41 protein-coding genes, 1 tRNA gene and 1 pseudogene (1 of these 43 running past the window's edge) are annotated in these 57,671 nt (G+C 61.3%); 30 read left to right on the forward strand and 13 right to left on the reverse strand.

Annotation, left to right across the window (positions count from 1 at the left end; genetic code table 11):
* Positions 1-147: 147 nt before the first annotated feature.
* Entirely contained in the window at positions 148-1,239 is a 1,092-nt protein-coding gene (locus tag MESS4_RS03820) for a Gfo/Idh/MocA family oxidoreductase (protein WP_006326830.1), read from the forward strand.
* A gap of 329 nt (positions 1,240-1,568) precedes the next feature.
* Here MESS4_RS03820 and MESS4_RS03825 read toward each other — a convergent pair whose 3' ends face one another.
* The 5 genes from MESS4_RS03825 to MESS4_RS03845 form a co-directional block, all read right to left on the reverse strand.
* Complete coding sequence (locus tag MESS4_RS03825) at positions 1,569-3,605, reverse strand: aldo/keto reductase (protein WP_006326832.1); 2,037 nt, start codon at positions 3,603-3,605, stop codon at positions 1,569-1,571.
* 57 nt (positions 3,606-3,662) lie between these two features.
* Positions 3,663-4,748, reverse strand: a complete 1,086-nt coding sequence (gene ugpC / locus MESS4_RS03830; protein WP_006326833.1) for a sn-glycerol-3-phosphate ABC transporter ATP-binding protein UgpC — start codon at positions 4,746-4,748, stop codon at positions 3,663-3,665.
* 9 nt (positions 4,749-4,757) lie between these two features.
* Positions 4,758-5,594: a carbohydrate ABC transporter permease gene (locus tag MESS4_RS03835; RefSeq protein WP_006326834.1), complete on the reverse strand. Its 837-nt coding sequence runs from the start codon at positions 5,592-5,594 to the stop codon at positions 4,758-4,760.
* Positions 5,591-6,451 (reverse strand): sugar ABC transporter permease, encoded by an 861-nt coding sequence (locus MESS4_RS03840; RefSeq protein ID WP_006326835.1) that lies wholly within the window; start codon positions 6,449-6,451, stop codon positions 5,591-5,593. The genes MESS4_RS03835 and MESS4_RS03840 overlap by 4 nt, the downstream gene beginning before the upstream one ends.
* 300 nt (positions 6,452-6,751) lie before the next feature.
* A complete protein-coding gene (locus tag MESS4_RS03845; protein WP_006326836.1) occupies positions 6,752-8,023 on the reverse strand; it encodes an ABC transporter substrate-binding protein in 1,272 nt (423 codons plus the stop codon).
* Between the two features lie 85 nt (positions 8,024-8,108).
* Between MESS4_RS03845 and MESS4_RS03850 the strand changes: the two genes are divergently transcribed.
* Positions 8,109-8,996 carry a helix-turn-helix domain-containing protein gene (locus MESS4_RS03850; RefSeq protein ID WP_198292722.1) on the forward strand — a complete coding sequence of 296 codons (888 nt, stop codon included), beginning with the start codon at positions 8,109-8,111 and terminating at the stop codon, positions 8,994-8,996.
* A gap of 21 nt (positions 8,997-9,017) precedes the next feature.
* On the opposite strand, the gene MESS4_RS03855 is transcribed toward MESS4_RS03850, so the two are convergent.
* On the reverse strand, positions 9,018-9,902 hold the full coding sequence (locus MESS4_RS03855; RefSeq protein WP_006326840.1) for a hypothetical protein: 885 nt from the start codon (positions 9,900-9,902) through the stop codon (positions 9,018-9,020).
* Between the two features lie 627 nt (positions 9,903-10,529).
* Between MESS4_RS03855 and MESS4_RS03860 the strand changes: the two genes are divergently transcribed.
* From MESS4_RS03860 to MESS4_RS03870, 3 genes are read left to right on the forward strand one after another with little or no spacing between them, the layout of a single operon-like run.
* The gene (locus MESS4_RS03860) at positions 10,530-11,744 is read left to right on the forward strand and encodes a glycosyltransferase family protein (RefSeq protein WP_006326843.1); all 1,215 of its coding nucleotides are present in this window, start codon (positions 10,530-10,532) and stop codon (positions 11,742-11,744) included.
* Between the two features lies 1 nt (position 11,745).
* Positions 11,746-12,990 (forward strand): glycosyltransferase, encoded by a 1,245-nt coding sequence (locus MESS4_RS03865; RefSeq protein WP_006326844.1) that lies wholly within the window; start codon positions 11,746-11,748, stop codon positions 12,988-12,990.
* A complete protein-coding gene (locus MESS4_RS03870; RefSeq protein WP_006326845.1) occupies positions 12,987-14,162 on the forward strand; it encodes a glycosyltransferase family protein in 1,176 nt (391 codons plus the stop codon). The genes MESS4_RS03865 and MESS4_RS03870 overlap by 4 nt, the downstream gene beginning before the upstream one ends.
* Before the next feature lie 122 nt (positions 14,163-14,284).
* On the opposite strand, the gene MESS4_RS03875 is transcribed toward MESS4_RS03870, so the two are convergent.
* Positions 14,285-14,959 (reverse strand): class I SAM-dependent methyltransferase, encoded by a 675-nt coding sequence (locus MESS4_RS03875; RefSeq protein ID WP_051070840.1) that lies wholly within the window; start codon positions 14,957-14,959, stop codon positions 14,285-14,287.
* Between the two features lie 356 nt (positions 14,960-15,315).
* Between MESS4_RS03875 and MESS4_RS03885 the strand changes: the two genes are divergently transcribed.
* From MESS4_RS03885 to MESS4_RS03895, 3 genes are all read left to right on the forward strand, one after another.
* Positions 15,316-18,030, forward strand: a complete 2,715-nt coding sequence (locus MESS4_RS03885) for an ABC transporter ATP-binding protein (protein ID WP_006326847.1) — start codon at positions 15,316-15,318, stop codon at positions 18,028-18,030.
* A 196-nt stretch (positions 18,031-18,226) separates the two neighbouring features.
* Positions 18,227-18,676: a cyclic nucleotide-binding domain-containing protein gene (locus MESS4_RS03890; protein ID WP_006326848.1), complete on the forward strand. Its 450-nt coding sequence runs from the start codon at positions 18,227-18,229 to the stop codon at positions 18,674-18,676.
* A gap of 134 nt (positions 18,677-18,810) precedes the next feature.
* Complete coding sequence (locus MESS4_RS03895; protein ID WP_006326849.1) at positions 18,811-19,665, forward strand: MBL fold metallo-hydrolase; 855 nt, start codon at positions 18,811-18,813, stop codon at positions 19,663-19,665.
* 114 nt (positions 19,666-19,779) lie between these two features.
* On the opposite strand, the gene MESS4_RS03900 is transcribed toward MESS4_RS03895, so the two are convergent.
* A complete protein-coding gene (locus MESS4_RS03900) occupies positions 19,780-20,556 on the reverse strand; it encodes a polysaccharide deacetylase family protein (protein WP_006326850.1) in 777 nt (258 codons plus the stop codon).
* Positions 20,553-21,641 (reverse strand): glycosyltransferase family 4 protein, encoded by a 1,089-nt coding sequence (locus MESS4_RS03905; RefSeq protein ID WP_006326851.1) that lies wholly within the window; start codon positions 21,639-21,641, stop codon positions 20,553-20,555. Before MESS4_RS03905 ends, MESS4_RS03900 begins: the two co-directional genes overlap by 4 nt.
* Before the next feature lie 92 nt (positions 21,642-21,733).
* On the opposite strand from MESS4_RS03905, the gene MESS4_RS03910 reads away from it, so the two are divergent.
* From MESS4_RS03910 to MESS4_RS03945, 8 genes are all read left to right on the forward strand, one after another.
* Positions 21,734-22,897 carry a DUF3095 domain-containing protein gene (locus MESS4_RS03910; protein ID WP_036240668.1) on the forward strand — a complete coding sequence of 388 codons (1,164 nt, stop codon included), beginning with the start codon at positions 21,734-21,736 and terminating at the stop codon, positions 22,895-22,897.
* Between the two features lie 112 nt (positions 22,898-23,009).
* Positions 23,010-24,353: a nucleotide sugar dehydrogenase gene (locus MESS4_RS03915; RefSeq protein ID WP_006326853.1), complete on the forward strand. Its 1,344-nt coding sequence runs from the start codon at positions 23,010-23,012 to the stop codon at positions 24,351-24,353.
* A 99-nt stretch (positions 24,354-24,452) separates the two neighbouring features.
* Positions 24,453-25,793, forward strand: coding sequence for an adenylate/guanylate cyclase domain-containing protein (locus MESS4_RS03920; protein ID WP_006326855.1), 1,341 nt, complete (start codon positions 24,453-24,455; stop codon positions 25,791-25,793).
* A 158-nt stretch (positions 25,794-25,951) separates the two neighbouring features.
* Positions 25,952-27,847: an ABC transporter ATP-binding protein gene (locus tag MESS4_RS03925; RefSeq protein WP_006326856.1), complete on the forward strand. Its 1,896-nt coding sequence runs from the start codon at positions 25,952-25,954 to the stop codon at positions 27,845-27,847.
* Complete coding sequence (locus MESS4_RS03930; RefSeq protein ID WP_006326860.1) at positions 27,844-29,742, forward strand: ABC transporter substrate-binding protein; 1,899 nt, start codon at positions 27,844-27,846, stop codon at positions 29,740-29,742. The genes MESS4_RS03925 and MESS4_RS03930 overlap by 4 nt, the downstream gene beginning before the upstream one ends.
* Before the next feature lie 2 nt (positions 29,743-29,744).
* Complete coding sequence (locus tag MESS4_RS03935) at positions 29,745-30,743, forward strand: ABC transporter permease (RefSeq protein ID WP_006326861.1); 999 nt, start codon at positions 29,745-29,747, stop codon at positions 30,741-30,743.
* Positions 30,740-31,921 carry an ABC transporter permease gene (locus MESS4_RS03940; RefSeq protein WP_006326863.1) on the forward strand — a complete coding sequence of 394 codons (1,182 nt, stop codon included), beginning with the start codon at positions 30,740-30,742 and terminating at the stop codon, positions 31,919-31,921. The genes MESS4_RS03935 and MESS4_RS03940 overlap by 4 nt, the downstream gene beginning before the upstream one ends.
* 141 nt (positions 31,922-32,062) lie before the next feature.
* Positions 32,063-32,542 (forward strand): class I SAM-dependent methyltransferase, encoded by a 480-nt coding sequence (locus tag MESS4_RS03945; RefSeq protein ID WP_006326864.1) that lies wholly within the window; start codon positions 32,063-32,065, stop codon positions 32,540-32,542.
* Positions 32,543-32,599: 57 nt separating this feature from the next.
* Here the strand turns inward: MESS4_RS03945 and MESS4_RS03950 are convergent, their stop codons facing one another.
* On the reverse strand, positions 32,600-34,015 hold the full coding sequence (locus MESS4_RS03950; RefSeq protein ID WP_006326865.1) for an adenylate/guanylate cyclase domain-containing protein: 1,416 nt from the start codon (positions 34,013-34,015) through the stop codon (positions 32,600-32,602).
* A gap of 205 nt (positions 34,016-34,220) precedes the next feature.
* Here MESS4_RS03950 and MESS4_RS03955 point away from each other — a divergent pair, with 205 nt between their 5' ends.
* The 5 genes from MESS4_RS03955 (at position 34,221) to MESS4_RS03975 (ending at position 41,481) form a co-directional block, all read left to right on the forward strand.
* Entirely contained in the window at positions 34,221-35,042 is an 822-nt protein-coding gene (locus MESS4_RS03955; RefSeq protein ID WP_006326866.1) for a hypothetical protein, read from the forward strand.
* A 74-nt stretch (positions 35,043-35,116) separates the two neighbouring features.
* Positions 35,117-35,641 carry a GNAT family N-acetyltransferase gene (locus MESS4_RS03960; protein WP_036240670.1) on the forward strand — a complete coding sequence of 175 codons (525 nt, stop codon included), beginning with the start codon at positions 35,117-35,119 and terminating at the stop codon, positions 35,639-35,641.
* 195 nt (positions 35,642-35,836) lie between these two features.
* Positions 35,837-37,222 carry a hypothetical protein gene (locus tag MESS4_RS03965; RefSeq protein WP_006326868.1) on the forward strand — a complete coding sequence of 462 codons (1,386 nt, stop codon included), beginning with the start codon at positions 35,837-35,839 and terminating at the stop codon, positions 37,220-37,222.
* A 259-nt stretch (positions 37,223-37,481) separates the two neighbouring features.
* Positions 37,482-40,781, forward strand: a complete 3,300-nt coding sequence (locus tag MESS4_RS03970; RefSeq protein WP_036240655.1) for an adenylate/guanylate cyclase domain-containing protein — start codon at positions 37,482-37,484, stop codon at positions 40,779-40,781.
* A 19-nt stretch (positions 40,782-40,800) separates the two neighbouring features.
* Positions 40,801-41,481: a redoxin domain-containing protein gene (locus tag MESS4_RS03975; RefSeq protein ID WP_006326871.1), complete on the forward strand. Its 681-nt coding sequence runs from the start codon at positions 40,801-40,803 to the stop codon at positions 41,479-41,481.
* A 14-nt stretch (positions 41,482-41,495) separates the two neighbouring features.
* On the opposite strand, the gene MESS4_RS03980 is transcribed toward MESS4_RS03975, so the two are convergent.
* Positions 41,496-44,357 carry a glycosyltransferase gene (locus MESS4_RS03980; RefSeq protein ID WP_006326872.1) on the reverse strand — a complete coding sequence of 954 codons (2,862 nt, stop codon included), beginning with the start codon at positions 44,355-44,357 and terminating at the stop codon, positions 41,496-41,498.
* Positions 44,358-44,517: 160 nt separating this feature from the next.
* On the opposite strand from MESS4_RS03980, the pseudogene MESS4_RS34290 reads away from it, so the two are divergent.
* The 5 genes and pseudogenes from MESS4_RS34290 to MESS4_RS04000 form a co-directional block, all read left to right on the forward strand.
* Positions 44,518-44,669: pseudogene (locus MESS4_RS34290) on the forward strand (IS110 family transposase); the annotation flags it as partial.
* 595 nt (positions 44,670-45,264) lie between these two features.
* Entirely contained in the window at positions 45,265-45,924 is a 660-nt protein-coding gene (locus MESS4_RS03985; protein WP_006326878.1) for a hypothetical protein, read from the forward strand.
* Between the two features lie 7 nt (positions 45,925-45,931).
* On the forward strand, positions 45,932-48,997 hold the full coding sequence (locus MESS4_RS03990; protein ID WP_006326879.1) for an OmpA family protein: 3,066 nt from the start codon (positions 45,932-45,934) through the stop codon (positions 48,995-48,997).
* Positions 48,998-49,010: 13 nt separating this feature from the next.
* Positions 49,011-49,505 carry a Rab family GTPase gene (locus MESS4_RS03995; protein ID WP_006326880.1) on the forward strand — a complete coding sequence of 165 codons (495 nt, stop codon included), beginning with the start codon at positions 49,011-49,013 and terminating at the stop codon, positions 49,503-49,505.
* A gap of 3 nt (positions 49,506-49,508) precedes the next feature.
* Positions 49,509-50,579, forward strand: coding sequence for an adenylate/guanylate cyclase domain-containing protein (locus tag MESS4_RS04000; RefSeq protein WP_006326881.1), 1,071 nt, complete (start codon positions 49,509-49,511; stop codon positions 50,577-50,579).
* A 371-nt stretch (positions 50,580-50,950) separates the two neighbouring features.
* On the opposite strand, the gene MESS4_RS04005 is transcribed toward MESS4_RS04000, so the two are convergent.
* A tRNA-Gly gene (locus MESS4_RS04005) sits at positions 50,951-51,025 on the reverse strand.
* A 278-nt stretch (positions 51,026-51,303) separates the two neighbouring features.
* Between MESS4_RS04005 and MESS4_RS04010 the strand changes: the two genes are divergently transcribed.
* The 4 genes from MESS4_RS04010 to MESS4_RS04025 all read left to right on the forward strand — a co-directional run bounded on the left by MESS4_RS04010 (position 51,304) and on the right by MESS4_RS04025 (position 54,280).
* Entirely contained in the window at positions 51,304-51,801 is a 498-nt protein-coding gene (locus MESS4_RS04010) for a prolyl-tRNA synthetase associated domain-containing protein (RefSeq protein ID WP_006326883.1), read from the forward strand.
* 104 nt (positions 51,802-51,905) lie between these two features.
* Positions 51,906-52,898 carry a thioredoxin gene (gene trxA / locus MESS4_RS04015; RefSeq protein WP_006326884.1) on the forward strand — a complete coding sequence of 331 codons (993 nt, stop codon included), beginning with the start codon at positions 51,906-51,908 and terminating at the stop codon, positions 52,896-52,898.
* A gap of 387 nt (positions 52,899-53,285) precedes the next feature.
* Positions 53,286-53,957 (forward strand): LON peptidase substrate-binding domain-containing protein, encoded by a 672-nt coding sequence (locus MESS4_RS04020; RefSeq protein WP_006326887.1) that lies wholly within the window; start codon positions 53,286-53,288, stop codon positions 53,955-53,957.
* Between the two features lie 83 nt (positions 53,958-54,040).
* A complete protein-coding gene (locus tag MESS4_RS04025) occupies positions 54,041-54,280 on the forward strand; it encodes a Trm112 family protein (protein ID WP_006326889.1) in 240 nt (79 codons plus the stop codon).
* Between the two features lie 272 nt (positions 54,281-54,552).
* Here the strand turns inward: MESS4_RS04025 and MESS4_RS04030 are convergent, their stop codons facing one another.
* Positions 54,553-57,671: the 3' portion of an error-prone DNA polymerase gene (locus tag MESS4_RS04030; protein ID WP_006326891.1), read on the reverse strand. It continues 166 nt past the right edge of the window; only the last 3,119 of its 3,285 coding nucleotides appear in the window; its start codon lies off the right edge, out of view; it ends in the stop codon at positions 54,553-54,555.

The raw sequence follows: 57,671 nt of genomic DNA on the forward strand, positions 1-57,671 counted from the left end.
TGTTCCAGCTTGGCACCAACAGCGATCCGGCCAGCACCCCTCAACCGTCTCGGCGCTGCGCGCCGATCCACCTTCTCCCACAAGGGGAGAAGGCAAGACAGGGCGTCGTCGCCCGCTATTCAATAATCAAGAACTTGGGAGGTGGCATTGGCGGACAAGGTAAAAGTGCTGGTGGTTGGGCTCGGCAATATGGGCGCGTCGCATGCCAGCGCGTATCATAGGCTGGACGGTTTCGAGATCGTCGGCATCATGAGCCGCTCGATCAAGAGCAACAAGAAGATCCCGGCCGAACTTTCAGGCTATCCGCTCTACGAGGATTTCGACCTGGCGCTGAAGGAGACGAAGCCCGATGCCGTCTCCATCAACAGCTGGCCCAATACGCACGCCGAATACGCGCTGAAGGCAATCGCCGCCAATTGTCATGTGTTCATGGAAAAGCCGCTCGCCACCAATATCGAGGATGCCGAAAAAGTGGTCGCCGCGGCGCGGGCGAAGAACCGCAAGCTGGTGCTCGGCTACATCCTGCGTGTGCACCCTTCCTGGATCAAGTTCATCGAGGTCGGCAAGACGCTCGGCAAGCCGCTGGTGATGCGGCTCAACCTCAATCAGCAGAGCAGCGGCAGCGCCTGGCACTGGCACAAGAACCTGATCGATTCGCTGATTCCGATCGTCGATTGCGGCGTGCACTATGTCGATGTCATGTGCCAGCTCACCGGCGCCAAGCCGGTGCGGGTGCACGGCATCGGCGCCAAATTGTGGGCGGAAGCCGACAAGCAGAATTACGGCCACCTGCATGTCACCTTCGACGACGGTTCGGTCGGCTGGTACGAAGCGGGCTGGGGCCCGATGATGAGCGAGACGGCCTATTTCGTGAAGGATGTGGTCGGCCCCAAGGGTGCGGTCTCGATCGTCGCCGGCCAGACGGCAAGCAGCGCTGCCGACACCGCCGAAGTCTCGAACTCCGCCGATATCGACCGTCACACCAAGACCGATGCGCTGAAGATCCACTATGCCCAGGTCGATGGCGACAAGAATTTCAGCAAGCCCGACGAGATCGTCAGCATGGAGGACGAGCCCGGCCATCAGGAGCTCTGCGACCGCGAGCAGGCGTTCTTCCTGCGCGCCATTCGCGAGGATCTCGACCTCGCCGAGCAGATGGATGCCGCGGTCAACAGCCTGCGTATCGTGCTCGCCGCCGAGCAGAGTATCGAGCTGGGGCGGACCGTCGAGCTGGCGTGAGGCCGTGAAGGATCGCAGACTGAAGGTGAGCGCTGACTGCTTCAGCGCGGCCTGCCGGCATCTTCACCTCAAGCAGCTGGAGCGGGCGCCGTCGGTTAAGCTGCCGATCTCCCCCCTTGCGGGGGAGATGCCCGGCAGGGCAGAGGGGGTTCTGTCCCTCCGACTTGCCAGGCAATCGGCACCATCTCGTCAGGCCAATGCCGGTTTGGGATGGGTTAAGTCGAAAGGCGGCGATCCTTCCCACCCCCCTCTGTCCTGCCGGACATCTCCCCCGCAAGGGGGGAGATCGGCTGTCCGTTCTACTTTCGCCAACCTTCTAGTTTCAGCCCCTACCGCGCGGGCGGCAGGTCCGAACCACCATCCAGCCAGGCCAGATCGTCCGGCGACAGCGCGATGTCGAGCGCTTGCAGGCTGTCGTCCAGTTCGCCGAGCGTGCGCGGGCCGATCAGCGGCGTGGATGGAAACGGCTGGGCCAGGACATAGGCGAGCGCGACATGGATCGGGGCCTTGCCCAGCCTGTCGGCGAGTTCGATCGCCCGGTCGCGGCGCCCGAAATTCTTCTCCGAGTACCAGACCCGCACCAGTTCCTCATTGTCCAGCCTGTCGCGCCCGGCGCGCTCGGTGAAGAAGCCCCGCCCCTGGCTCGACCAGGCGAAATTCGGCATCTGCCGGGTGGTCAGCCACGCCTTCCAGTCGTCGCTGGAGGCGGTGACGCAGCCGGCCCAGATCGGCTCCAGCATTTCGGCCAGCGAAAAATTGTTGGAGAGCACGCCGGGCTTCTGCTTGCCGGCCCGCTCGGCATAGGCGATGGCCTCGTCCATGCGCGCCATCGTCCAGTTGGAGCCGCCGAACGGCCCGCGGATGCGGCCTGCCCTGGCCTCCTGGTCCATGGCGTCGACGAATTCGCCAACCGGCACATCCGGATTGTCGCGGTGCATGAAATAGATATCGACATGATCGGTCTGCAGCCGGTCGAGCGACTGGCCGAGCTGCTTGGCGATGACATCGGGATAGCAGAGCGGCGAATGCGCGCCCTTGGCGATGACGATCGATTGCTCGCGCACGCCGCGATTCCTCAGCCATTGGCCAAGCAACGCCTCGGTATAGCCGGCGCCGTAGACATAGCCGGTGTCGAACAGATTGCCGCCGGCCTCGAAAAAGGCATCGAGCAGGATCGAGCCCGAAGAGAAAGTGCGGAAATCCTCGAAGCCGAGCGCCAGACACGAAGCCGGTCGCGGCAGACCCGGAATCTGGCGTTTCGGGATGGTGGCGCCGTCGGTGCGCAACCGACGGCCGGAAATCGTGTTGAGGCGTTTTGCCGGCTTTTCGATTTCATATTCGAGGCCGACAGCAGCGCGCCATCTGTCGAGCACACGCAGAGTGCCGAGACTGTCGTCCCAGCCCATGCCCGGCCAGGCAAATTCCCGGCGGCCGGCAAGGATCGCCTCGCCGGCGGCGTCGACCTCGAAGGAATAGAGATGACGCGTTTCGTTGACGCTGATGGTTTCGCGCGTGCCGTCGGATCGGATCAGGTCGATCCGGCCCAGACCAACATCGCGATCGCCGCCGGCGAACCAGAAATCCGGCACCGCGATGTTGCCCTTGGTGCCGAGGATGCGGAGGACGTTTTCCTGATCGAGCGAGATGCTGCAGGACACCTCGGCGACGATGCCGCCGGGGAAATGCAGCAGCGCCGAGGCCCATTCGTCGACCCCGGACTGGCCGAGATGCGCGGCACCAACCACTCGGTCCGGCTCGGCGAAAGGCATTCCCGCTGCTGCCCCGGCAATCAGCCGCGCCATCGAGACGGGATAGCCGCCGACATCCAGTATGCCGCCGCCGGCGAGATCGTTGGCAAAGAGCCGGTGCTCCGGCATGAAGCCGGGCATGGCGAAGCCGAAGCTCGACTTGATCATCCTGATCTCGCCGATGGCGCCCGACCTGACCAGCTCGACCAGCTTCAACGTCTGCGGATGCAGCCGGTACATGAAGGCCTCGCCGAGGAAGGTGCCGGCCTTGCGCGCCGCATGGATCATCGCGTCGGCCTCGAAGGCGGTCAGCGCAATCGGCTTTTCACACAGCACATGTTTGCCGGCTTCGGCCGCCTTGATCGCCCATTCGGCGTGGCCGGGATGCGGTATCGAAATATAGATCGCATCGACATCCGGGTCCTTGAGCAACGCCTCATAGCCATCGAGTATGCGGGCACCGGGAAAGCTCTCGGTGAGGCCCGACTTGCCCGGGTTGCGGGCACCAAGGGCTACCAGCGTGCCGGTGCGCGACTGTGCGACCCCGCCGGCAAAGGACTTGGCAATGCCGCCGGGCCCGAGAATGCCCCAGCGAAGTTTTTCCGGTCTGGAATTCATGTCATATCTCCAAGGGTAGCCGCGATGCATTGCGATCGGGCCAAGAAAATCTGCCGCCTAGCGAATCCTTCCGCCTGACGTGTCGAAGAGCAGGGAACGCTCGGCCTTGATCGACACGGTAATATGGTCGCCGCTCGCGCGTTGCCGCGAAGCCTCGCGCTCGATGATCAGTTCCTCGTCTCCGGCATCGGCGTAGACGTAGCTCACCGATCCCAGGTGCTCGGCGACATCGGCCTTGACCGATATGTCGCAGTCGCCTCGACCGGCATCGAAAAAGTGCTCCGGCCGGATGCCGAGAACGACATCGCTGCCGACCGCGGGTGGAGCTTGCGAAAGCGGCTTGCGCAGCCGGGCGCCGCGATGGTTGGCGAGTTCGACGGTCGCCGCGCCGCTCTCGATACCGACCACCTTCGCGGCCATGAAATTCATCTTCGGCGAGCCGACGAAACCGGCGACGAAGCGGTTGGCCGGGTCGTCATAGAGATCGAGCGGCGCCCCGATCTGCTCGATATGACCGGCATTGAGCACGACGATCCGGTCGGCCAGCGTCATCGCTTCGGTCTGGTCGTGCGTCACATAGATCATGGTGACGCCGAGCTCCTTGTGCAGGCGCGATATCTCGACCCGCATCTGCACTCTGAGTTCGGCGTCGAGATTGCTTAGCGGCTCGTCGAACAGGAACACTTGAGGCTCGCGCACGATGGCGCGGCCGATGGCGACGCGCTGGCGCTGGCCGCCCGACAATTGTTTTGGGCGCCGCTGCATCAGTTCAGTGATGCGCAGGATTTCAGCGGCTCGGCCAACCCGCCGATCGGTGTCGGCCTTCGGGTTGCCGTTCATCCGCAGCCCGAAGCTCAAATTCTGCTCCACCGTCATGTGCGGATAGAGCGCGTAGGACTGGAACACCATGGCGATGCCGCGATCGGCCGGCTCGACATCGTTCACCACCTTGCCGCCGATGGCGATCTCGCCGCCGCTGATGTCCTCGAGCCCGGCGATCATCCTGAGCAGTGTCGATTTTCCGCAGCCGGAAGGGCCGACGAAGACGACGAATTCGCCATCCCTGACGTCGATGCTCGCGCCATGGACGACCTCATAGACGCCGAAGCGCTTGACGACATTGCTGAGTGTGACCGCCGCCATTGCCGATCCCTATTTCACGGCGCCGGCGGCGATGCCGGCGATGAAATGACGCTGCAAGAGCACGAAGACGACGAGCATCGGCACCGTCAGCATCACGGCACCGGCCATGATGCCGCCCCACGACACTTTGGTCAGGCCGATCAGCGTGCCGAGCGCCACGGGAGCCGTCATCGCACCGGGCTGGCTGTTGATCAGCAGCGGCCAGAGGTAGTTGTTCCAGGAAGCCAGGAACAGGATGATGGCGAGCGCGGCGAGCATCGGCCGCGCCAGCGGCAGCGCGACGAAGAGGAAGATGCGCCATTCCTTCACGCCTTCGACGCGGGCGGCATCGAACAGCTCATGCGGCATCATCGAGAAGGCCTGCCGCATGAACAGCACGCCCAGCGAATTGAACAGCGGCGGCACGATCAGCGCCACCCAGGTGTTGGCGAGCTGGAAGTCGCGCGCCACCATGATGAATTGCGGGATCAGCACGACCGCATAGGGCAGCGTGATGGTGCCGAGGATGATGGCGACGACCATGCCCTTGCCGAAGAACTGATAGCGCGCCAGCGCCCAGCCGGCCATCGAGGTGAGCAGCACGGACAGGAAGGTGTAGGTCACCGCCACCGACACCGAGATGCCGATGGCGCCGACGAAATTGGTGCCGCGCTGCAGATTGTCGAAATTGTCGAGGAAACCGCCATGCGGCAGAAGCTCGATGCCGGGGCTGAAGATGCCATTGTCGGGCATGGTCGAAAACACCACCATCATCCACAGCGGAAACAGCCAGATCAGCGCCAGCGGCGTCAGGAACAGATGCAGCGCGATGCTGCGTGCGAGCCTGGCCTGGGACAGCGAGCTCATTTCGGGTCCCTCGTCAGCCATAGCTGAACCAGCGTGATGGCGATCGCCAGCCCGGCCATGGTGTAGGCAATGGCCGAGGCGTAGCCGAAATTGAGCGACCGGAAACCCTGGCGGTAGAGCAGCAGGCCGAGCGTTTCGGTGCCGCCGCCCGGTCCGCCGCGTTCGGTGATCAGGAAGGGCTCGGTGAAGAGCTGCATGGTGCCGATGATCGACAGCACCGCGCAGAAGACGATGACCGGCTTGAGCAGCGGCAGGGTGATGTAGAAGAACTGCTTCACCTTGCTGACGCGGTCGAGCGTCGCCGCCTCATAGACATCATCGGGGATCGACTGCAGGCCGGCGAGCAGGATGATGGCGTTGTAGCCGGCCCAGCGCCAGGTCACCGCGATCATGATGACAGCCATCGCCGGGGTGACGTTGGAAAACCAGTCGATCTTGGGCAAGCCGACACTGTTCAAGAGCTTGTTGACGATGCCGAAATCGAGGTTGAACATCAGCCTGAACACCGCCGAATAGGCGACCTCGCCGACCACGACGGGCGCGAAGAAGGCAAAGCGGTAGAGGCCGCGGGCCTTGAGCAGCGGCGAGTTCAACAGCACCGCCATGACGATCGCCAGCGAGATCATCACCGGCACCTGGATGACGAGGATGAGCAGCGTGTTCTCCAGCGCATTGAAGAAGGCGGGGTCGCCGATCAGGCGGCCCCAGTTGAAGGTGGGCGCGAACCGCCACGGCACGGTGCGTGTCGCCTGGAAGGAGATCAGGAAGGACGAGATGATCGGCCATACCCAGAAGATCGAGAAGATCAGGAGATAGGGCGCGAGGAAGCGGTAGGCCGTGGCATTCTGAGTGCGCATTGTTACCTCCTTCCGTTCTGTGTCACGCCCGCTGGGGAATCAATTGTCGAGACCGGCGCCGCCCCTCATCACCCTGCCCGTCCTCCGCAGCAGCTGCGCTGCAGCTGCGGAGGGTGGACCGGGCACTTCTCCCCGTATAGTGACGGGGAGAAGGGGCTGGCCGCAGCCTTGGCAGCCTTTTTGCAACGCCGGTGACTGGCGAAACCGTTGATGACAGCGCCCCTCTCCCCGTCACTATACGGGGAGAGGATGCCGGCAGGCAGGTGAGGGGCGGCGTCAACGTTTATCCAGCTCGCCAGCCTACTCCATGATCGGCAGGCCGGTCGCCGAGGCGATCTGGCTGGCGGCATCGTCGAGCGCCGCCTTGGCGTCGGGATAGCCGCCGCCGAGGTATTTGGTCTGCACCGCGCGCATGATGATCTCGGCGTCGCTCTGGAACGGCGTGCCGCGGCTGGGGACGACCTTGGGCAGAGTGGCGAGAATGTCTTTCCACACCGCCTGGCCGCCCCAGTAGGGCAGGCCCTCGGAAACATAGGGATCGTCGAGCGCGGAGATCAGCGAGGGCACCAGGCCGAAACCTTTCAGCATGGCTATCTGGCCTTCATTGGTCTCCAGCGTGTATTTCAGATAGGCGTAGGCGGCCTCCTTGTTCTTCGACGCCGAGGTGATGGCGAGCGAAGAGCCGCCGAGATTGGCGGCGCGGGGACCGTCGGCGGTCAGGCTCGGCATCGGATAGACGCCCCATTTGCCGTTTTCGCCGGCCGATTCGGTGCGAATGGTGCCCTCATACCAGCCGCCATAGACCTGGGTGGCGACGGTGCCGGCGGTGTTGTTGGTGATCTTGGTGCTCCAGTCGGCCGAGGTGATGATACCGGCGTCCTTCATCTCCTTGATCTTGGTCAGCGTATCGACGCATTTGGGCTGATTGACCGTGATCGACTGGCCGTCGGCGGCGAAATAGGCGCAGCCCTGTTCGTTGGAGATCATGCGGAAGAATTCGGTGTCGCCGTTGAAATCGGCGTTGGTCATGGTCACTCCCGGATTGGCGGCCTGGATCTTCTTGCCGGCGGCGATGAAATCGTCCCAGGTCTTGATCGAGGCGGGATCGACGCCGGCCTTCTCGTAGAAGTCGCGGCGGTAGAAGGCGGCGACCGGACCCGAATCCCACGGCATGGCATAGGCCTTGTCGCCGACTTCGAGCTCGGTGCGCTTGAAATCCGGGAATTTCGCCTGGTCTTGCGCCGTGTAGCCGAGCGTGTGCAGGTCGACGAAGCAGTCGGGGAACTGGCTCCAGTAGTTCTCGGCCTCGCCGTTTTCGATCGAGATGATGTCGGGCAGGCCGACGCCGCCGGCGGCGCAGCCGGCGATCGACTTGTCATAGGTTGGCTGGTTGCCGAGATCCTGGACCGTGACCTTGATGTCGGGGAATTGCTTGTTGAAGCCTTCGACGGTGGCCTTCAGCGACGAAGCGGCGATGTTCCAGCTCCAGATCGTGATTTCGCCGGACTGCGCAAGGGCCGGGCCGGAGCCCAGGGCAAGCACGAGCGCGGCGCAGGTCAGTGTGGTGCGCATTGAAATCCTCCCATTTCATTTGCTCTCTCACTGTGAGCGTGGCTAGACTATGCAGTGGGCAGGGCCTGTCGCCGTCAAAGGGAATATGAAATTGGCGGAAAGTAAGATGCCGGAGCGGCCGTTTTACCAGCCTGGCGCCAGCAGCGTGGAAGGCCTGCCGCTGCTGCTGCAGATGTTCCACACGCAACCGCTGGTGATGCTGAAGCCGCATTGGCATGCCCAGGTCGAGGTGAACTTCATTGTCCGCGGCACTGTCCACTACCGCATGAACGATCACGAGATCGCGCTTTCGGCCGGCGAGATGTGCCTGTTCTGGGGCGGCCTGCCGCACCAGATGGACGATCTCAGCGACGATGCCGTCTATGCCGGCGCGCATCTGCCGCTGGTGCATTTCTTCCGGCTGCATCTGCCCGCCGATATCAGGCACAGGCTGATGACGGGTGCTGCGCTGGTGACATCAGCCACCGACCGCTCCGACAATGATAGTTTCGAGCGCTGGAACCGCTATGCCCGCTCGGGCGATCCGGCCAGGGCCGAGCACGCCGTGAACGAGCTTCTGCTGCGGCTGGAGCGGGTGCGGTTCGAGCCTTACCGGCTGGTGCCCGAAACACCGACGGGTCAGGAAACGGGCAACCCCTTCGATCAGCAGTCGTCGCGCAATGTCGGGCGCATGTGCGACTTCATCGCCGAGAATTTTCTCTACGACATCGACTGCGTGACCATCGCTGCCGCCGCCGACATCCACCCCAAATACGCCATGAGCCTGTTCAAGAAATCGACCGGCATGACGCTCAACGAATATGTCAACCTGTTGCGGCTGAGCTACGCGCAGGCGCTTTTGATGCACCAGGACGCCAATGTGCTGCGCGTCGCCATGGAGAGCGGCTTCGGTTCGCTCAGCGCCTTCAACAAATCATTCCGCAAGCTCGCCGGCATGTCGCCGTCGGATTTTCGCAAAGCGGGCGTCAGGTAGTTCGCGATGCTGCGCCTTCGTTCAGGGACCGAATGTCACAAGCTCGGTGAACGTCAGATCGCCAGGCGAGGGTGGTTTGGGGCCTCTGAAATATTTCAACCCCTTGTTGGGGCGGTACCACCCGACCAGACCTGCAATCGGCTCCTTGGCGTCGACGAAGCAAAGCAGGATTCCGCTTCGCAAGAGAAAGCGCCCCATGGCACCGGCGCACCGGCTCAAATCCGCAAGAGAGCGGCAATAGACGATCTGATAGCATGGGATAAGACGGTGCACTATTCGACGCGGTATCAACACCAAGGGAAACGCTGCTCCGTCGCAAATGCAAATCAATGACAGGCAGCCCAGCGCGGCGTGTTCCAGGAGTATGTATCTCTCGGCGTCGGGCAGCATCGCCAATTCCGCAAGATCGGGACGAACTTCAAGCACCCGACACGACCGCTGCACTGAATTCAAGGCCGGCAAGAAGGCAAATTGTCCGTTGGAAAAGGGGCGAAAGCCGAGCGCCCAGTTGGCTTTCAATGTCGCGGGTTTCGGCGAAATGTTCGTGTAGGTCACATCCCTTTGCCTGAGAATCGTTGTAACCAGCTTGGCGCCATAGGGACGGAATTCCGCGTCGACGGACCAGCTTGAAAGATTGCAGCGGATCTCGTCGCCTTCCGGCCTCCGGTAGCGGGTATAAAGGGTCAGCACAACGCCGACGATTCGACCAGCCTTTTCCAAAGCAAAGCCGTATCGTTGGAATTCGTCGACGGCAGGCCGCCGCGACAAACGGGTCAGCGCCTGTATCCAGTAACTCCGGTCACGCTCCGGAAAGCCCCTGCACAGGCAGTCGACCACTCCTTCCCAATCAGCTTCGCAAATTGGTCGACAGCGAAGATCGGGAGGGAGAGCGCCAAGGACGGCCATAATCAACTCCAGAATACGATAAAGCTACTTAAAGCGTGCCAAGTTTGAAAGGCCCATGCGATGCGCTTTAAGTTCTTGTTTTTGTGCATGTGTTATCGCAAAACCGCTGCGCACTCTGTGCGATATGCGTTTGATATGCCCCCGCGCAACATATTGGTGAACAACGATTAATACTCTGTGCAGCTTTTAAAAACGACTTTCCGCATTCATCACGAAAACGCAGAGTCCAGGTGAAGAATGCCGTTGCGTACCTCTCGCGCCTGTCGCGCGATGACAGCGACCGGAACCGGGAAAGGGAGAGAGCGGTGGCCACCGTCGGCCCGCGAGTGATGGCCTGGGTGAAGTTTGGCCCCCAAAGTGGCCTCCAAGTCAGTTGACGCGCGATCGCGGCGCACCTCTGTATGGTGCTGAGAGAGGTAGGGGGCGCATGGCGGGAAAGAGGACCGGTAAGCGGGCAGCTGAGCAGACGCGGCTTCCTGGGCTCAGCATATGGACCCTCTTGGGTAATACAGATTGAAAATTGCGCCCTCATGTTTCAAAACAGGTCGGTAGACCCGCGAGGATGGTTTCGAATCCTGAGGGGTCGCCCACGATCCTCAAGGCGAGAATTCTAAAAGACGTTCAACAATGACCCAGCACGTAAAAGACGCTCGAGTTCTCATGTACAGCCACGACACGTTCGGGCTCGGCCACTTGCAGCGCTGCCGGACGATCGCGCATTCGCTGGTCGAGGATTTCCGCGGACTTCAGGTGCTTATCATTTCGGGTGCGACTATAGCTGGCGCCTTCGACTACCGCGCCCGTGTCGACTTCGTGAAGATCCCCAGCGTCATCAAGTTGCGCAACGGCGAATACAACTCGCTGGAAAAGGATATCGATCTGCATGAGACGCTAAGGATGCGCCAGTCGATCATCCGCCACACAGCCGAGACCTTCCGGCCGGATATCTTCATCGTCGACAAGGAACCGCTCGGCCTGCGCGGTGAGATCGAGGACACGCTGTCCTACCTCAAGACGCGGGGCACCACGCTCGTGCTTGGCCTGCGCGAGGTGATGGACGCGCCGCATCTGCTCGAAGCAGAGTGGGCACGCAGGGATGTGATGCGCAAGATAGGCCTGTTCTACGACAAGGTCTGGGCCTATGGTCCGCCGGATTTCTACGATCCGTTGACCGGCTTGGATGTGCCGCCGGCTGTCAGGGCAAAGATGAAGTTCGTCGGTTTCCTGCAACGGAGCCTGCAGAAGAACGAGTTGCCCGGCCACCGGCCCGAGGGCGACTATATCCTCGTTACCACCGGTGGCGGCGGTGACGGCGCCGAACTGATTCACAACGTCATCGACGCCTATCAGCAGGATCCGCAATTGCAGCATAGGGCGCTGATCGTGCTTGGGCCTTACATGCCGGCGCGCAAGCGCAACAAGCTGCTCAAGAAGGGGTCCAAGATCCCCTATATCAAGATCATCGAGTTCGACAACCGCATGGAAGATCTGATTGCCGGCGCCAAGGCGGTAGTGGCGATGGGCGGTTACAACACCTATTGCGAGATACTGTCTTTCGACAAGCCGGCGCTGATCGTGCCGCGCGTCAAGCCCCGCGAGGAACAACTGATCCGAGCACGGCGCGCAGCCGAACTCGGCCTCATCGAGATGCTTTTGCCGGAAGAAGCCGAGGATTCCCAGCGGTTTGCCGATGCACTGAAGGTGCTGCCGGACCGGCCCCGCCCATCGCAGAGCAATCCGCATCTGACGCTGGAAGGGCTGCCTCATATTTCCGAAATCGTCGCGGAACTGCTCGACCGGCGGGCCGGCCATCACCTTTCGGTCATTGAAGGCATGAACTGAGTTGCAACATCGCAAGATCGTCGTGGTTCTGAAGGGCTATCCGCGGCTGTCGGAAACCTTCATCGCGCAGGAACTGCTCGGTCTGGAGCGTGCGGGGTTCGACCTGATACTCGTCGCGCTCAGGCGGCCGACCGACGCAAAACGCCACCCCGTGCATGACGAGATCAAAGCGCCCGTCCATTATCTGCCGGAATATCTGCATGAAGAGCCGCTGCGCGTGGTTCGCTCGCTGTTTGCTTTTCTGCTGCGGCCGGGCTTCTGGCGCGCGCTCGGATCGCTGGCTGCCGATATCCCCCGCGACTTTACGCGCAATCGCGCGCGCCGCTTCGGGCAAGCGCTCGTGCTGGCGGCCGAATGGCCGGAAGACGCGGGCTGGCTGCATGCACATTTCGCGCACACACCGGCATCGGTGACGCGCTATGCCAGCCAGCTTCGTGGCCTGCCCTGGAGCTGCTCGGCCCATGCCAAGGACATATGGACTTCGGCGGACTGGGATCTGGCTGGCAAGCTTTCCTCGGCGCGCTGGACGGTCACTTGCACGAAAACCGGCTTCGACCGTCTGAAAAAACTCGCTAACGGCAACTCGTCTGTGCATCTGAGCTATCATGGGCTCGACCTTGATCGCTTCGGCAGTTTCGGCGAGGCGCGAAAACAGCATGACGGCTCGGCGCCGGACGAACCGGTTATCGTTCTGAGTGTCGGGCGCGCCGTTGAAAAGAAAGGTTACGATACGTTGCTGGAGGCCCTTGCCCTCTTGCCTGGTGATTTGGCGTGGCGTTTCGAGCATATCGGCGGCGGCGAGGAACTGGAACGGTTCAAGGCGCTGGCGCAAAAGCTCGGCCTGGATGGTCGCGTCTCTTGGAAAGGCGCGCTTGCGCAGGAGGAGGTGCTTGAGCACTACCGCCGCGCCGACATCTTCGCCCTGGCCTGCAGGATCACCGCAAATGGCGACCGGGACGGTCTGCCGAATGTTCTGGTGGAGGCGGCTAGCCAGCGGCTTGCCTGCGTGTCGACCGATATTTCCGGCGTGCCGGAGCTTTTATCGCCGGATGAAACCGGGCTGCTGGTTCCGACGGAAAACCCAATTGCCCTGGCACAGGCGCTGGAGCGCCTGATCCGTGATCCCGTGCTGCGCGCCCGCCTCGGCGACGCCGCAGAGCGGCGCGTGCGCGGCAATTTCGATCATATGGCAAGCATTGGACAGCTCAAGGAACTGTTCGAGCGGGAGTGGCGGGCCGCCGAATGAAGCGGCTGCGCGCTTTCTTCTATGTCCAGCACCTGCTCGGTATCGGCCATCTCGCGCGCGCCAGCCGCATTGCGGCGGCTCTGGTCGATGACGGGTTTGACGTAACCGTCGTGACCGGCGGAGCGCCGATCGCGGGGTTTCCCGGACTGGGTGTAAAATCTGTAACCCTGCCACCTGTCACCTCCGGTGATGAAGGATTTTCCGGACTTGTCGACCTGCAGGGCAAACCCATCGACGATGATTTCAAGAAATGGCGTTCAGAAATGCTGCTGCGGGCATTCCGGGATTGCAGGCCTGATATCGTCATTGTCGAGGCGTTTCCATTTGGACGCCGGCAGATGCGTTTCGAACTCTTGCCGCTGATCGAGGCCATCGACGCGACGTCGCCCAGACCGCTGCTGGCGACGTCCGTCCGTGATATCCTTCAGGAGCGCGTCAAGCCGGGCCGAAACGAGGAAACGGTCGATCTCATCAACAGTTATTTCGACCTTGTTATGGTCCACGGCGATCCGGCTTTCGCAACCATCGACAAGACATTTCCACTGGCTGGGGCGATCAGGGCCGAGGTCACCTATACGGGGCTCGTTGCAGCGCCGCCATCGCCCGCGGCCTCCGAGCGCTTCGACGTTCTGGTGTCGGTTGGCGGCGGGGCTGCCGGAAAGAGCCTTGTCAGATCCACCATCGCAGCGGCGCGGAATGCCAACAACGCTTGGAAATGGTGTTTGATCACCGGCCCTAACCTGCCGAAAGACGAGTTTGACGTGATCGCACGCGATGCCACGCCGGGCCTGTCCATCTTCCGGTTCCGCGAGGATTTCGCCAGCCTGCTGACCGGCGCCCGCCTGTCAGTCTCGCAGGCGGGTTACAACACGGTCTGCGATGTCCTGCGCGCGGGTTGTCGCTCCCTGCTCGTTCCATTTGCAGCCGGCGGGGAAACCGAACAGACGGTTCGCACCCTGATGCTCGAAGAACTCGGTCTTGCAACGGTGCTGATGGAAAAGGACCTAACGCCTGAAGGTTTGGCGCAAGCGATCGAACAGGCGCTTGTGGGACCGACGCCATCCGCGCATCGTCTCGATCTGGAAGGCGCGCGTCGCTCGGCGCAAATCCTGCGCGAGCGGTATCGAACATGGTCCCTAAAAGCGGGGCCTGGTTTTCGGAAAAGTTCATGATCAAACAGACGATGGATCCTAACGCGCGTCGCGTCTGACGAGATTCGTGCGACGCGCTTCAAGTCCTTGTTTTCATGCATGTCGTTGTCCCAAAACCGCTACGCGCTTTTGGGCGAAATGCATTAAACAGTTCCAATCAGCATGAAGCGCGTATAATTTTTTGTCGGCAGTTCGCCGGAGAACCGCACCTCCCGTAGCGCCGCCATTGCTTCGAACGCTGCAAGTGAAGCCACGCAGTTGATGTGCGTCGGCTCGCTGAAATAATCGTTCGATTGCAGCAGTACATTCGTGCCCCGCGGAAGCAGAGCAAGCCAGGCGCGCAGCTCGGCTATGTGTTCGCAGCTCGTATTGACCATCAGGTCGGACCGCCCGGCCGCATAGTCGAGTGCGTACATATCTGCCGTCAGCGCCCGGAACCGGTCGCCGGCTTCCCGGTTGAGGGTCCGGGCGACCGGCGCGACTTCGGGATCGATGTCGATGCTATCGACCGCCGCGATGTCGAAACGGGCGTCGTTGAAAAGCATTGCCGGCAATACGCCGTACCATCCACCCAGAACCCATATGCGCCCGAACCGGCCGCCGCGGCTTTCGAACAGCCTGTCGAGCGCCCACATCTTGCAGGCGACCTGCTTGTGGTTGAAGGCGTTGGCGATATCGGCCTTCGGATGCTTGGCGATGACGCGCGCCAGCCCTGCCACGAGAGGGCATTTGACATAGGCAGCAATTCCCCGCGTGAGGTCCAGGGCTTGCTCGTGCCAGTCCATGCCGGCATTGCGTGGTTGCGTGACATCCATCATATTCGTCTTGTATGTTGGGATTTCGGGCGACGCAATCTTGCCTCCCGCAAGGCTGTTTGATCCGCGGACGTGATTATGCTGCAAGCCGCTTCGTCATTGCCCGGTGCCGGAGAGAGCCGCTTGCATCTGTCCGGACCATCGGCGTCCATCCGCCAGCACCAGCCGCGCAGCTGCGGCCTCGTGCTCGGCTATTCGCCAAAGCCCTACGGAAGCCGCGAACCGTTTGAGCGCAGGACAATCTCCATGCACTGCAGCTTCGAGCTTGTCGTTGGCGACGAAGAAATTGCCGATACGCCATTCGCCAGCAGGTGCTTTTGCATCCCGCATCCTTCCAACTGAAGGGTCCACAGTCGCATATGGAACCCAGCCTAGCCCGCTATATCTGGACGCACACCAAGAAGCAGCAGCTTTGGATATTGATGATCGTCGTGCTTTCGATGATCCCGTATTTCATGTCCTTCGACCTGCCGAAGCTGATCGTCAACGGCCCGATCCAAGGTGGCGGCTTCGAGCAACCGGGCGCGACCCAGCCATTCATGAGGTTACACTATAACCTGCCGTTCATTGGAGAGGTCCAGTTCTTCTCCGGTTTTCAGCTCGACCGCAAGGAGACGCTGCTTGCCCTGAGCCTTGTGTTCCTCTTGCTCGTCATCATCAACGGCCTGTTCAAACTCTACATCAACACCTACAAGGGCCGCCTCGGCGAACGCATGCTGCGGCGTATCCGCTTCGATCTGGTCGATCGTGTGCTGCGGTTTCCGCCGATTTACTTCAAGCGGGTGAAATCCGCCGAAGTGGCGACCATGGTGAAGGACGAGGTGGAGCCGCTGGGCGGCTTCATCGGCGATGCCTTCGTGCAGCCGGTGCTGCTCGGCGGCCAGGCGCTGACGGCCATGCTGTTCATCATGGTCCAGAACTTCTGGCTCGGAACGATAGCGGCCGTGATCGTGGCGATCCAGATCGTGCTCATCCCGCGAATGCGGCGGCGGCTGATCGTGCTCGGGCGCGAACGGCAGTTGACGGCGCGCGCGCTTTCGGGCCGGGTTGGCGAAATCGTCGACGGCATCGGCGCGGTTCACGTCCACGATACATCAAACTACGAGCGCGCCGACATAGCTGCCCGGCTCGGGCTCATCTTTAAGATCCGCTTCGATCTTTACCAATGGAAATTCATGGTGAAGTTCCTGAACAATTTTCTCGCGCAGGTCACGCCCTTTCTGTTCTACATGATCGGCGGGTATCTGGTCATCCAGGGGCGGCTGGACGTCGGCCAGCTCGTGGCCGTGATCGGCGCCTACAAGGACCTGCCCGGACCGATGAAGGAACTGATCGACTGGGATCAGGCGCGGCAGGATGTCCAGGTCAAATATCAGCAGGTCGTTGAACAGTTCACAGTCGAGGGACTCATTGCGCCGAGAATCGGGGCATTGACGATCGACGATCCCGATCCGATGACCAACCCCCTGTCGGCGATCAGTCTGTCCATGGCTGACGATGGCGGTGCAATGCTCCTCGACCGTATCTCCCTCCAGGTCAAGCCGGGTGAGACGGTGGCGCTGGTCAGTACCGCAACAGGTGGGGCGGAGGCGCTTGCGGAAGCCTTCGCGCGGCTGAACCGGCCGGACAGCGGAAGGGTCGCTTCGGGCGCCGACGACCTGCTTGAACTCCCCGAAGCAGTGACCGGCCGGCGCATGTCCTATGCCTCGTCGGATGTTTTCCTGTTCCAGGCAAGCCTCCGCGATAACCTGCTCTACGGATTGAAGCATGCGCCGCTGACATCGGTGCCTTATGACGGTGCCGCGGCAGACCAGCACCGCTGGAACATCGACGAGGCGCGCCGGTCGGGCAATCCGGATCTTGATATCCACAGCGACTGGATCAACTATGCTTCCGCCGGCGCTACCGGCCCGCACGACCTCTTTGAAGCCGTGCGCCGGGTGCTCGACGCGGTTGTTCTGTCGCGCGACATCCTGGATCTTGGCTTGCGCTCTTCGGCCGACCTCACGCGGCACACGGAGCTTGCCAGGCGGATCGTCGAACTGCGTGCGGCGCTGCGAACCCGGCTGGAGCACGAAGGACTGAGCGGACTGGTGGTTCCTTTCGAACCGGGCGCCTACAACAAGGAAGCAACGATCGGCCAAAACCTGCTCTTCGGCGCCGCCGCCGGCCCCAAACTGGCCGACAAGGCTCTGGCGGCCAATCCCTATTTTGCTTCTGTGCTGAGGCAAGCCGGCCTCGACCGCACGCTCTACGAAATGGGCATGGAGATCGCCGAACAGGCGATCGAGCTGTTTGCCGACCTGCCGCCCGATCACCAGTTCTTCCAGCAGCTCGCCTTCATGAGCGCCGAGGAGATACCCGCCTACGAAACCTTGCTGCAACGGCTCAAGAACCGTCCCCACGAGGCGGTTTCGGAGAACGACCGCGCCATGATCGTCACCTTGAGCTTTGCCTATATCGAGCCCCGGCACCGCTTCGGCCTGCTGAGCGACGAGCTGATGAGCAAGATCGTCGCTGCACGCAACCGGTTCTATGAAAACCTGCCGCCCGAGCTGCAAAATGCGATCGAACGGTATGATCCCGCCAAATACATTGCCGCGGCAACCGTCATGGATAATGTCCTGTTCGGGCGTGTGGGCAACAACCATCCCGACGCGCCGGACCGCATACGCACCATCGTCTATGAAATTCTTGACGAATTGGGGCTTTATGCCGAACTTCTGGATGTGGGCTTGGACTTCAACGTCGGCTCCGGCGGCAGGCGGCTGACCGGTGGACAGCGACAGAAGCTCGATGTTGCCCGGGCCCTGCTCAAGCGTCCCGATTTTCTCATTCTCAACCGGCCGCTGTCGGCGCTCGACCAGCGCATGCAGGATAAGGTGCTGCGAAACGTGCTCGAGGAAGCCAGACGCGACGGCCATTCGCCGGCAATTGTGTGGGTCGTGACGAATCCGGCAATGGGGATGATGTTCGATCGCGTTATTGTCTTCGACTCGGGCCAATTGGTGGAAGACGGAACACACGAGACACTTTTGGCAGGAAACGGTATCTTCAAGGAACTGCTGTCATAGAGCAACGGACATTCAGATGGGATCATTCCGCCGATGGGAATTTGCTGCAAGGTCAAGGGATACGGCGAAGGGCGTAGCGGGACTACATCCGCGCCGAAAACCCGAAAGATTTGCCGCAAATCCCGGAAACTGAATTGATTCCATCCGGGCGTCCGTTACTCTAGTCTGGCAAACGCGAATTTTGAGGTTTGCGACAATGCTGCTCAAGGATGAAGTTGGAATGCTGCAACGCGTTCCCTTGTTCTCTGGCATCGAACCGACAAAGCTCAAGCTGCTTGCGTTCACATCCGACCGCGTGAGCTACAGCGCCGGCCAGATCCTTTTCCGGCAGGGCGACGAGGGAGACGCCGCCTATGTCATCCTTTCAGGCAGGGCGGATATTCTGGTCGATTCCGACAGCGGGCCGATAAAAGTTGCCGAACTGGTGCCAAATTCGATTGTTGGCGAGATCGCCATATTGTGCAACAGCTCCCGCACTGCCACCGTCAGAGCGGCAAGTCCGCTGGAAGTCTTGAGAATCCGCAAGGATCATTTCCTGAGGCTTATGAAGGAGTTTCCGGAAATGACCATCGAGATGGTGCGGGTTCTTGCCGATCGCCTAAGCCATACGACCGCGGATCTGATCGACGCCCGAAGCGCCAAATAACGAATGACATGCGCTCGATCCTCGCCGTCGTGATGGCACTGGCCTCTTGCCGAGAAGATCTCCCGGAGAAAACCTGTCTCGCCTAGCAGCAGTTGTTTGGCTACGATGGGCGACGGGGACTGCGAAGGGCTAGCATGGACGACGACGTTTTCCTGGTCAGGTTTTGGGGCGTGCGCGGCAGCATTTCGGTATCGGGGCCAGAATTCTCTCGCTATGGTGGCAACACAATCTGCATTGAGATGCGATGCGGCAAGCATACGCTTCTATTCGACGCGGGCTCCGGCCTACGGTCCGCCGGACGGGCGTTTCGGGCGTCGGGCGTGACCGATTTCGACCTGCTTTTCACCCATTGCCATTACGATCACATCATCGGGCTGCCGTTTTTTGTGCCGATCTATGACCGGAACGCCAAGGTTACGCTTTGGTCCGGGCATCTTGCAGGACGCATGACGACACGGCAGATGGTCGACGAGTTCATGCGGCCGCCGTGGTTTCCGGTGAAACTGGAGATCTGCAAGGCAAGCCTCGACTGCCGCGATTTCGTATCCGGAGACGTGCTTCGGCCGCGCGAAGGGGTGGTGGTCCGAACCGGCAGTCTTGTCCATCCGGGGGGCTGCATAGGCTACCGGGTGGAATGGGGCGGCCGTGTCGTGGCAATGATCACAGACACTGAGCACGAGCCGGACAAACTCGATCAGGCGGTGCTCGGCCTGATCGAAAATGCCGACCTCGTCATTTACGACTGCGCCTACACCGAGGAGGAAATGGAACGCCACCGCGGTGACGGGCACTCGACATGGCAACAGGGCGTCAAGCTCTGTGAGGCGGCCGGTGCGCGGGGGCTTGCGGTGTTTCACCACACTCCGACACGCACCGACCAGGAACTGGACGAGATCGAGAAACTGGCCAAGGACAGGTTTGCCGGCGCTTTTGCCGCGCGGGATGGCCAGACGCTCAAATTTCCAGTCTCATTGCACAAAAAGCGCTGAGCTATTTTCCTCTAGAGCGCTTCACCGTTTCACAGAAACGGCGAAGCGCTCTATCTCTTTGTTTTGACGCAATTCCGCAGGGAAAGCGCTACGCGCTTTTCCCGGGAAAACCGTTCACACTTTTCCTGGAATTGCTCTACCGGCGCTGCGCCCGATCAATGTCCTGATCGGAAGCCATGCGCAGGCTTCAGTCCGTGCGATGACTGTGAACAGCCGTTCGAGGAAAAGCCAGGCCGATTCATCATGTACGAGATGGTGAGTGAGCAGGCCGACCGGTTCGCCGCCGTCGAATGCATGCCGCAATTGCGCGATGATAGCCTGAACCAATAGGCCATGATCGCGGCAGCCGCGCGTGCCATGCCAATCCATGATGTCGACATTGCTGTTGATGACCGCCAGTGAAGCCGGCTTCGGCGGCCCATAGACCGACAATGCCGCAAATCCTATCGATCCAAGGTCGGATACCAAGGCGGCGTCGATCCTGTTCCAGGGTGGCACCAGCATCGGAACGGCACGTGCGCCGTGCAGGCCGGTTACGCGCGACAGCCCGCGAGCCAGATCATCGAGCACCGCCTCGCGTGGCCGATGCGCGCCGAGTTCCTGCTTTTTCTGGTCCTCGGGCGCATGATTTCGGTGCGCCCAGCCATGGATGGCGACCGTGGCATGCGGCGCCTCGTCAAGCCGGACGACAAGCTTCTCATCGGTCAGGGCCGGAATGACGGCCAGAGTGATCGGAACCGCGAATTCACCAGTGAGGTCGAGCAGCCGATCAAGCGCAGGCGTCGGATCCACGGCGTCGTCGTCGCGCAGCCAGAATTCTGCCTTGCGGTCCGCCCGTTGCCGGCACGCCAGTTCTTCCACCAAGGGCTGCCAGATCCGATCGGATGTCATGAAACCGGGATCCTCGGAAGAAGTTCGGCCAGACGCGCCGCTGCACCACCGAGGGAACGTTCTTCGAGGATGAAACGCCTGGCTTCCGCAGCCATGATGGTTCTTTCGTCGCTACGGGCCAGAAGCCTTTCAATGGCAGAAGCGAACGCCGCCACATCGCCCGGCGGGGTGAGAAACCCGGTCTGGCCATCCCGCACGACCTCCGGCACGCCGGCGATGTCCTGGGCCACCACCGGAAGGCCGGCGGCCTGTGCTTCAAGATAGGCGACGCCATAGGCCTCGCCGTAACCCGGCCAGACGTAAATTCCCCCACTGTAGAGGACATCCGGCACGGCGGCTGGCTCAATCGCGCCAAGCCATTCGATACGGTCGGCGGGCAAGCCGGCGAATTGCGCTTTGACCTCGTCACGAGCAGGCCCGTCCCCGACGACCGACATGGTCCAGGGCAGGTGGCCGATCGAACCGAGCGCTTGCGCCAGCATGCGATAGCTTTCGACTTTGTCGCCTGGGCGCATCATGGCGACGGTAACGAGGCGCGTCGGACAACCCCGTGCCGGCGTTTCCCGGAATACCGATGTGTCGATGAAGGGCGAAAGCATACCGAGAGCGGCGTCGGGAATCGCATCTGTCAGTCCCTGCCGATCCCTTTGCGTGAAGCAGATGTTCAGCGCTGCCTGTTCGATGGCTCGCGCCACCAACGCTTGCGTATCGGCCCACAAGCCGGCGTTGCGCCGCCTCGAATAGGAGGCTTCCGCTGTCACATAGGGGACAGCAAAGGCCGACGCCAGTTCGGGTCCGATCAGGTCTGGCGCCTTGTAATAGGGATGATAGGAGAACCAGAGATCGGGCTTGCCGTCACGATCCCAAAGCTTGGTCAGCCGCGCGGCTTCCTCTCGGGCCTCGATCTTGAGCGCATCGAAACTTTTCGACTCCGGTTGGCGTAGATAGAAGCGCAATTCGGATGCCAGTTCGACGCTATGCCCTCCATGCTCCAGCGCCTTGACCAGCATCCGTGCCATCTGGCGGTCGCCGGAGACAACGGGATGATTGGGCGACTTCAGCGGCGCGTAGAAGGCAATTCGCATCGCCGGACCCTATCATCGGAAAGCCTGCGCAAGTCAATTTCGAAGCATGATCGACTTCACCTTCAAGCAGTGGAATGTGCTATCTGATGCTCATGGAAACAGCTGCCGCGTCCGACCCGTTTGTCGCTTCTTTGCCGGTCTTCGCAAGGTTCGAAAGCGTTGCCGATATCGATAACTATCGGCCTCTCCCCGATGGCTGGGCGCTGGCCACCGCCGACATCGTCGGCTCGACCAAGGCGATCAAGGCGGGGCGCTATAAAACCGTCAATATGGCCGGCGCCAGCGTCATTTCGGCGCTGCTCAATGCGCTGGGTCGGCAAGATCTTCCCTTTGTCTTCGGCGGCGACGGCGCGCTCGTGGCGTTTCCCGGCTCGGCGCTGGAGATCACCCGCGACGCGCTGGCGGCCGTCCAGAGATGGGTGGCGGACGAACTGGACCTGACCTTGCGTGCCGCAATCGTGCCGATAAAGGACATAAGAGCGCAAGGCCTCGACGTTCGCGTGGCGAGGTTCCAGGCCTCCGAAGCGGTCTTCTATGCCATGTTCGCCGGCGGTGGCGGCAGTTGGGCGGAAGCCGAGATGAAAGCGGGGCGCTACCGCATCGATCCTGCGCCGGCCGGCGCGCGGCCGGATCTGACCGGCCTCTCCTGCCGCTGGAACCCGATCGAAGCCTGGCATGGCGAAATCGTCTCGATCATAGCCCTACCGGGGGCGTCGCGCGACCTGCGCGGTTTTCAGTTTCTGGCTTCCGACATCATCGCCCTTGCCGGCAGGCAGGAACGCGATGGCCACCCGGTGCCGGTGAACGGGCCGGGCTACAGTTTTCTGCCCGCCGGCCTCGATATCGAGGCGCGGGCCATGGCGCCGGCAGGATGGCGGTGGCTGTCGAAGCTGTGGATAGTGTTCCTGATGACGCTTACGGCTGTTACCGATAGATATGGCTGGACGATCGGCGGTTTCGATCCGAGGATCTACAAACGCGACGTGGCCAGCAATTCGGATTTCCGGAAGTTCGACGACGGCTTGAAGATGACGATCGACGTTGACGCGGATGTGTTGCAACGGATCGAGAACCGGCTGAAACAGGCGGAAGAGGCGGGCATCTGCAACTATGGCCTGCACCGCCAGAAATCGGCCTTGATGACATGCCTCGTCGCTTCGCCGCTGCAGCGCGATCACGTTCATTTCATCGATGGCGCCGCCGGCGGCTATGCGATGGCTGCCGCAAGCCTGAAGGCGAAGGTGCCGGTCCGATGACGGCTTGCGGAAATCGATTTTCCGCAATATGCCTCGGCCATGGTTCTTGGGACCATGGTGAGCCTCGCCATGGGAGCGGATAGTCTGTCCGAATTGACGGGAAAGCAGATTTTTGGACGCCTCACGATCGACATATGACCGTCTTCTGAACCGGATTTCGACGCGCGCCGCGCAAGTCGGCGTGATCGGACTGGGCTATGTCGGGTTGCCGCTGGCGGTTGCGATCGCACGCGCCGGCTTCCCGGTTTCCGGCTTCGACATCGAAGCCCAGAAGGTCGAGAGCCTGAACAACGGCCAATCCTACATTGAGGCAGTGACGTCGACAGCCCTTGCCGGCCATGTGGCCAGCGGACGGTTCCGCGCCACTGCGGATTTTGCCGAACTGGCCGTCTGCGATGTCATCATCATCTGCGTTCCGACACCGCTGACGAAACACCGTGAGCCGGACCTCTCCTTTGTCAGGAGCACGGCAGGCACCATCGCGAAGCATCTGCGTCTCGGCCAGCTGATCGTGCTGGAATCGACCACCTATCCCGGCACCACCGACGACGTGGTCAAGCCCATACTGGAAGAAACCGGCTTGCAGTCGAAGATAGACTTCTTCCTCGGCTTCTCGCCCGAACGCGAGGATCCCGGCAACCGCAGCTTTGAAGTCGCGACGATCCCCAAGGTCGTGGCAGGCGACGGCATTGAAGCGGCGACGCTCGTGCAGGCTTTCTACCAGGGCGTGGTCAAGACCGTCGTTCCGGTTTCCAGCACGGCGACCGCCGAGGCGGTCAAGCTGACGGAAAACATCTTCCGCTCGGTCAACATAGCCCTCGTCAACGAGTTGAAGGTCGTGCTCGGTGCGATGGGTATCGACATCTGGGAGGTGATCGAGGCGGCAAAGAGCAAGCCCTTCGGCTACATGCCTTTCTATCCTGGCCCCGGACTTGGCGGGCACTGCGTTCCGATCGATCCCTTCTACCTGACGTGGAAGGCGCGCGAATACGAACTGCCGACCCGCTTCATCGAGCTGGCGGCAGAGATCAACACGGCCATGCCGCGTCATGTGGTCGATGAACTGGCGAAGGCGCTGGACCGGCGCTGCGGCAAGGCGCTCAGCCGCTCGCGCATTCTCATCATCGGGCTCGCCTATAAGAAGAATGTGCCCGACATCCGCGAAAGCCCCTCATTGCGGCTTATTGAACTCATCGAGGAATGGGGCGGCAAGGCGGAATTCCACGATCCGCATGTTACCGAGATCCCGACCACACGGGAGCATATGGCGATCAAGGGGCGTCGCTCGGTCGAATTGACCGAGGCGGTCTTGAAGGATTTCGATGCTGTCGTCGTTGCAACCGACCACGACGCGATCGACTATCGGGCGATCGCTGATCACGCTCTTCTGATCGTCGACACACGCAATGTTTTTGGCCGCCTCGGGCTAGCCCGAGAGACTGTGGTGAAGGCCTGACGGCGTCCGAGCCGGCGAATTTTTTGCCCGATGTCAGGATCGTGATTGCACTCCGCCGGCAGCCTCGCCACATATGCCCCCAAGGAGTTTCGAGATAGCATGAGCACAGCGCAAGCAGAAATTTCCGCCATTCTCATGGATAAGGTTGCCGATTGGCTGACCCAATCGGCGCTGGCCGGCAACGATCTGGAAACATTGGTAAAAGGCTTTTGTGAACGGCTGGCCGCTGCCGGCCTGCCACTGAAGCGGGTGCATTTGAGCTTTTCGATGCTTCATCCGCTTTATGACGCGCTTGGCTTCACCTGGCTTCGCGGCCAGGGCATGGAAGTGGAAGGCTTCCGCAATGAGGGCGGCGTGCAGTCTGACAGATTCCTGACCAGCCCATACTACCATCTGCTCAGCAACAAGCTCGACCATCTGCGACGCCGGCTCGACTCGTCGGTGCGGTCAGAGTTTCCTGTTTTCGATGAACTCAGGCTTATGGGCGTCACCGATTACATGGCTTTCGTCCATCCCTTCAGCGGCAACACCAGTCAGGGCATGTTGGGGTCTTGGTCCACCGACAGTGCCGCAGGCTTCAGCGACAGCATGATTTCGGCGCTGCTGCGCATCCAGAACCATCTCGCTATCGCAACCAAGATGGCGGTGCTCACCAAGCTCGCCGACAACATGATGACCACTTATCTCGGCGGCGACGCCGGCCGGCGCGTGCTCGACGGCCAGATCAAGCGCGGCGAGGGCGATACAATCCGGGCCGCACTGGTCATGGGCGATATGCGCGGGTCGTCCAGGCTTGCCGAAACCTCCGGCCGCGAAATCTATATCGATACGCTGAACCAGTTTTTTGACGCCGTTGCCGCACCTTTCAATCGCAGAGGCGGGCAGATCATGAGTTTCATAGGTGACGGCTTCATTGCCGTCTACCCTTGCGAAAGGCGCCGCTCGCAGTCCGAGATCGCCTGCCAGGCTGCTCTTGCGGCAGCGCACAAGGCCAGCGCGCGCATGATGGATCTCAATCTGCGCAGAAAAGAGCAGGGGTTGGGCGACATAAAATTTGGTATCGGCCTGCATGTCGGCAATGTGATGTTCGGCAATGTCGGGCTTACCGACCGGCTCACATTCTCTGTCTTCGGCTCGGCTGTAAACGAGGTCCAGCGCCTCCAAACGCTGACCAAGAAATATCCGCACAGCGTTCTCGCCAGCGGAGATTTCGCCGGCTATTGCGGCGCCAACAGCTGGCTGACGCTCGGCAAGGAGGAACTGGCGGGCATCAAGCAGAAGCTGACGGTGCTTTCACCCGATCTGTCGGGTGCTCTCGCAGGCGATGAAGACACCGCGATGGAGCCGATTTACGACCGAATATCGGACGCCGAGCAGGTCATGCTGCTTCATCGCGATGCCGCGCGGCTGTCGGCGGGCGACCCGAGGAAGCTCCAGTAACCGCCACGATCTGATCCGAACGCCTTTGGTATGCAGTCCGGTCGCCGGTTCCGCCGGGGAACTCGTTTCGAATCCAAGTTGCTCTGGGCTGGCAATGCGCTAGTCTCGCTTTCTGGGCCTGCCCCCTGGCAGGCCGCCAGAGTGGGGCTGGTGTGTGAATGAATTCGGGCGTTGATCTGTTGCGGATCGAGGATGTTGGCATCTCTTTTGCCATTATCGGGGGACCGTTGCATGCCGTCAGGCGTGCAAATCTTCGCGTCCTGCCCGGCAAGGTTACCGCGCTTGTGGGCGAGTCCGGTTCCGGAAAATCGGTTCTCAGCCAGGCGGTGATGGGCATTTTGCCGAACACAGCCCATGCTCGCGGCCGTATCCTGTTTTCCGATCCTGAAAAGCCCGGCACGACGCAGGATATCCTGCGGATGCCGCGTGACGGACCCGAAATCCGGGCGTTGAGAGGCAGCCGCATCGGCAAGATCTTCCAGGAGCCGATGACATCGCTGTCGCCGCTGCACACGATCGGCAACCAGGTCAGCGAATCCCTGCAGATTCATACGCCCATGGCCCGGGCGGAGCGCAAGGCGCGGACCGAGGAAATGCTCGGCCTCGTCGGCTTTCCCAATCCCAAGCGCGCCTATGACATGTATCCCTTTGAACTTTCGGGAGGATTGCGTCAACGCGCCATGATCGCCATGGCGCTTATCTGCCGGCCCGCTTTGTTGATCGCCGACGAGCCGACGACGGCGTTGGACGTCACCATCCAGGCGCAAATCCTGCAATTGCTGCGCGGGCTTCAGACGAAACTGAACATGGCGATGCTGCTGATTACGCACGACCTCGGCGTGGTCGCCAATGTCGCCGACGAGGTGGTGGTCATGTACCATGGCGAGATCATGGAAATGGGACCTGTCGAGGCGATTTTCCGCCGGCCAGGCCACCCTTACCTGAAGGGTCTGATGGCAGCCGTTCCGCATTTCGACCTGAAGCCTGGCGAAAGGCTGAAGGCGCTCCGCGAGGTGCCGGTGAATGTCGGGAACCTGCTCGGGAAGCAGACGGCGCCGGCATCGAAGGGTCCGGACGACATCCTGCTGTCGGTCAGGGATCTGACAAAGACCTTCACCATCCGCAAGTCCGGATGGTTCGGCGGAGATCATCAAGCCTCTGTTCGCGCCGTGGACGGCGTGAGCTTCGATATCAGGCGGGGTGAGTGCCTGGGTCTTGTCGGCGAAAGCGGCTGCGGCAAAACCACCGTCAGCAAGATCCTCATGCGGGCTGTCACCCCTAGCGGCGGCTCCGTGATCTTCAACGGCCGCGATGGTCCGATCGACGTCCTGGAAGCCGAGGGGGACGCCCTGCGGTTGCTGCGCGCGAAAATCCAGATGGTCTTCCAGGATCCGGTTTCGTCGCTTTCACCTCGCATGACGGTGGAGAATATCTTGAGCGAGCCGCTGGAAATCCATCAACGTGGCAATGCCGCGTCCCGACTCGCCACGGTCAAGAGCCTGATGCAGGCAATCGGGCTCGATCCGCGCTTCATAAAGCGTTATCCGCACAGTTTCTCCGGCGGGCAGCGTCAGCGTATCGGCATCGCCCGCGCGTTGGCGCTGGGGCCAGAGCTCCTGATCTGCGACGAGCCGGTTTCGGCGCTCGATGTCTCTGTCCAGGCGCAGATCCTGAACCTTCTGAAAGACCTGCAGAAGGAACTGGGCCTGACCTACCTGTTCATATCCCACAACCTGGCGGTGGTGGACTACATGGCAGACCGCATCGCGGTGATGTGCGGCGGGCGCATCGTCGAGCTTGCGCCGCGCGAAATTCTGCTCAGGAAACCGGTCCACCCCTACACGCGCTCGCTGGTCGCCGCAGTACCTTTCCCCGATCTCGACAGGCCGATGGATTTCAAGACGCTGAAGCTCGGCGGCGCTTCCGACGCCAGCGCATGGGGACCGCAATTCCGCGACGAGGGCGACGAGGATATGCTGTCGCCGCTCGATCTTGGCGGCGGCCACCTCGTGCTGGCCCGGCGTTCGGCCGATGTCGGCGAGTTACGCCATTGATCAGCCGGCGCACCGTCCTTGGCCTCATGGCTTCGGCATTTCTGCCGGGCACTTTGCGCGCCGGCGAGCTGGAGCCGGAATTTCTTCAGCCGCGGCTGAAGGCCAGGGCGCTGCCGGCACTCGCCGAACGCCTGCCCAAGAGCCCGCGCGCGTTGAACCTCGCCGCGATGGGCCGGCAACCCGGCCAGTATGGCGGCACGCTGCGCACGATCATCGGCAGCCAGAAAGATATCCGGATGATGACGATCTACGGGTATGCTCGCCTGGTCGGCTATGACGAAAAGCTTAACTTGCAACCCGACATTCTCGAAAGTTTCGACGTAGCGGATGATCGCGTCTTCACTTTCAAGATTCGGGAAGGGCATAAATGGTCTGACGGTAGCCTGCTGACGCCGGAGGATTTTCGCTATTGCTGGGAAGATGTCTGGCTGAACGATGAGCTTTCGCAAGGCGGGCTTGCCCCGACCCTGCTGGCGGACGGCAAGCCGCCACGCTTCGAGATCGTCGATCCGTTGACGGTTCGCTATAGTTGGGATGCGCCCAATCCCGACTTCCTGCCCAGGCTCGCTGCTGCCTCGCCGCTATCGCTTGTTCTGCCGGCCGCCTATCTCAAGCAGTTCCACAAGAAATACCAGGACCCGTTTCGGCTCGCCGGCCTGATGAAGGAGAACCGGACCCCGAAATGGACGCTGCTGCATATCCGCATGTCCAGGCAGTATCGCCCGGAGAACCCGGAACTGCCGACGCTCGATCCCTGGCAGAACCGGACCAAGCCGCCGGCCGAGCAATTCGTCTTCGAGCGCAACCCGTTCTTTCATCGAATGGACGAGAACGGCCGGCAACTGCCCTATATTGACCGGTTTGTCCTTAATGTCAGCTCGTCGGCGATCATCTCCGCCAAGACCGGTGCGGGCGAGAGCGACCTGCAAGGCATGGGAATTGATTTCAGCGATTACGCCTTCCTGAAGGACGCGGAGAAGCGCTACCCGGTGAAGATGCATCTGTGGAAACGCACACAGGGCTCGCGGCTGGCGCTGCTGCCCAATCTGAATTGCGCCGACCAGGTGTGGCGTGGCCTTCTTCGTGACGTGCGCGTGCGCCGCGCCCTTTCGCTCGCCGTGGACAGGCGCGAGATCAACATGGCCGTGTTCTACGGATTGGCGCAGGAAAGTGCCGATACGGTCCTGCCGGAGAGCCCGCTCTACCGGCCGGAATTCGCGAAAGCCTGGGTCGCCCATGATCCCGACCAGGCCAATGCCCTGCTTGACGAGGTCGGGCTGCAGGCACGTGACGATGACGGCCTGCGGATGCTTCCCGATGGACGTCCCGCGCAGATCATCGTGGAAACGGCCGGCGAAAGCACGCTGGAAACCGACGCCCTCGAACTCATCACCGATCACTGGCGCAAGATCGGCATCGCCCTGTTCATCCGGACTTCGCAGCGCGACATCTTCCGCAGCCGCGCGCTTGGCGGCCAGATCCTGATGTCGATGTCGTCGGGCATCGACAATGGCGTGCCGACCGCCGACATGAACCCGTACCAACTGGCCCCCACCATCGACGACCAGCTGCAATGGCCGCTCTGGGGTGCTCACTACTTGTCTCATGGCAAGGTCGGTGAGGCGCCCGATCTTCCGCCTGTGGTCGAGTTGATGGCCTTACTCAAGCGCTGGAACGCATCGACCGAAGCCACGGAGCGCGCCGAAATATGGACTTCGATGCTGTCGATCTACACCGATCAGGTGTTTTCGATCGGCACCGTGAACGGAACGCATCAGCCGGTTCTGGCGTCCTCGCGGCTGCGCAACCTGCCTGACAAGGCGCTGTACGGCTACGACCCGACCGCCTATTTCGGTGTCTACATGCCGGATACATTCTGGCTTGGAGAGTCCTGAGCGTGCTTCGATATTTTGTCTGGCGCATCACCGTGATGGTTCCAACACTGCTGGTCATATCGGCGCTGGTGTTCACCATCATCGAACTTCCCCCAGGCGATTATTTCGACAGCTACGTTGCCGAGCTTCGAGCTCAGGGCGAAGCGGTGGATTCCGATCGCATCGAGATGATGCGCAAGGAGTATGGTTTCGACAAGCCGCCGATCATTCGCTACTTCTACTGGGTCGGCGGGATGCTGCAAGGCGATTTCGGCTATTCCTTCGAATATGAGCTGCCGGTTCGCGATGTCGTCGGGGACCGAATGTGGCTGACGGTGCTGGTTTCCTTCGTCACGATCATCTTCACCTGGCTCATCGCCTTTCCGATCGGCATGTACTCCGCCACGCATCAATACAGCTGGGGCGACTACGGCCTGACTTTCTTCGGCCTTCTCGGCCTCGCCATTCCGAACTTCATGCTGGCGCTGATCCTGATGTATTTCGCCAACATCTGGTTCGGCACATCCATCGGCAATCTCATGGACCAGCAATATCTCGGCGAGCCGATGAGCTGGGCCAAGGCCGAGTCGATCCTCGCCCATCTCTGGATTCCGGTCTTGATCATCGGCACCGGGGGCACGGCAAGCATGATCCGGCGGCTGCGCGCCAATCTTCTCGACGAGCTACACAAGCAATATGTCGTGACCGCGCGCGCCAAAGGACTTCATCCGTTCAAGGCGCTGGTCAAATATCCGCTGCGCATGGCGCTCAATTTCTTCATTTCCGACATCGGCTCTATCCTGCCGGCCATCATCTCCGGCGCCGAAATTACGGCGATCGTGCTGTCTTTGGAAACGACCGGGCCGATGCTGATCAAGGCGCTGCAAAGCCAGGACATGTATCTGGCAGGGACGTTCCTCATGTTCCTCGCCTTCCTGACGGTCATCGGTGTCCTGATTTCCGACCTGGCGCTGGCGCTGCTTGATCCACGAATTCGTTTGCAGGGCGGTAGCACCAAATGAGCACGCATTCGCCGCTGCCCGCTCCGGGTGCTCCGCTGCAGCACTACGTTTCCACCGCGCCCTTTGACCTGCAGTCAGTCGAGGCGATGACGCCGGAGCAGTCGAAGGTCTTTCAGGCGTCGCAGTTGCGGCTGATGTGGTGGAAATTCCGGAAGCACCGGCTTGCCGTTATATCCGGCATATTCCTGGCAGCGCTTTATTTCGGAATACTGATCTGCGAGTTCCTGGCGCCCTACAGTCTGCACACCCGCAACATGGACTACATCTATTCGCCGCCGCAGCGGGTGCGCTTGTTTCACAACGGCCAGTTCGTAGGGCCGTTCGTCTATGGCCGCCAGATGACTCTGGATATGGACACGCTCAAGCGGAACTACATCGAGAAAAAGGATGATATTCAGCGGATCCGTTTCTTCTGCAAGGGCGACAGTTACCAGTTCTGGGGCCTGATCGAAGGTAACAGGCATTTTGTCTGCCCTGCCGAAAAGGGCCAGCTCTTTCTAGCCGGCACCGACAGGCTGGGGCGCGATGTGCTCTCGCGCATCATCTATGGCGCACGCATTTCACTGACAATAGGCCTCGTCGGCATCAGTTTCAGCTTCCTGCTCGGCATTGTCATCGGCGGACTGGCCGGCTATCACGGCGGTGTCTTCGACCTGATCGTTCAACGGATAATCGAAGTTCTGCAATCGATCCCCAGCATTCCGCTATGGCTGGCTCTGGCGGCGATCATGCCGATAACCTGGAGTCCGATCCTGATCTATTTCGGCATCACCGTCATCCTCGGGCTGCTCGACTGGACCGGACTGGCGCGGGCCGTGCGTTCAAAGCTTCTAGCCTTGCGCGAGGAGGATTACGTTCTGGCCGCGCAATTGATGGGCGCCAGAAGCAGCCGCATCATCGGGCGGCATCTCATTCCCGGCTTCATGTCGCATCTGATCGCGACGGCGACGATCTCCATACCCGGCATGATCCTGGGCGAGACGGCGCTGAGCTTCCTCGGGCTCGGCCTGAGAGCGCCGATAACCAGCTGGGGCATCTTGCTCACCGAGGCGCGCAGCGTCAGCGTCATCGCGTTCTATCCATGGCTGCTTTTGCCGATGCTCCCCGTCATTCTCGTCATCATGGCGTTCAACTTCCTCGGCGACGGCTTGCGGGACGCCGCGGACCCCTACAAGTGAGATCGCTATTCCGCCGCGCGGCCTGCCGACGACTCGTATGATGCTTGTCGGCGGCCGGTTGCGTTATTGCAAGGTTCGTCGTTCGCCTCTATATGCGGCAAGCCTCGATCGGGGCTGCTGGTTCAGGACATACAATCGCATATGAGTCGCCTCGATAATTTCATCAGCAGGATGACCGCACAGCGCGACATTCTCAATCAAATCTGCCCCGAGGTGGCGAAGATGGAGGGGCTGGTGCTCGAGCTCGGCCTCGGCAATGGCAGGACGTTCCACCATCTGCGCGAGCGCCTGCCCGGGCGCCGGATCGTGGTGTTCGACCGCGAAGTTGGCGCACACGCCAGCTCAATTCCCGACGCTGAAAACCTCGTGCTCGGCGAAATACGCGAGACGGCCCGCAAGTTCATTGGCATCGACGCCGCTCTTGTTCATGCCGACATCGGCACCGGCTATGACGATCGCGATGCAGTGACCTCTACCTGGCTTCCCGATCTGATTGCGCGCCTGCTTCGCGTCGGCGGCTTCGCGGTCAGTGGCACGCCGCTCGATCACCCGCTGCTGCAACGCCTCCCGCCGCCGACTTCGGAGCCCGCCGATCGTTATTTCCTCTGCAGGCGCGTGTAAGGGGCGGAGACGGCCCAAATCTTCAGGGGCCTAAGCCTTCTCTTCAGGGCCAAGTCTTCAGGGGATCGTATAGACTGCTATCTCCCGCTCAATGCCGCGCAGCGAGACCTCGTGGGGCACGGGCGTCAGCGCGTTCCTGTGCAACAGATCGGCGGTGAGACTGTCGTCGATCACCGCACGAGTGGCGAAGATCGCCCGGGCGTTGGCAAGGTTCTGGACCCGCGAAGCAATGTTGACCGTCTGGCCGAAATAGTCCTGTCGCTCGTTCATGGACACGGCGATGCAGGGGCCGGCATGGACTCCGATCTTGAGCAGCAGATCCTCGCGCCCGCTTTTGTCATTGAGCGCACGCATGGCATCGCGCATCCTGAGGGCCGCAGCAATCGCACGATCAGGCGTCGCGAAGGTCGCCATCACCGCATCACCGATCGTCTTCACCACCGCGCCTGCCTCCGCCGCGACGATCTCGTGCAGAACCTGGAAATGCTCGCGCACGAGATCGAAGGCAGAAAGGTCGCCCACCCGCTCGTAAAGCTCGGTCGATCCGCGCAGGTCGGTGAACAGGAAGGTCAGGCTGGTGATCTTCAGGCGCTGGTTGATGTCGAGCGTATCCGTGCGATAGAGATCGCGGAACGTCTGGTTGGTGAGCAGGCGCTTGGCGGTCAGGAAGGGCCGGCGTTTGCCCAGGAGATCATGCAATAGCTGGCCGGCGATGAAGACCGTCGGCAGCACGCGGGTGTCGGTCCTGTTTTCCAGCGAAATGCGCAACGGGCCGGGTTGCATCTCCAGCGTCTGGTTCTGGACATGGTCGCGGTCGAAGACCAAAGAGAGGCCTCGGCGCTCTTTTGTTGGTTCGCCCTTCCCGTCGATGAACTGCGCTGAATGAGTGACCGGCTCGAAGACGATGATGAATTCGGACGGAAGCTGTATGTGCAGAACCGCCTTTTCACCGGGCGCAAGCTCGATATCCTCCAGCGAGAACGCTTCGATCTTTTTCGCCAAATCCTCTTCCGGCAGATCGACGCCGGACGCCCAGTAGATCTGGCGGAAATATTCCACCAACGGCAGTTCGTGTGGATTGTGGGCGGCAATCCTGCGCACGCGGGGACTGACGGTGAATGTCACCTCGACCATCTCGTCGAGGGTCGGCGAATAGCCCTCGGAGCACAGCGCGCAGGTGTATTCGTCCTTCTGCAGGGTTTTCAGCGTGGCGTTGGTGTCAAGCACGCCGCCACAGCCGGGGCACAGAACATTCCAGGAAATGTCGAAGATGCCCACCCGCGCCGCATGGAGAAAGGCGCTTATGGCGCGCTCCTCGTCGAGGCCATGCTTGCTGGCGAAGGCTGGCACATTGATGCGGCAAAGTTCGCGGTCCTCGCCCTCCGCGATGGTTCGCTTGATCGCGTCGATTGCCCGCGGATCGACATCGGTCGATTGCCGCAGAAGCGAGAACAGATCCTGAGCTTCGTTCATCGTGCAGGCTCCGGAAAATGCGCCCCGGGGCGTGTTGACCGGGCCGGTCTTCGGTCCGAGCGCTCCATCTTACTCCGAAACGGACCGTGCGGCCATTCGAATGGACAAGCCCGGTGACGGTTCAATTTCCATTCGGCGGATTTTCACCGGCCGCAAGCGGCACTATGATGGGTCCATGGGGCATTCATCTCTGGGACTTTCTCCCGTGCCGACACCCGACAACCCGCCATTTCCCGCGGCCCTGCGCCTTTTCTCGGTGGTGGTCATCATCGTCCTGATCGTAGGCGCCGGCCTGTTTTTCGCGCCTGCGCTGGTCAAGCCGCGCTGGCCTTGGGCCGTCACGCCGTTCAATGCCCGCTTCCTCGGCGGCTTCTACACCGCCGAAATGGCCGTGATGGCGGCGCTGCTGGTCTGGAATCGCTGGTCGCCGGGCAGGCTCGTGCTCGTCATGGCCTTCATCTTCACCGTCATCGTGTCGGTGGCTTCGTTCATCAATCTCGGCTATTTCAACTTCGAGCGCAAAGCGCCCTGGCTGTGGTTTTTGGTCTATCTTGCTTCGGTCGCGGTATCCGGGCTGTTCCTGTGGCGGGCCAGGGCCCGTCCTTCTGCAAAAGGCGTGACCTTAAACCCCGCATGGCGCGGCTACATGCCGGCGGAATCGGCGATCCTCGGGCTCTATGGCGTCGGCCTGTTGCTGTTTCCCCTGACATTCAGCAGCTTCTGGCCATGGCCGATCGATGCCTTCCACGCTCAGGTCTACAGCGCCATCTTCCTCGCCGGCGCGGGCGGCGCATATCTCGTCTGGAGAAGCGCGCCGCGCGAGGAGCTGCTGGTGCTCGGCCTGGCGCAGTTTCTGGTTGGCCTGCTTGCCATCCTTGGCCTCGTCATCACCGACGCTGCGGTGCACCGGATCGACTGGATGGCGACCGGGACATTGTGCTGGCTCGCCCTTTTCGGCTGGATCGGCATCAGCGGCGTCTTCAAACTCTACGCCGCCTCCCGGTATTTTAGCTCGCGATCGGCATAGGTTGCGGAGACGGCTGGATTTTCAGGTGACGTCCGGTGCATCGTGCCGGGCCGAATGCCTTCGCCGGGAGCGCCATGACCAGCACGACCTCGCCATCCCAAGAGAAAATCCAGCCGCAGCTCCGGTCCGTCCGGCCAAGCGATGCGGAGGCGCTTTGCGCTATCTTCAACATGCCGGGCTTCCGCTCGGGCACGCTCAGGATGCCCTTCGAGATGGTGGAGCAGGTGGAGCGGCGCATCGCCAAGTCCGGCCAGGAAACCACCTGGATCGTTGCCGAGTTGGACGGCAGGGTCGTCGGCCATGGCAGCCTGGTCGTGCAGGGTTCGCCGCGTCGTTCGCATATCGGCGAGATCAATATCGGCCTTGACGATGCCTTTGTCGGCAAGGGCATCGGCTCTGCCATACTTGGCGCGCTGCTTGACGTGGCCGACAACTGGCGCGCCCTGAAGCGGGTCGAATTGACCGTCTATGCCGACAACGAACCGGCCGTCCGTCTCTACACAAGCCACGGCTTCGAGGTCGAAGGCCGGCATGTGAAGGCCGGTTTTACCGACGGGCAGTACCACGATCTTCTGAGCATGGCCCGGCTGCGGTTCTGAGATCCGCTGTTTGGCCTTAACTGTTTAGCCAATCTAACAATTCGTGCCGAGTCGGCGAATTGCTCATGGAGAACTCCGTAGGATACGGCCAATTTCGTCTCACACCATTTTGATCGAGTTGACGATCTGTGTGTGGGCCGGCCGCTAAGTCTGGTCTCCCTTGGCGTTTGCACCGCAAGCGGCTAGACGGGACCAATGACCGCCGTCTTTGATCCAACCCCTACGCCTCCGGCGGAAATTCTGGCTGTGCTGTCGCTGCTCTGCCCGGAAGTCGTGCGTGACATCGAGCAGAACTGGAATGCACCGGTTTCCGATTACGCCCGCCATCTGTGGCGGCCGGTGGCAAGGCCTGCATCGGACCCGGCGATCGCTGCCCGCTCGATCCTGCGCGAAGTCCTGCATCAGCGTCTTGGGGTGACTATGCAGCCTGAAGAGATCGGCAAGGCCCTCGAAGAATTCGAGCACAGACCGGTGATTCAGTCCGGCCTGCACTGTCTGCTTCTGATGGACCGGATCACCTTCGATGCCCTCCTGCTTGCCTGGCTCGGCGCGGTCGAAAACGGGCTGTCGGCCTTCTTCGGTTTCATGGGAACGACGATGACCATGGAGACAATTGGCCGGGAGGGGCCGGGATGGCTCGATGTCGGCGACGACAAGGTCAACTTGTTTGGCATGGGGCGCCACAAACTGTGCCGCAAAAGCGCCTGCGTGGCCGGTCCCGTCTCCCTCAACAAGCGCGCGCTCGAAGCGGTGGGAGATGAAACGGATGCCAGCCGCTGGCTGGGCACACTGCTTGCCAGTCAGGACAAGGTGTTTGGAACCGCCGCCGATGCGCTGACAGCCCTCAACGAGGATCTGGTCGCCGATTGGGATCGTTCCGGCATGGCCCTGCCGGTTTTCATCGATGATCGGCTCGCCGCGGCTGCCATGGCGCGGCATCTAGAATATGACGACAGCCTTCTTTCCAAGCTGCTCATCGAGCCCGCAAGGCGCCAGCGTCTCGAACGTGCCTTGCAAGAGGCCGCATCGAGCCCCTTTGGCGGATTCCTGCCCAATGCCACGGCCTATTTCTGGGGCATCCGCGAGGAGCGCGTGCGCAAGCTCGTCCTCGAGAACGGGCACCTGATCGAGCCTGACAGGCCGCATGGTCTTTCCATCCCGTTCGAGCGGCCGCATCTCAAGCAGGCGCTGCTGGACGGCGTATTGCTGCCGAACTTGTTCCTGATGGTCCTCGTCCTTGCCATATTGCCGCGCGTGCGGATTGTGGGCGGCCTGAGGCAGATTGGCTATGTAACGCTTTTCCACTCTATCCTGCTGGCTGCGCTGGATGAAAACGCGCCGGAAGAGCGCGATCTGGCCGCGGAGCTGCAGGTTCGGGAAAATGCCTGGGGCATGCGGGTCATCGATGAAAAGATCTCGGTCCGCGAGCAGCTTGCCGGCCTGCCGGAAGGGGCGCTCTTCCCGGACCTGCTCCGGCGATACCGTTTGCGGACACTTGCCGAGACGACCGACGACCTGAAACTGGTTCGCGAAAACGCCCGATGGCGCAAGATCGGCCAGGCAGAAATCAAGGCGACCTGAGCCTTACTTCAGGCCTTGGTGCGCAACCGCAAGCGGATGGCTCGCTGATATCCTCGAGCAGGGCTTTTCGACGCAAACAAGGGCCACGCAGTCGCCCGTATCGGCAGCGCTCTGCCACACCGGACCCACGGATCGCTCGATGCCCATTTGCGCTGCCGCTTGCTGGCCGACGGCTATCGGTTCATCCTTGTGTGAATACCCCGGCCGTGAAGTGCGTAGCGAGATCACGCCGTCACGGCCCCTGGTGAGGTCTTGTTCGATGGACTGCTCGGGCTGCGGTTTCGAGGTTGAGGGCGGTTACGCTTTCTGTCCGAGGTGTGGCAGGCGCCAGCCCGTGCCATGCGCCAGTTGCGGCTACTCCTGCGCACCTGATTTCGAGTTCTGTCCGAAATGTGGGGCAAGCGTCGGTGCGGCCGCAAAAGCCGTCGAACGGCCTGCTCCGACGCCAAGCCGGACCATTGTGCCGCCTTCTCGAACTCCGTCGCTGCTTCCGAACATCGAAAGCGAAGTTGGGCTGCATCCCGTCTCTGACGCCGATCGACGGACGGTAACGGTCCTGTTCGCCGACCTTTGCGGCTTCACGACACTCAGCGAACAGCTCGACCCCGAGGTCATGCAAGCGCTGCAGAACGAACTGTTCAAGGAATTGACGGCGGCCGTGCGAAACTTTGGTGGTTTCGTCGACAAATTCATCGGCGATGCATTGCTCGCTTTGTTCGGTGCGCCGGTCGCGCATGAGGACGATCCGGAACGTGCGCTTCGCGCCGCTCTCGACATGATCGCCCGGACGGCGCGGCTCGGCGAAAGCGCCCCCCACTCCGGCTCGCCTCTGTTACTCCACATCGGCATAAACACTGGTCCGGTCGTTACTGGCGGATTGGGCATCGGCACCGCCAAATCCTATTCGGTGACCGGCGACACCGTGAATACGGCGCAACGCCTGCAATCGCTGGCCGCGCCCGGTGAGGTGCTGGTAGGCGAGTTCACTCACAGGCTGACCCGGCATGCCTTCTCTTACGAGTCGCTGGGTGATGTCGTGCTTCGCGGCAAGGCTGGCAGTGTGCTCGTCCATCGACTGGATGCACCGCTTGCGGCGCCGCGTGCAGCGCGTGGGCTCGAGGCGCTCGGCCTCAGCGCGCCGATGATAGGTCGTGGTGCGGAGCTCAATAGAATGCTGGCGAGCCTTGACCAGGCGTGCGGCGGCTCGGCCCAACTTGTCCGCCTCGTCGGAGAAGCCGGTATCGGGAAATCGCGGCTGGTGAAGGAGTTCGTCGCTCGCGTCGGCGACGAGGATCGTTTTCGCAACGTCGCCGTGCGGCAAGCCACGTGCTCACCGCTGGGCGAACGATCATTTGGCGCCTTGGGCGCAGTGGTGCGCAGCGCTGCCGGGATGATGCAAAACGATAATGGGGACGAAATGCGGGGGAAACTCGCAGGCTTGCTTACCGATCTCGGCCTGCAGGGCGAGGAGGCGAAGCGGCTGATGCCTTTGCTCTACCATGTGCTTGGCCTTGGCGACCCCGATGCCACCTTGCAGCATGTCGAACCCGAGCAGCTGCGGCGGCAAATTCTCTACGCAGTCCGCACAATCATCGAACGGCGGCTTGCGTTGTCGCCACTGTTGATTGTCGTCGAAGACCTGCACTGGGCCGACGCCGTGTCGCTCGAGGCACTACGTTTCGTGATGGACAGGTTGGTGCGCACGCGGTTGATGGTGCTGGTCACGCATCGTCCGGCGCCGGACAACGACCAGCTCGACTCAAGTCGGGTCAGTCACACAGCGCTCAGGCTTTCGCCGCTCAACAGTGATGACGGACGCAGCCTGCTGGCGGCGCTTTTCGGCGAGAGCTGGGTAAACTCCGCAGGAGGGCTTCTCGAGCAGATCCTCGAGCGCGCGGGCGGCAACCCCCTTTTTGTAGAGGAGATCGTTCGCGGCCTTATCGATCGCGGTGTACTGATGCGCGAGGGCCAGCGATGGCGGACTATGGCAGGCGAAGTCGCAACCGGCATTCCCGCCACTATCCAGGCAATGTTGCTTGCTCGCGTCGACCGGCTGCCCCAAGAGGTGCGCCGGTTGGCCCAGGAAGCCGCGGTAATCGGCCCGCGCTTCGACGCCACACTTCTGAAAACCGTGACAGCCGACCCCGGCCGGCTGGAAGCCGGCTGCGAACTGCTTTGCGATGCGGAAATCATCGAGGAAGTTGCCGGATCAGGCTCGGTCTCGTCGCAAAGCTACCGCTTTACGCAAACATTGCTGCAGGACGTGATCTACCAGAATCTGCTCCTGCAACGCCGGACCGACATCCACGGACGGGTCGGTGCTGCCTTGGAGCAACTGTGCGGCGACAAGCCGGAACGGCTCGAGGATTTGACCGTGCTCGGTCATCATTTCGCACAGAGCGCCGAGCGGGAGAGGGGCGCGCATTACCTGCAGGCGGCGGGCGATCGCGCTCGCACGATATACGCCAACGACGACGCCCTTCGTTTCTACGAGCGAGCACTGACTGCGTTGGGCGCGATCGGGCAAACACCACTCAAACTGGCAATTGCAGAGCGCATTGCCGATTTGAGCGGCTCGGTAGGCCGCCGCGAGATCGCGCACCACCACTACGAGACGGTGTTGCAGGCATACCGCGAGTCAGCCGATCGTGTCGCTTCGGCGCGCGTTTTGCGTAAGATCGGTCGGCTGCTCTGGGACGTCGGCAAGCGGGACAACGCAGAATCCCGCTATGCTGAAGCGGCAGCGCTCCTCGATGGAGCGGATGCCCCGATCGAGCAGGCGCATCTCTGGCAAGAACGTGGCCGACAGGCGTTCCGCAGCGGAGATCACGCTCTCGCGGCAAAATGGGCGGACGCGGCGCTGGATTGCGTACACACTCTGACAACGGAGCATGTCTCCGAGGTAGGGTGTGATGCCATTCTTGTGACCGCCGAGGCACTTAATACCAAGGCTGTTGCGCTGGCTCGCCTTGGGCGAAACCGTGAAGCCGTGGGTCAGGTTGAGCGTAGCATTGAATTGGCCGAAGCCGCCGGCCTACTGGGCGCGGCCTGCCGCGGCTACACCAATCTCGGCGTGCTTTACACGACCATCGATCCGGCACAGGCGATGGAGGTCTGTCGGCGCGGTCTTGAAGTGGCGCGCCATATTGGTGATCTGGGTTTCCAGGCGCGCCTCCTCGCCAATCTGGCGGTCGCTTGTTGTACTTTCACGGATCGCTGTCCAACGGAGGGCGTGCCTGCTGCCGAGAAGGCCATCGAGATCGACCGGGCGCTCGACCAGCGCGAGCACCTGCCGGTGCCGCTGATCGTGCTTGGGCAGATCCACCAGTGCAACGGCCGTCCGGAACTGGCGGTTGGCTTGTTCCACGAAGCACTGGACATAGCCCGCGAAACGGGCGAACCCCAACTGCTGTTTCCGTGCTATGATGGGCTCGCAACGCTTAATCTCGACCTCGACAATCTGGCCGAGGCCGAACGCTACTTTTCCCTGGCGCAGGATATATGCGCCCAGCACGGGCTCGACCCGGAAGCGCTTGTGGTGCTGCCTTTTCTCGACTAGCCGGGGCTGGGGGTTGGAAATGTCCTCGCATAGTGACTTGGTACCGCTTCAACCGGGCGACCGTGCGCCCAACCTGATACTCGACGCCATTACCCAGGAAGGCAAGATCGCGCTTGACGACTTTCGCGGACAAAAACCGGTGCTGGTCGGCCTGTTTCGAGGTCTGCATTGTGCGTTTTGCCGGCGCCATATCGCCGCCCAGGCGCGGCTTGATCCGGAGCTGCGCGAAAAGGGCGTGGAGAGCCTGACGGTGGTCAACACGCCGATCGAACGGGCGCGTCTCTACTTCCGCTACCACCCGATGCCGAATCTGCTTGCGGCTTCCGACCCTGAACGCGCTTCACATCGTGCTTTTGGACTGCCCAATCTCGAATTCACCCAAAACGAGACGAACTGGCCGTACAAGGTCGCGATGGCAGTGGCACAGGATATGCGGGTCGACATGCCAGGCGAGTTGCCCGGTCCGATGGATCCCATGACGGCCAGCGAAATCCTCAACAAGAAGGACAATTACGAAGTGACCGAAGCCGACGAGCAGATGATGGCAACGGGACACGGACAACTGGTCGGTCAGTTCCTGCTGGACCGGCAGGGGATCGTCCGCTGGAGCTTCACGGAGGTTCCAGAGGGTGGGCGATACATGTTTGGGGCGCCAAGCCCGCAGGAGCTGATGTCAGCCGTGTCCCAAGTCGCCCAATAATGACACTGACAAGTTCACCGCTCTTCGAGCACGGCCTCGACAATGGCAATAAAGTCATCGAGTGAGCGATCTCCGCGAATCTCGATGCGCGGAAGGTCGATGGGATCGCAGTCGAGGCCCGCCGGCCCGTGTCTGCCGCCGAAACCGATCCGATAGCCGCACTCCCTGGCCAGCCGGCCAAGCCGTCGGTCGGTGACAGAGAAGGGTGCGGCGAACGCCGTGGTTGGCCGACCGGTCCACCGCTCGATGAACATACGAGAGCGCAGGAGCTCGGCGGCCAGGTCAGAGCTCGACAGACCGTCGATCGCGCGATGCGTCGCCAGATGGCTTCCGAAGAACGCACCTTCGGCGGAGAGGCGTCGCACCGTCCCGGCGTCCATAAGCTGCGTCGGCGGACCGCTGTCGGCGTCCCACAGTGCACTTTCACCCACCAGGTCCGTCACCAGGAACACTTCCGCGGTCAGGTCGTTCGCGCGCAAGATCGGCCAGGCATGGTCGGCAAAGTTCTGGAAGCCGTCATCGAAGGTGATGAGCACTGGGCGGCCAACGAAAGGGTGACGGTTGGCGATGGACCCTTCCAGTTGCTCGGACCTGACAGCGTGAAAGCCATTGGCGCGCAGCCATGCCATCTGGCTGGCGAATGCGGCGGGTGTGAGCCGAAAACGGGTGAGCGCGGCCGGACCATCATCGGCGACGCTGTGATACATGAGGACAGGGATACGCCGCCGCCGCTCGCTACGTGCGACGTCGCGGCGCAAGGCCCTCGCCCCGCCCCAGACGATATTTCGCGCGACCCCGATTCCGACGGGCGCGCGGATTGGCATATGATCTATCATCGGTTCCGTCGCCACGTCGTCGGGTGACAGGCGGCGGAAGCGGTCTATGCGATAGAGCTCGGTCTGGATCGATTGCTCAAGCACGAGGCCTTCGGTCGCTGCCAGCGTCTCCGAGATCGCTTGTGCACCGAATGTGTTCCAGTCGAAGCCCGTCCTTTCAACATTGTCACGCAGCACGAATGCGTGTGCGCTGATGAAACTGCCGCCAGGTGCCAATGCCTCTGCGAATTTTTTGGCGATGCGCCGCAACTCGGCCAGATCATCCAGATAGTAGAGCACTTCCGAACAGAAGATCAGATCCATCTCGCCCGGCAGCGTGTCGGCAGAGAAATCCAGTACGCCGAATTCAATATTCGGCTGATCGCCGCATCGCGCGCGGGCCCGTTCGACGGCTATGGCGGAGATGTCGGTTGCGGTCAAATGGCCCACTCGCGGCGCCAGCTGCCGCGTGAAATGGCCCTCCGCGCAGGCCAGCTCAAGCGCCCGTCCGATGGGACCGGCAGGCAGAATTTCGAGCTGCCGCTGATATTTTTCCTGCTCATAGGACGAACCGTAGTTCCAGGGATCCTCGGTCGCGAAATAGCCATTCCAGAACGACGTGCGATCCTTGTCGTGCCTGGCCCGTGCTCGGCGCGGCGCCGCGGGAGGCTCCGCAGGTTCGGCGCTCGACCGAACCAGTTCCCGCGCTTCCTCGGCCAATTGGGCGAGTTTGCCGAAGTGACTGTCCGGATCGGACCGGCGTTCAAGCCGCTCAGGGGGCACGACATTCTGGATCAATTCAATCCAATGATCCCTTGTCACTGTCCCGAGTGCGCCGAACTGCACGACAGCCTCGATCCGGCCATCCATCATCAGGTTGGCATAGATTTGATCGATTCCTTGCGGAAGTTCGACCGTGGTCGGATTTCGAGCGTCGACGCGAATTCCAAGTGTCCGCGCCAGCCTGCGCGGCGCGGCAAGGTCGTCGACGTCGAGAAGCATTTGCTCAAGGCTATACTGGACGCGGCGAGCCGCTGCTGGATTGTCCCAGAGTTTGCTGAGTTCGGTGATCAATTCGGTTAGGGCGCCGCCGAACCTGTCCCACCCTGCAGCCAATTGCGCCGGCACCGACAGGCTTCCCACCAAAAGGCCATCGACGATCACCTTGGCGATCTCACGCGCCCATTTGCGTCCTGCCGGGAGCGCGCGCAAGGACTGCGGATCGATCGAGCGCGAGCCGCTGCCGCAATCCGACGCGGCGTTCCACAACGCGAACCACGCGAGTGCCTCGGAGGCGGTGCCGCCGTTCGCCTCGATCGCTCCATTGGCATGAGCCGATGCCGGGTGTTTGACCCTGGGATCAGGAGAAAAGCCACGGGCGATCACGATTTCCGCATCTGCCAGCATCTGCGTCGAATTGCGGGAGAGCGCGTTGGGGCTGATACGATAGAAAGCGAGCGGCTCGTCGACCATCACCCAATTTTTGCCCAGACGCGCGAGACGCTGCCACAGATCCCAGTCCTCGCAGGTGCGCAGCGACACATCGAAACCGCCCAACTCGACAATTGTCGCCCGGTCGACCAGCAGTGCGTGAGTGCGGATGGCACACCGGCGGGCGAATGTTTCGAAGGGCTGGGTCGCAACCTCCGTTGCGATGCTCGACGGGGTGACTTCGCCATCGGGCATCACGCGCCGGGAACCGCAATAGGCGGCCACTGCATCGGGAGCGGTTTTCAGTGTGGCCAGCATTTTCGCAAGGAAGCTGGCATCCACCCAATCGTCCGCATCCAGAAACATGAGCCAGTGGCCGCGCGCCGCCGAAATCCCGGTATTGCGCGCGCCGGCGGCGCTATACGCGCAAGAGCTCAACATCCGAAATCGGGCATCGCGCTCCACATAACCGGCGATGATCGCGGAGGTGCGGTCCGTGGAGGCGTCGTCGACGATGATCGCCTCCCAATCCACTATTTCCTGATCGAGAAGGCAATCGAGTGCGCGCGCCAGCGTTACCTCCGCGTTGTGCGCGGGAACCACGATTGAAACCAAGGGATTGTGCGCCACGCCGTCTTACCCGCGCCTGGTTCGAAGGTGGACCAAGAGCCCCGAAACATAGCCGGCGATTTCCTGCCAAAGGGAACGGTCCTCAGGGACGCTGCGTTCAAACAGTCTTCCGCGAATTCTTCCGAGCCGCCGCGACGCCACCATTTGGCTGCGGAGCGAGCTTGCTCCTGTCGTGCTGCCGATGTTGGAAGCCTGGCGCAGCATTCGCATCCGTGCCGCCGAGCTTGGGCGCCAGCTGTCGCCGATGCACGTCAAAGCCAAGCATCCCGCATACTCATGTCGATCCCCGGAATCGGCGCCATGACCACAAGCCGCGGTCCCTGGCACCGTATGAATGCAATATCTATGGCAAACTGACTTCTTCTGCAATCTGGGGCGCAATAAATGCAAGCCCACTGAAGCTTTGGTGTGAATGACCGCAGCTATTGGGACTATTGCTCCCTTCCTATCGCCCGAAACGCCTCGATTCCGAGGTGCATTCTCGAACGGCCATTTCTCCGCGCGAAAGAAGACCTTCCTTCCCCCATTGGGCACGCATCGGAAGCTGATCGTCGCAGTATACAGCCGGGCGCGAGACAATATGTGCACCGCCAAACCAGCTAATTTAGATGTTTCTGATAAGTCTGCGCTACTTAATTGCGCTCCAGCAGCTATAGTCTGGCATTGTATTAATCATTTCGATAGTAGATTGCGTCCGATGGCCTATTAGATTAACCAGTTGTGACTGCTATCACAAAGAGGTGCGAGAGCGACACCAATCAGAACTCGTGCTTTTGTTGCTAGTCTAGGACACAAAAAAGGAACACACGAATCGGCTTAAGCCAAAAGGATTCCGGCTTGCGGGCTGGCTATTTGTCTGACATATTTCCCGTTTCCGAGTTTTGCACTGGGTAATAGGGGCATAAGGATGGCGAAGGAATCTTCGAACGCCGCTTCTTCAGCAAATAAAGCGGATCTGATAAGTAATACAGAGGGAAACGGGCTGAACTTCATAGTGGGCCAGGCTCGCGAGAGCGGGGCCTCCGGCGACGCTGTAGGTGTCGACAAGATACGTGATCTGCTGTTCGGCAACCAGATGCAGGACTATGACCGCCGTTTTTCCAAGCTTGAAGAACGCGTCTTGCAGCGCTTCAAGGATGTCGAATCCGAGGCCAAGCGCAATCTTGAAATGTACGAGTCAAATGCAAAGAAGCAGGTCGATTCGCTTGCGGGGCAATTGCGGAACGAAAAAGACGCGCGAGCCGACGCCGACAAGGAGATTGACCGGAATCTTCGCGAGCAAAACCAGGCGCTTGAAAAGCAGGTGCGCGCATTGTCGGATCAATTGAGCGAGCTTGAGCGCGAAGTTGCGGACCGGATAAATCGAAACGATCATTTGCTGCGTGAGGAAATCAAGCAAAAGAATGAAGGCGTTCAGATGCTGATCGAGAAAATGTTTTCCGATCTCAGCAACGTCAAGACCGACCGAAATCTTTTGGCTGGCCTGTTTGTCGAGGTTGCAAAATGTCTAAATCAGGATCCCGTCGGCAGCAAGAGCAACTCGGAGCGTAGTTGGAAAGTGAGTTGATCGGAACTTGACGTCGATCGTCGACCCAATCAGCCTTCCGCAAAGAGCAGCTTCGAACGATACAGAGATTGATCGCGAGGCTCTGGCTAGTCTTTTGGTCGAAATTGCCCGGAACGTCGATCCGGACTATCGTGCGCGTTTCGACGGAGTTCCAACCGCCGATCCTCGCATGGAAACGCTGCGCCAGTTGCTGGTCGGCCGCGAAATTTCCGAGCTTTCACGAGTTGCGCACCTGCTCGACGAACCTGAGCAGCTTGCGGCTGCAGTGGGGGGCGTTCTCCCCGATGCAGCCGCGCGTGCGTCTCATGCGCAACTCGGCGAGGCCCTTGCGCCAGCTGTCGAGAGGGCTGTGCAACGGTCCATCCAGAAGAACCCGCGCACGCTGACGGATATATTGTACCCGGTGTTTCTGCCGGCTATTCGCAAGTCGATCGGCGAAAAGATCGACCAGACCTTTCAATCGCTGAATGAATCTTTAAGACATATATTTACCTGGCGTGGACTTAAGTGGAGATTTGAAGCTTGGAGAACGGGCGCAAGCTTTTCAGAAGTTGTTCTTAAGCATTCTCTTGTCTATCGTGTAGAACACGTCTTTCTCATTAACCGAAATTCCGGGCTTTTGATTACGCATGTAACTGCCGAAAACGCAACGAGCGAAGACCCTCAACTAATTTCTTCGATGCTTAGTGCAATTCAAGATTTCGTAAAGGACTCGTTTAACGAGAAAGAACAGAGCGGCCTGGACACTATCCGTTTCGGGGAGCTTCGTCTCTGGTCGGAAGTTGGACCGTTTGCGACCTTGGTTGCCGTGATCCGGGGAAATCCGCCAGAGGAATTACATGAAATAATTCGCGATGTATTGCTTCGCATCCATGATGAATCCTCACAGGCTTTAGAGCAGTTTGACGGCGACAGTTCGCAGTTGGCCGGCGTAGAGACGCAGTTGCAGACCTGTGTTGAACTGAAGCAGGAGGAATCGAACCAGGGATTTCCGTGGCTGGTGGTGGCTGCAGTCCTGCTGGTTTTGATTCCGGCGGGCGGTTGGTTCCTTCTTTCCTGGCAATCCGGGCAGCGCTGGCAGGCCTATGTGTCACGACTGGGAACCCAGCCGGGCATCATCGTTGCCGAACAAAAAATGCGTGATGGCCAATTCTATATTGCCGGCCTGAGAGACCCGCTTGCCGCCGACCCGCAGTCGCTGTTGTCTGGAACGGAGGTCGATCCCGCCCGCGTTCATTCACGCTGGCAATTCTATCAGAGCCTTGAGCCGGAGTTCGTGTTGAAGCGGCTAACGGCGTCGCTGACCCCGCCGGATTCAGTACGACTTTCGATCGTCAACGATCGCATCGTTGCCGAGGGTGAGGCTACCGACACGTGGATCAACCGGGCGCGGGCCGCCGCCCAACAACTTTCGGCAGGCGGACCGGTATTCGACATCTCCAAGGTCCGTGATGTGAGCCCCGAAGCACGCGAGGCGGAGCGCTGGCAGGCCTATGTGTCGCGACTGGAGACCCAGCCGGGCATCATCGTTGCCGAACAAAAGGTGCGCGATGGCCAATTCTATATTGCCGGCCTGAGAGACCCGCTTGCCGCCGACCCGCAGTCGCTGTTGTCCGGAACGCAGGTCGATCCCGCCCGCGTTCATTCACAGTGGCAATTCTATCAGAGCCTTGAGCCGGAGTTCGTGTTGAAGCGGCTGACGGCGTCGCTGACCCCGCCGAAATCGGTTCGGCTTTCGATCGTCAATGATCGCATCGTTGCCGAGGGTGAGGCTCCCGACACCTGGATAGATCGGGCGCGGGCCGCCGCCCAACAGCTTTCGGCAGGTGGACCGGCATTCGACATCTCCAAGGTTCGTGATGTGAGCCCCGAAGCACGCGCGGCGGAGCGCTGGCAGGCCTATGTGTCGCGACTGGGGAGCCAGCCGGGCATCATCGTTGCCGAACAAAAAATGCGCGATGGCCAATTCTATATTGCCGGCCTGAGAGACCCGCTTGCCGCCGACCCGCAGGCTCTGCTGTCCGGAACGGGGGTTGATCTTGCCCGCGTTCATTCGCAGTGGCAATTCTATCAGAGCCTTGATCCGAAGTTCGTGGTGAAGCGGCTGACGGCGTCGCTGACCCCGCCGAAATCGGTTCGGCTTTCGATCGTCGAGGATCGCATCGTTGCCGAGGGTGAGGCTCCCGACACCTGGATAGATCGGGCGCGCGCAGCGGCCCGACAGCTTTCGGCAGGCGGACCGGAATTCGACATCTCCAAGGTCCGTGATGTGAGCCCCGAAGCACGCGCGGCGGAGCATTGGCAGCATTATGTGTCGCGACTTGAGGCCCAACCGGGAATCATCGTCGCCCAACAAACGGCGAGGGGCGGACATTTCTACATTTCCGGCCTGAGAGACCCGCTTGCCGCCGACCCGCAGGCTCTGCTGTCCGGAACGAAGGTTGATCCCGCCCGCGTTCATTCGCAGTGGCAATTCTATCAGAGCCTTGATCCGAAGTTCGTGGTGAAGCGGCTGACGGCGTCGCTGACCCCGCCGAAATCGGTTCAGCTTTCGATCGTCCAGGATCGCATCGTTGTCGTGGGTGAGGCTCCTGCCGCCTGGATCAACCGGGCGCGGGCCGCCGCTCAGCAGCTGTCCGCGGACGGAGTGGTTCTGGATGTCTCACAGCTGCGTGAGCTGAGCCTTGCGGAACTCAATAATTTGAGAGAGGCCATCCAGGCGACCGATATTCTCTTCTATTCCGGCAAGGTTGTGCCGGGACCAGAACAGACGCCGGTTCTCGACAGATTGGCGGATCAATTAAAGGAATTCGCCCAAAATGCCCGCAAGTCAGGCGTGACAGCTCGGTTCATGTTGACCGGCCATTCGGACGCCACGGGCCGTGAGACGTCCAACGCGTCGATCAGCGCCGCCCGCGCCGAGACAGTTCGTGCGCTTCTCAACAAGCGCGGCGTCGCTCCGGAATTGCTGCTGGTTCGGGGCGCGGGCACCTTTGAGCCGGCGGTGCCTGAAAATAGTCGAACTGGGAGCTCCGCCAATCGCCGGGTTTCGGTTACGGTAAACCTAGACTAGTGCGGAGTCCGGGATGTTGCAAAAAAAGATCTGCATGTTGGGCGGGTTCGCTGTCGGAAAGACGAGTCTGGTTCGCAGGTTTGTGCAAAGCATCTTTTCAGAAACCTACTTGACCACGGTGGGAGTGAAAATCGACAAGAAGAGTGTCGCACTCCCGGACAAAACCGTGGATCTGATTTTGTGGGATTTGGCCGGCGAAGACGATATCGGCTCATTCCGCGTCAGCTATGTGCGAGGTGCGACCGGGCTCGTGCTTGTCGTCGATGGGACCCGCGCCGCTACTCTTGCCGTGGCGCTCACGCTGCGCGAGCGGGCCGAGGCCGAATTCGGCGCCATGCCGTTTGTATTGCTGTTCAACAAATCCGATCTGGCCGATCGTTGGGCAATATCGGATAGTGAGATTAACGAACTGAGGCAACTTGGATGGCAAATCTATCTAACAAGCGCGCTTTCGGGTGAACATGTTGACGATGCATTTCGTCAGCTTGCTTCGATGGTCACCAAATAGACCATGCATGGATTGCCAAGAGAAGTCAGAAGCTGGATTTACAATTTCTTTTACAGCGAGCACTCTGTCGCATATTTGAAAATTGACGCCCAGCTTTGCATAGCTGCGAAGGGCGGCAGTGTTAAACATTACGGACTCTCATCACTTCGCATTGGTAAGCCTGTTGCCGAGCAGCTTGAATTCATGGAAGGTTTGCTGCCTTGCCCGGAGCTTCCATATCATATGGCCATGGTCGAACTGCCCAGCGGGCGTGTCGCGGACCTTCATCTTTTTGCTGACAATGCCTGCGTGTGGCTGCTCTTTCTTGACGCCACTGCCGAACGCGACAATAGGCAGCGGCTTCAACAGAAGGCTTATGAAATGACGCTCCTGCAAGAGAGGGAGCGTCAACTCAACGAGAAATTGCAATCGACGAACGAGGCGTTGAGGCAGAGCCAAGAGGGACTGTCGCGTGAATACCAGCGCGCCGAAAGCCTACTCCTCAACATTCTTCCGGCGTCGATCGCGGAGCGGTTAAAAGCGGACGAACAAATTGCAGACAACCACGCAGAGGTGAGTGTGCTTTTTGCCGACATCGTCGGCTTTACGGAAAGAGCGCGGAGCGTCGGAGCCGAGACGACGCTCGCTATTTTAAATTACTTCTTCAAGGCGGCGGATCTGCTCTCGGAACGATACGGCTGCGAAAAGATCAAGACAATCGGCGATTGTGTGATGGTGGTCGCTGGCCTGCCCGCCGCGCGATCCGATCATGCAGAAGCCCTTGCGCATTATGCACTTGAACTGCGGAAAGCGGTTAAGCGCGAACGCTTCGCAGGAGAACCGCTAAGACTCAGAATTGGAATTCACTCAGGACCAATCGTCGCGGGCGTCATAGGCAAAAGGCGGTTTGCCTATGACCTGTGGGGCGAAACCGTTAATCTCGCCGCACGTATTCAAACGTCCGCGGAGCCCGATGAAATCCGTATTTCGGATGCAACTCACAAACTGCTTGGACCAAATTTTACTTGCGACCCACTCGCGGAAACGGAATTGCGTGGTACAGGTCGTGTGCGAATGTGGCGGCTCCCGGCCTGATTTGCCGCTTGGCAGTGCCGCCCCCGGAGCGCATTGCATCTCAAGCTGGTCAAACATCATGGTTTCGAATGTCCGCAGAGGTGCGCGAAGCAGTCGACCACCGAGGCCACAGGGCCGTTTCGTGCGGTTGCAACTCCCCCCACCGCCAAGGCACATTATAGTTAGGAGCTTCGCCGAGACACTCGAAGTGAAGTACCCAACCCATTCGTCATGCTATTCTGGAACTTCCTCGTTGATCGTGGCGGTCAAGCCCGCCGCTGTTTTCGCCTTTGCGCGCTTACGATGAGCTTACATTGCCGGTTCAGAAAGCCATGTAAGCAAAAGGCGCCCCGAAAGGCGCCTCTTAATCGCTTGATTTTCTTGGAGAAAACTGGAGCGGGTGAAGCGATTCGAACGCTCGACCCCAACCTTGGCAAGGTTGTGCTCTACCCCTGAGCTACACCCGCTCGCGCGGCTTTTGGGCCGCAAGCCGCGCCTATATGGCTGAAGAGCGCGGCGATTGCAACAGGGAAATCGCAGGCTTTTTCGGCCGCGCCCGGCGACGCCTACAAGGCTTGCGTCGCGGTGACGGCGTTCTTGTATGCATGTCGTTATCGCAAAACCGCTGCGCACTTTTGCGCGACATGCATTGACGGAATCATCGTCCCCCGGCGCAACGGTCTTGTCTCGTCCGCGCCATTGGCCGTAAACGGCGTGACCGGAACCCGCGACAACAGGACGCCTGATGCCGAAAACCGAAGCCGAGCTTTTCGCCTTTCTCGCCGATCTCGGCATTGACGTCTCCACGCGCCGCCATCCGCCGCTGTTCACCGTCGCCGATTCGCAGGCGCTGCGCGGGGAAATCGCCGGCGGCCACACGAAGAACCTGTTCCTCAAGGACAGGAAGGACAATTTCTTCCTGGTCAGCGTCGGCGAGGAGGCGGTGGTCGACCTGAAGCAGATCCATAATGTGATCGGCGCCGCCGGTCGCGTCTCCTTCGGCAGGCCGGAGATGCTGATGGAGCTTCTCGGCGTCGTACCGGGCGCGGTCACGGTTTTCGGCCTGATCAACGATACGAAGCTGCGGGTCAAAGTCGTCCTCGACCAGGAGTTGATGAACCATGCGGTGATCAACGCCCACCCGCTGACCAGTGAGGCAACGACGTCGATCGCCGCAGCCGATCTCGTCAGATTCGTCGAGGCAACCGGGCATGATGCTGCTATCTTGAAAGTCTCGGCATAAGCGCCACATGGATGGCGGAATAGCCGGGATGGCTGAAAAACCGACTTCTGGAGAAAGACGTTGCGCCAGGCCGAAGCCGGCGGCGCGACCGAAAGGGCGATGAGATGAGCGATAACAATCCATTTGGCGGCCAATTCGGCAGCAATGGCGGTCAGTATGCCACATCGGTGCAGTATGGCGGCACCGAGGCGGCCGGTGCGAAAGCAGCACTTGGCGAGGCGCCGGCCGACGTCATCAAGGACACCACGACCGCCACATTCGCCGCCGACGTCATCCAGGAATCACGCCGTCAGCCGGTGCTGGTCGATTTCTGGGCGCCGTGGTGCGGCCCCTGCAAGGAGTTGACGCCGCTGCTGGAAAAGGTGGTCAAGGCGGCCGGCGGCAAGGTCAAGCTGGTCAAGATGAACATCGACGACCATCCCTCGATCGCCGGCCAGCTCGGCATCCAGTCGATACCGGCGGTCATTGCCTTCAAGGACGGCCAGCCGGTCGACGGGTTCATGGGCGCCATTCCCGAGAGCCAGATCACCCAATTCATCCAGAAGGTCGGCGGCAAGAATGGCGGCGCGCCGCAGGTTGCCGAGGCGCTTGCCGCGGCGGCGGAGGCGCGCGAGGCCGGCGACGCGCAGACCGCCGCGGACATCTACGACGCGATCCTGGAGCAGGCGCCGGAAACGATCGAGGCGATCGCCGGGCTGGCCGATCTTCTGTTCGAGGCCGGCGATACCGACGGCGCGGAAGCCATGCTGGCGCGGGCGCCGGAGGCAAAGAAGGATGCACCGCCGCTCGCCGCGGTACGCGCCAAGATGGCGCTCGCCGCGCAGGCATCGGCGCTTGGCAATCCGGCGGAGTTCGAGCGGCGACTGGCCGACAACCCTGGAGATCACCAGGCACGGTTCGATCTTGCCATGATCCAGAACGCCCGGGGCGAGCGCATGGCGGCAGCCGACAATCTGCTGGCGATCGTCAAGGCCGATCGCACCTGGAACGAGGATGGCGCCAGGAACCAGTTGCTGCAATTCTTCGAGGCCTGGGGAATGACCGACGAGGCGACGCTGTCGGCGCGGCGCAAATTGTCGTCACTGTTGTTTTCCTGAGCCGGCGCTGTTTTTGACCGTTGGCCTTGCGGCCGGCGACGGCTGCGCCAGATTAAGGTGTGTTGAGATTCAGGTCAGGACGAGCCGAAAATGGTGGTTTTCGAGAACCGGAGCGGAGCGGACATTTGGGTCCGTGAGCACCGGAAGCGCGGAAAATCGCCGTTTGCTGGCCGGCATCACCTGAATATCAACACACCTTAGTGCATGATGCCCAAGAGCACGCAGCGGTTTTGGGTCAGTGATATGCACTAAAACAAGGACTTGAAGCGCGCCGATCGGTTCAAGACGCGAAGCGCTTCAGGACAGGTCCGATCGCCTTGCTGCGTTGGGCACAGGCGGATCGCAGGCATGGCGCGCTTCTCGATATGAAGCGATCGGAGGAACGAGGTGCAAGCGGGAAACGCGCATTACCGGCTGGGCACGGATCTGCCGTCGACGATCCCGATCTTTCCGCTCGAAGGCGCGCTGCTGCTGCCGAGAGGCCGCATGCCGCTCAACATCTTCGAGCCGCGCTACCTGCAGATGGTGGACGAGGCGATCGCCGGGTCACGGCTGGTCGGCATGATCCAGCCTAGCCTCGACGGGGCGCTGCGTGCCCATGGCGAGCCGGAGCTCTGCAATGTCGGCTGCGCCGGGCGCATCATTGCGTTTTCCGAGAGTGGCGACGGCCGTTATCTGATTTCGCTGCAGGGCGTGTGCCGGTTCCGCATCGTGCATGAACTCTCCGTCAAGACGCCGTTTCGCCAGTGCCGTTTCGCGCCTTTTCTCACCGACCTGGACGAGGACCAGGCGGAGGCCGGGATCGACCGGCCGGCGCTGCTCAGAGCGTTCCGGGCCTATTTGCAGGCCAATGATCTGGAAGCCGACTGGGAAAGCGTCAGCCGCGCGGAAAACGCCATGCTGGTCAATGCGCTGTCGATGATGGCGCCCTATGGGCCGGCTGAGAAACAGGCGCTGCTCGAAGCGTCGGATCTGAAGACGCGCGCCGAAACGCTGATCGCCATCACCGAAATGGCGCTGGCGCGCGAGAATGAGGATTTCGGTTCGAGTTTGCAGTAAGAAGGAACTGTCCTTCTCCCCTTGTGGGAGAAGGGAGGGCCGCGCTAGACCTGAAGCGATTGGCCTGGAGAAGGACGGACCGAATGGCGGACGGGCGTGACGGCAAGAAGATCGATGTCGATCGCAGGCTGCTGGAATTGCTGGCCTGCCCGCTGACCAAGGGTCCGCTGGCCTGGGATCCGGAACGCGGCGAACTCATCTCGAGGGTGGCAAAACTTGCCTATCCGGTGCGCGACGGCATCCCGGTCATGCTGCCTTCGGAGGCGCGGGCGATCTCGGCCGAGGATGTATTGTCGCCGCCGCGCCTGGGCGGGCCGAGCTGAACGCAGCGCTCCCATCGGCCGGGCGATTCGACGGCTTGCGGCCGCTGGCGTCGGTGCTCTACGGCCGCCCCCCTCTGCCCTGCCGGGCATCTCCCCCTCAAGGGGGGAGATCGGCAGCTTCGCCTGCAGCGCTTCTCCCGCAACGTTGGAGATTGGCGAAAGCCTTAGCGACATCCAATCTCCCCCCTTGAGGGGGAGATGTCCGGCAGGACAGAGGGGGGCGCTGTCCCGCCGACATCTCGCAAGATTGCGCATCGCCGCAGCGCCATGCCCTATTGAAAATTGCGCCCCTTGGGCATGACCCTTTCTGCCTTCCCCGACAGCGTTGCGATCTCCCGCCTGTCGTTCTGCACGACAGGTGCGTCGGACTTCTCCTCCAGCAGCGTTGCCAGCCAGGGCGTCAGATCCTCGATCTTTTCGGCGACGATATGGATGACGTCGGATTCCGACTGCAACTTGCCGGTGACGCGGACGAACCTTGCTCCCATGACAATGGGCCGGTAGCGGGTAAAGGTCCGTTCCCAGAAAATGACGTTGGCGACCGCCTGTTCGTCCTCCAGCGTCAGGAAGATCGCATTGCCCTTGCCCGGGCGCTGACGCACGAGCACGAGGCCCGCGACGGAGACCCGCCTGCCATCGCGCACCGAAGGGAGGCGCGCATTCGGCGTCACTCCGGAGCGGTCCAGCCGTTCACGCAGAAAGGCGACGGGATGCGCCTTCAGCGACAGGCCGAGCGAACGGTAGTCATGGATGACATGCTCGCCGAGCGGCATTTTCGGTAGCTTCGTCTCGGGCTCGAGATCGCGCAGGCGGATATTCTTCTGGTCGAACAGCGGCAGCATCTCGGCGGCGCTCTTGCCATCGAGCGCGCGGACCGCCCACAGCGCCGCGCGCCGGTCAAGGCCGATCGAGCGGAAGGCATCCGCCTGCGCCAGTTTCTCGATCTCGTCGACATCGAGGCCCGAGCGCAGCCAGACATCCCTGACGGTTTCGTAACCTTCGCCGCGCCTCGACACGAATATGTCCATGCGATCCTTGGAAAGCCCCTTGATCTGGCGGAAGCCGAGCCGCACGGCATGATTGGTCCTTATGACGCCGCGCATCCCGGCATGGCGGGCGAGGGTGCGGGCCGGATCGAAGGCCGATTCCTCCAGGGCGCAGTCCCAGCCGGAGAAATTGACGTCGGCCGCGCGGATGTCGACGCCATGGTCGCGGGCATCGCGGACGAGCTGCGCCGGCTGGTAGAAGCCCATCGGCTGCGAATTCAGGATCGCGGCGCAGAACACGTCGGGATAGAAGGTCTTGAACCAGCAGGAGGCATAGACCAGCAGGGCGAAAGAGGCGGCGTGGCTTTCGGGAAAGCCGTATTCGCCAAAACCTTCGATCTGCTTGAAGCAGCGCTCGGCGAAGTCCTTCTCGTAACCCCTGCCGACCATGCCGTCGATCATGCGCTGGCGATAATTGCCGATCGTGCCGGTGCGCTTGAAGGTGGCCATGGCGCGGCGCAATTCATCGGCCTCGCCCGGCCTGAAGCCGCCGGCGACGATGGCGATCTTCATCGCCTGTTCCTGGAACAGGGGGACGCCCAGCGTCTTGCCGAGAATCTTTTCCAATTCCGGCTTGGGATATTCGGGTTTCTCCTTGCCTTGCCGGCGGCGCAGATAGGGATGCACCATGTCGCCCTGGATCGGGCCTGGCCGCACGATCGCCACCTCGATGACGAGGTCATAGAAGGTGCGCGGCTTCAAGCGCGGCAGCATCGACATCTGGGCGCGGGATTCGATCTGGAAGACGCCGAGCGTGTCGGCGCGGCAGATCATGTCGTAGACCCTTTCGTCCCTCTCCGGCAGCGTCGCCAGTCCCAGCGGACGGTCATACTCGTCCCGGACATCGTAGTGATTGTGCAGAAGGGTGAAGGCGCGTTTCAGGCAGGTCAGCATGCCGAGCGCCAGCACATCGACCTTGAGGATCTTCACCGCGTCGAGATCGTCCTTGTCCCACTCGACCATCTTGCGCTCGTCCATCGCCGTCTTGACGATGGGCACGATCTCGTCGAGCCGGTCCCTGGTGATGACGAAGCCGCCGACATGCTGGGAGAGATGCCGGGGAAAGCCCATGATCTCGTTGGCGCGTTCGATCACCTGCCTTGCCAGCGGGTCGGTGCGGTCGATGCCGCCGGCGTGGGCCTCCTTTTCGCCGAGTTCCGAGGTCGACCAGCCCCAGATCGAGCTGGACAATGCGCTGCGGACATCCTCGGACAGGCCCATCGCCTTGGCCACTTCGCGCAGCGCCGAGCGGCCGCGATAGCTGATGACGGCGGCGGCCAGCGCCGTGCGCTTGGCGCTGTATTTCGTATAGATGTACTGGATCACCTCCTCGCGCCGCTCATGCTCGAAGTCGACGTCGATGTCGGGCGGCTCGTTTCTTTCCTCGGAAATGAAACGCTCGAACAGCGTATCGATCCTGTCGGGGCCGACTTCGGTGATGCCGATGCAGAAGCAGACGATCGAATTGGCGGCGGAACCGCGTCCCTGGCAGAGAATGTCCTGGCCGCGGGCGAATTTGACGATGTCATGGACGGTCAGGAAATAGCGCGCGTAGTTCAGGCGCTCGATCAGGCTGAGCTCTTCGCGAATGCGCTGCATTACGGAAGCGGGGACGCCCGCCGGATAGCGCGTGGCGGCCCCCTCCCTGGCCAATCGTTCGAGCTCGGCCTGTGGCCCGAGGCCCGATTCCGTCGGCTCGTCGGGGTAGTTGTACTGGAGGTCGCTGAGCGAGAAGGTCAGCTCGCTGGCGAAACGCAGCGTTTCCGCCAGCGCCTCCGGATGGCGGCGGAACAGGCGGGCCATCTCGACTGGCGGCTTCAGATGACGCTCGGCATTGGCCGCCAGCTCCAGCCCGACCTCGCCGACAGGCATATTGAGGCGGATCGCCGTCAGCACATCCTGCAGCGGGCGCCGCTCGGCGGTGTGATAGAGGATGTCGTTGGTCGCCATCAGCGGCACGCCTGATGCCTCGGCAATCGCCGCCGCCTGCTCGATGCGGTAGCGGTCATTGCCACGATAATCCGGCGCAACGGCAAGCCGTAGGTTCCTGCCGAAGCGATCCCTAAGCTGGCTAATCAATGCGAGACTATCATCCGCGCCTGCCGTCAATTCGGGCAGGACGGCCAGCGACAGCAGATCGCCCCATTCGAGAAGATCGCTTCGCCGCAAAAGGGTCGCGCCTTTCTCGTTTTCGTCGCGCAGATTGGCTTGCGTCAGCATGCGGCAGAGATGACCCCAGCCCTTGCGGTCCCGCGGATAGGCGAGAATATCCGGCGTGCCGTCGCAAAAAACCAGGCGGCAGCCGGGATGGTAAGGCAGCTTCTCCACCTTGGCCTGCTGCCAGG

Origin of the sequence: Mesorhizobium sp. STM 4661, from assembly GCF_000359125.1 — a bacterium.
Taxonomy (GTDB): domain Bacteria; phylum Pseudomonadota; class Alphaproteobacteria; order Rhizobiales; family Rhizobiaceae; genus Mesorhizobium.

Bases quoted from the DNA above. Each gene is read 5' to 3' on its own strand.
- MESS4_RS03825 (WP_006326832.1), bottom strand. From the start codon at position 3,605: ATGAATTCCAGACCGGAAAAACTTCGCTGGGGCATTCTCGGGCCCGGC.
- ugpC (WP_006326833.1), bottom strand. From the start codon at position 4,748: ATGGCGGCGGTCACACTCAGCAATGTCGTCAAGCGCTTCGGCGTCTAT.
- MESS4_RS03835 (WP_006326834.1), bottom strand. From the start codon at position 5,594: ATGAGCTCGCTGTCCCAGGCCAGGCTCGCACGCAGCATCGCGCTGCAT.
- MESS4_RS03840 (WP_006326835.1), bottom strand. From the start codon at position 6,451: ATGCGCACTCAGAATGCCACGGCCTACCGCTTCCTCGCGCCCTATCTC.
- MESS4_RS03845 (WP_006326836.1), bottom strand. From the start codon at position 8,023: ATGCGCACCACACTGACCTGCGCCGCGCTCGTGCTTGCCCTGGGCTCC.
- MESS4_RS03850 (WP_198292722.1), top strand. From the start codon at position 8,109: ATGAAATTGGCGGAAAGTAAGATGCCGGAGCGGCCGTTTTACCAGCCT.
- MESS4_RS03855 (WP_006326840.1), bottom strand. From the start codon at position 9,902: ATGGCCGTCCTTGGCGCTCTCCCTCCCGATCTTCGCTGTCGACCAATT.
- MESS4_RS03860 (WP_006326843.1), top strand. From the start codon at position 10,530: ATGACCCAGCACGTAAAAGACGCTCGAGTTCTCATGTACAGCCACGAC.
- MESS4_RS03870 (WP_006326845.1), top strand. From the start codon at position 12,987: ATGAAGCGGCTGCGCGCTTTCTTCTATGTCCAGCACCTGCTCGGTATC.
- MESS4_RS03875 (WP_051070840.1), bottom strand. From the start codon at position 14,959: ATGATGGATGTCACGCAACCACGCAATGCCGGCATGGACTGGCACGAG.
- MESS4_RS03885 (WP_006326847.1), top strand. From the start codon at position 15,316: ATGGAACCCAGCCTAGCCCGCTATATCTGGACGCACACCAAGAAGCAG.
- MESS4_RS03890 (WP_006326848.1), top strand. From the start codon at position 18,227: ATGCTGCTCAAGGATGAAGTTGGAATGCTGCAACGCGTTCCCTTGTTC.
- MESS4_RS03895 (WP_006326849.1), top strand. From the start codon at position 18,811: ATGGACGACGACGTTTTCCTGGTCAGGTTTTGGGGCGTGCGCGGCAGC.
- MESS4_RS03900 (WP_006326850.1), bottom strand. From the start codon at position 20,556: ATGACATCCGATCGGATCTGGCAGCCCTTGGTGGAAGAACTGGCGTGC.
- MESS4_RS03905 (WP_006326851.1), bottom strand. From the start codon at position 21,641: ATGCGAATTGCCTTCTACGCGCCGCTGAAGTCGCCCAATCATCCCGTT.
- MESS4_RS03910 (WP_036240668.1), top strand. From the start codon at position 21,734: ATGGAAACAGCTGCCGCGTCCGACCCGTTTGTCGCTTCTTTGCCGGTC.
- MESS4_RS03920 (WP_006326855.1), top strand. From the start codon at position 24,453: ATGAGCACAGCGCAAGCAGAAATTTCCGCCATTCTCATGGATAAGGTT.
- MESS4_RS03925 (WP_006326856.1), top strand. From the start codon at position 25,952: ATGAATTCGGGCGTTGATCTGTTGCGGATCGAGGATGTTGGCATCTCT.
- MESS4_RS03940 (WP_006326863.1), top strand. From the start codon at position 30,740: ATGAGCACGCATTCGCCGCTGCCCGCTCCGGGTGCTCCGCTGCAGCAC.
- MESS4_RS03945 (WP_006326864.1), top strand. From the start codon at position 32,063: ATGAGTCGCCTCGATAATTTCATCAGCAGGATGACCGCACAGCGCGAC.
- MESS4_RS03950 (WP_006326865.1), bottom strand. From the start codon at position 34,015: ATGAACGAAGCTCAGGATCTGTTCTCGCTTCTGCGGCAATCGACCGAT.
- MESS4_RS03960 (WP_036240670.1), top strand. From the start codon at position 35,117: ATGACCAGCACGACCTCGCCATCCCAAGAGAAAATCCAGCCGCAGCTC.
- MESS4_RS03965 (WP_006326868.1), top strand. From the start codon at position 35,837: ATGACCGCCGTCTTTGATCCAACCCCTACGCCTCCGGCGGAAATTCTG.
- MESS4_RS03970 (WP_036240655.1), top strand. From the start codon at position 37,482: ATGGACTGCTCGGGCTGCGGTTTCGAGGTTGAGGGCGGTTACGCTTTC.
- MESS4_RS03975 (WP_006326871.1), top strand. From the start codon at position 40,801: ATGTCCTCGCATAGTGACTTGGTACCGCTTCAACCGGGCGACCGTGCG.
- MESS4_RS03985 (WP_006326878.1), top strand. From the start codon at position 45,265: ATGGCGAAGGAATCTTCGAACGCCGCTTCTTCAGCAAATAAAGCGGAT.
- MESS4_RS03995 (WP_006326880.1), top strand. From the start codon at position 49,011: ATGTTGCAAAAAAAGATCTGCATGTTGGGCGGGTTCGCTGTCGGAAAG.
- MESS4_RS04000 (WP_006326881.1), top strand. From the start codon at position 49,509: ATGCATGGATTGCCAAGAGAAGTCAGAAGCTGGATTTACAATTTCTTT.
- MESS4_RS04010 (WP_006326883.1), top strand. From the start codon at position 51,304: ATGCCGAAAACCGAAGCCGAGCTTTTCGCCTTTCTCGCCGATCTCGGC.
- trxA (WP_006326884.1), top strand. From the start codon at position 51,906: ATGAGCGATAACAATCCATTTGGCGGCCAATTCGGCAGCAATGGCGGT.
- MESS4_RS04025 (WP_006326889.1), top strand. From the start codon at position 54,041: ATGGCGGACGGGCGTGACGGCAAGAAGATCGATGTCGATCGCAGGCTG.